Annotated in this window: 50 protein-coding genes and 2 tRNA genes (1 of these 52 running past the window's edge); 23 read left to right on the plus strand and 29 right to left on the minus strand. The window is 62.1% G+C overall.

The features are described 5' to 3' along the window. Window positions 1–41 precede the first annotated feature (41 nt). Window positions 42–608 (plus strand): recombinase family protein, encoded by a 567-nt coding sequence (locus JQ624_RS17765; RefSeq protein WP_212420207.1) that lies wholly within the window; start codon window positions 42–44, stop codon window positions 606–608. A 456-nt stretch (window positions 609–1,064) separates the two neighbouring features. Here the strand turns inward: JQ624_RS17765 and JQ624_RS17770 are convergent, their stop codons facing one another. The 3 genes from JQ624_RS17770 to JQ624_RS17780 form a co-directional block, all read right to left on the minus strand. Further along, window positions 1,065–1,571, minus strand: coding sequence for an SDR family NAD(P)-dependent oxidoreductase (locus JQ624_RS17770; protein ID WP_312014445.1), 507 nt, complete (start codon window positions 1,569–1,571; stop codon window positions 1,065–1,067). 455 nt (window positions 1,572–2,026) lie between these two features. Next, complete coding sequence (locus JQ624_RS17775) at window positions 2,027–5,251, minus strand: AAA family ATPase (protein ID WP_312014446.1); 3,225 nt, start codon at window positions 5,249–5,251, stop codon at window positions 2,027–2,029. A 173-nt stretch (window positions 5,252–5,424) separates the two neighbouring features. Then, window positions 5,425–5,907 (minus strand): hypothetical protein, encoded by a 483-nt coding sequence (locus tag JQ624_RS17780; RefSeq protein WP_212420210.1) that lies wholly within the window; start codon window positions 5,905–5,907, stop codon window positions 5,425–5,427. 2,028 nt (window positions 5,908–7,935) lie between these two features. Between JQ624_RS17780 and JQ624_RS17785 the strand changes: the two genes are divergently transcribed. Then, complete coding sequence (locus JQ624_RS17785; protein ID WP_212420211.1) at window positions 7,936–9,957, plus strand: hypothetical protein; 2,022 nt, start codon at window positions 7,936–7,938, stop codon at window positions 9,955–9,957. 183 nt (window positions 9,958–10,140) lie between these two features. On the opposite strand, the gene JQ624_RS17790 is transcribed toward JQ624_RS17785, so the two are convergent. From JQ624_RS17790 to JQ624_RS17800, 3 genes are all read right to left on the minus strand, one after another. Beyond that, complete coding sequence (locus JQ624_RS17790) at window positions 10,141–11,535, minus strand: hypothetical protein (protein WP_212420212.1); 1,395 nt, start codon at window positions 11,533–11,535, stop codon at window positions 10,141–10,143. A gap of 292 nt (window positions 11,536–11,827) precedes the next feature. Next, on the minus strand, window positions 11,828–13,660 hold the full coding sequence (locus JQ624_RS17795; RefSeq protein ID WP_212420213.1) for a site-specific integrase: 1,833 nt from the start codon (window positions 13,658–13,660) through the stop codon (window positions 11,828–11,830). 98 nt (window positions 13,661–13,758) lie between these two features. After that, window positions 13,759–13,893, minus strand: a tRNA-Glu gene (locus tag JQ624_RS17800). An 87-nt stretch (window positions 13,894–13,980) separates the two neighbouring features. On the opposite strand from JQ624_RS17800, the gene JQ624_RS17805 reads away from it, so the two are divergent. The 3 genes from JQ624_RS17805 to JQ624_RS17815 all read left to right on the plus strand — a co-directional run bounded on the left by JQ624_RS17805 (window position 13,981) and on the right by JQ624_RS17815 (window position 16,103). Further along, on the plus strand, window positions 13,981–14,196 hold the full coding sequence (locus JQ624_RS17805; protein WP_212420214.1) for a CopG family transcriptional regulator: 216 nt from the start codon (window positions 13,981–13,983) through the stop codon (window positions 14,194–14,196). Continuing rightward, entirely contained in the window at window positions 14,190–14,555 is a 366-nt protein-coding gene (locus tag JQ624_RS17810; RefSeq protein WP_212420215.1) for a type II toxin-antitoxin system VapC family toxin, read from the plus strand. Before JQ624_RS17805 ends, JQ624_RS17810 begins: the two co-directional genes overlap by 7 nt. A gap of 444 nt (window positions 14,556–14,999) precedes the next feature. After that, complete coding sequence (locus JQ624_RS17815; protein WP_312014447.1) at window positions 15,000–16,103, plus strand: site-specific integrase; 1,104 nt, start codon at window positions 15,000–15,002, stop codon at window positions 16,101–16,103. 147 nt (window positions 16,104–16,250) lie between these two features. On the opposite strand, the gene JQ624_RS17820 is transcribed toward JQ624_RS17815, so the two are convergent. Continuing rightward, window positions 16,251–16,327, minus strand: a tRNA-Pro gene (locus JQ624_RS17820). Between the two features lie 69 nt (window positions 16,328–16,396). On the opposite strand from JQ624_RS17820, the gene JQ624_RS17825 reads away from it, so the two are divergent. From JQ624_RS17825 to JQ624_RS17840, 4 genes are read left to right on the plus strand one after another with little or no spacing between them, the layout of a single operon-like run. Then, a complete protein-coding gene (locus JQ624_RS17825; RefSeq protein WP_212420216.1) occupies window positions 16,397–17,389 on the plus strand; it encodes an L-threonylcarbamoyladenylate synthase in 993 nt (330 codons plus the stop codon). A 34-nt stretch (window positions 17,390–17,423) separates the two neighbouring features. Further along, window positions 17,424–18,851 carry an FAD-binding oxidoreductase gene (locus tag JQ624_RS17830; RefSeq protein ID WP_212420217.1) on the plus strand — a complete coding sequence of 476 codons (1,428 nt, stop codon included), beginning with the start codon at window positions 17,424–17,426 and terminating at the stop codon, window positions 18,849–18,851. A 20-nt stretch (window positions 18,852–18,871) separates the two neighbouring features. Continuing rightward, entirely contained in the window at window positions 18,872–19,309 is a 438-nt protein-coding gene (locus JQ624_RS17835) for a GNAT family acetyltransferase (RefSeq protein WP_212420408.1), read from the plus strand. Between the two features lie 14 nt (window positions 19,310–19,323). Continuing rightward, on the plus strand, window positions 19,324–19,905 hold the full coding sequence (locus tag JQ624_RS17840) for an NUDIX domain-containing protein (RefSeq protein ID WP_212420218.1): 582 nt from the start codon (window positions 19,324–19,326) through the stop codon (window positions 19,903–19,905). 157 nt (window positions 19,906–20,062) lie between these two features. Here the strand turns inward: JQ624_RS17840 and JQ624_RS17845 are convergent, their stop codons facing one another. Then, window positions 20,063–20,827, minus strand: a complete 765-nt coding sequence (locus tag JQ624_RS17845; protein ID WP_212420219.1) for an SOS response-associated peptidase — start codon at window positions 20,825–20,827, stop codon at window positions 20,063–20,065. A 62-nt stretch (window positions 20,828–20,889) separates the two neighbouring features. Here JQ624_RS17845 and JQ624_RS17850 point away from each other — a divergent pair, with 62 nt between their 5' ends. From JQ624_RS17850 to JQ624_RS17870, 5 genes are all read left to right on the plus strand, one after another. Next, entirely contained in the window at window positions 20,890–21,402 is a 513-nt protein-coding gene (locus tag JQ624_RS17850) for a hypothetical protein (protein ID WP_409334345.1), read from the plus strand. 91 nt (window positions 21,403–21,493) lie between these two features. Further along, entirely contained in the window at window positions 21,494–21,955 is a 462-nt protein-coding gene (locus JQ624_RS17855; protein WP_212420221.1) for an NUDIX hydrolase, read from the plus strand. Window positions 21,956–21,975: 20 nt separating this feature from the next. Next, window positions 21,976–22,353, plus strand: a complete 378-nt coding sequence (locus JQ624_RS17860) for a TIGR02301 family protein (protein ID WP_108518562.1) — start codon at window positions 21,976–21,978, stop codon at window positions 22,351–22,353. 4 nt (window positions 22,354–22,357) lie between these two features. Then, complete coding sequence (locus tag JQ624_RS17865; RefSeq protein WP_212420222.1) at window positions 22,358–22,996, plus strand: HAD family hydrolase; 639 nt, start codon at window positions 22,358–22,360, stop codon at window positions 22,994–22,996. 152 nt (window positions 22,997–23,148) lie between these two features. Next, entirely contained in the window at window positions 23,149–23,415 is a 267-nt protein-coding gene (locus JQ624_RS17870; RefSeq protein ID WP_212420223.1) for a hypothetical protein, read from the plus strand. A 138-nt stretch (window positions 23,416–23,553) separates the two neighbouring features. On the opposite strand, the gene JQ624_RS17875 is transcribed toward JQ624_RS17870, so the two are convergent. Then, the gene (locus JQ624_RS17875; RefSeq protein WP_212420224.1) at window positions 23,554–24,888 is read right to left on the minus strand and encodes a dihydroorotase; all 1,335 of its coding nucleotides are present in this window, start codon (window positions 24,886–24,888) and stop codon (window positions 23,554–23,556) included. Window positions 24,889–25,038: 150 nt separating this feature from the next. Here JQ624_RS17875 and JQ624_RS17880 point away from each other — a divergent pair, with 150 nt between their 5' ends. The 5 genes from JQ624_RS17880 (at window position 25,039) to JQ624_RS17900 (ending at window position 30,573) form a co-directional block, all read left to right on the plus strand. After that, window positions 25,039–25,920, plus strand: coding sequence for a folate-binding protein YgfZ (locus tag JQ624_RS17880; RefSeq protein ID WP_212420225.1), 882 nt, complete (start codon window positions 25,039–25,041; stop codon window positions 25,918–25,920). A 10-nt stretch (window positions 25,921–25,930) separates the two neighbouring features. Further along, the gene (locus JQ624_RS17885) at window positions 25,931–26,557 is read left to right on the plus strand and encodes a DNA-3-methyladenine glycosylase I (protein ID WP_212420226.1); all 627 of its coding nucleotides are present in this window, start codon (window positions 25,931–25,933) and stop codon (window positions 26,555–26,557) included. Beyond that, window positions 26,554–27,165, plus strand: coding sequence for a YfbR-like 5'-deoxynucleotidase (locus JQ624_RS17890; protein WP_212420227.1), 612 nt, complete (start codon window positions 26,554–26,556; stop codon window positions 27,163–27,165). The genes JQ624_RS17885 and JQ624_RS17890 overlap by 4 nt, the downstream gene beginning before the upstream one ends. 88 nt (window positions 27,166–27,253) lie before the next feature. After that, window positions 27,254–27,760, plus strand: a complete 507-nt coding sequence (locus JQ624_RS17895) for a tyrosine phosphatase family protein (protein ID WP_212420228.1) — start codon at window positions 27,254–27,256, stop codon at window positions 27,758–27,760. A gap of 104 nt (window positions 27,761–27,864) precedes the next feature. Beyond that, a complete protein-coding gene (locus tag JQ624_RS17900; protein ID WP_212420229.1) occupies window positions 27,865–30,573 on the plus strand; it encodes a DUF2339 domain-containing protein in 2,709 nt (902 codons plus the stop codon). A gap of 4 nt (window positions 30,574–30,577) precedes the next feature. Here JQ624_RS17900 and JQ624_RS17905 read toward each other — a convergent pair whose 3' ends face one another. The 8 genes from JQ624_RS17905 to JQ624_RS17940 all read right to left on the minus strand — a co-directional run bounded on the left by JQ624_RS17905 (window position 30,578) and on the right by JQ624_RS17940 (window position 41,300). Then, a complete protein-coding gene (locus tag JQ624_RS17905; protein ID WP_212420230.1) occupies window positions 30,578–32,266 on the minus strand; it encodes a methyl-accepting chemotaxis protein in 1,689 nt (562 codons plus the stop codon). 169 nt (window positions 32,267–32,435) lie between these two features. After that, window positions 32,436–32,669 (minus strand): DUF6894 family protein, encoded by a 234-nt coding sequence (locus tag JQ624_RS17910; RefSeq protein WP_212420409.1) that lies wholly within the window; start codon window positions 32,667–32,669, stop codon window positions 32,436–32,438. Window positions 32,670–32,878: 209 nt separating this feature from the next. After that, window positions 32,879–33,493 carry a hypothetical protein gene (locus tag JQ624_RS17915; RefSeq protein WP_212420231.1) on the minus strand — a complete coding sequence of 205 codons (615 nt, stop codon included), beginning with the start codon at window positions 33,491–33,493 and terminating at the stop codon, window positions 32,879–32,881. 162 nt (window positions 33,494–33,655) lie between these two features. Further along, window positions 33,656–34,642 carry an MDR family oxidoreductase gene (locus tag JQ624_RS17920; protein ID WP_212420232.1) on the minus strand — a complete coding sequence of 329 codons (987 nt, stop codon included), beginning with the start codon at window positions 34,640–34,642 and terminating at the stop codon, window positions 33,656–33,658. Window positions 34,643–34,685: 43 nt separating this feature from the next. After that, window positions 34,686–35,936, minus strand: coding sequence for an MFS transporter (locus JQ624_RS17925; protein WP_212420233.1), 1,251 nt, complete (start codon window positions 35,934–35,936; stop codon window positions 34,686–34,688). A 291-nt stretch (window positions 35,937–36,227) separates the two neighbouring features. Further along, window positions 36,228–37,679, minus strand: a complete 1,452-nt coding sequence (locus JQ624_RS17930; RefSeq protein ID WP_212420234.1) for a cell wall hydrolase — start codon at window positions 37,677–37,679, stop codon at window positions 36,228–36,230. Between the two features lie 500 nt (window positions 37,680–38,179). Continuing rightward, on the minus strand, window positions 38,180–41,053 hold the full coding sequence (gene ppdK / locus JQ624_RS17935) for a pyruvate, phosphate dikinase (protein WP_212420235.1): 2,874 nt from the start codon (window positions 41,051–41,053) through the stop codon (window positions 38,180–38,182). 91 nt (window positions 41,054–41,144) lie between these two features. Next, a complete protein-coding gene (locus JQ624_RS17940) occupies window positions 41,145–41,300 on the minus strand; it encodes a DUF3096 domain-containing protein (protein WP_083519361.1) in 156 nt (51 codons plus the stop codon). Window positions 41,301–41,534: 234 nt separating this feature from the next. Here JQ624_RS17940 and JQ624_RS17945 point away from each other — a divergent pair, with 234 nt between their 5' ends. Then, complete coding sequence (locus tag JQ624_RS17945; protein WP_212420236.1) at window positions 41,535–41,897, plus strand: DUF1236 domain-containing protein; 363 nt, start codon at window positions 41,535–41,537, stop codon at window positions 41,895–41,897. 106 nt (window positions 41,898–42,003) lie between these two features. Here JQ624_RS17945 and JQ624_RS17950 read toward each other — a convergent pair whose 3' ends face one another. From JQ624_RS17950 to JQ624_RS17980, 7 genes are all read right to left on the minus strand, one after another. After that, window positions 42,004–42,606, minus strand: coding sequence for a bifunctional 2-polyprenyl-6-hydroxyphenol methylase/3-demethylubiquinol 3-O-methyltransferase UbiG (locus tag JQ624_RS17950; RefSeq protein ID WP_212420237.1), 603 nt, complete (start codon window positions 42,604–42,606; stop codon window positions 42,004–42,006). A gap of 3 nt (window positions 42,607–42,609) precedes the next feature. Beyond that, complete coding sequence (gene glyS, locus JQ624_RS17955; RefSeq protein WP_212420238.1) at window positions 42,610–44,727, minus strand: glycine--tRNA ligase subunit beta; 2,118 nt, start codon at window positions 44,725–44,727, stop codon at window positions 42,610–42,612. Further along, on the minus strand, window positions 44,727–45,674 hold the full coding sequence (locus tag JQ624_RS17960; RefSeq protein WP_212420239.1) for a glycine--tRNA ligase subunit alpha: 948 nt from the start codon (window positions 45,672–45,674) through the stop codon (window positions 44,727–44,729). Before JQ624_RS17960 ends, glyS begins: the two co-directional genes overlap by 1 nt. 119 nt (window positions 45,675–45,793) lie before the next feature. Then, entirely contained in the window at window positions 45,794–45,985 is a 192-nt protein-coding gene (locus JQ624_RS17965; RefSeq protein ID WP_212420240.1) for a hypothetical protein, read from the minus strand. A gap of 121 nt (window positions 45,986–46,106) precedes the next feature. After that, window positions 46,107–47,018: a S49 family peptidase gene (locus JQ624_RS17970; protein ID WP_212420241.1), complete on the minus strand. Its 912-nt coding sequence runs from the start codon at window positions 47,016–47,018 to the stop codon at window positions 46,107–46,109. Window positions 47,019–47,275: 257 nt separating this feature from the next. Further along, window positions 47,276–48,043 (minus strand): tRNA1(Val) (adenine(37)-N6)-methyltransferase, encoded by a 768-nt coding sequence (locus JQ624_RS17975; protein WP_212420242.1) that lies wholly within the window; start codon window positions 48,041–48,043, stop codon window positions 47,276–47,278. Continuing rightward, complete coding sequence (locus JQ624_RS17980) at window positions 48,036–48,263, minus strand: DUF2007 domain-containing protein (RefSeq protein WP_212420243.1); 228 nt, start codon at window positions 48,261–48,263, stop codon at window positions 48,036–48,038. Before JQ624_RS17980 ends, JQ624_RS17975 begins: the two co-directional genes overlap by 8 nt. A gap of 133 nt (window positions 48,264–48,396) precedes the next feature. On the opposite strand from JQ624_RS17980, the gene JQ624_RS17985 reads away from it, so the two are divergent. Further along, complete coding sequence (locus JQ624_RS17985) at window positions 48,397–49,407, plus strand: polyprenyl synthetase family protein (protein WP_212420244.1); 1,011 nt, start codon at window positions 48,397–48,399, stop codon at window positions 49,405–49,407. Then, window positions 49,404–50,033, plus strand: coding sequence for a LysE family translocator (locus JQ624_RS17990; RefSeq protein ID WP_212420245.1), 630 nt, complete (start codon window positions 49,404–49,406; stop codon window positions 50,031–50,033). The genes JQ624_RS17985 and JQ624_RS17990 overlap by 4 nt, the downstream gene beginning before the upstream one ends. A 92-nt stretch (window positions 50,034–50,125) precedes the next feature. Here JQ624_RS17990 and JQ624_RS17995 read toward each other — a convergent pair whose 3' ends face one another. The 3 genes from JQ624_RS17995 to JQ624_RS18005 all read right to left on the minus strand — a co-directional run bounded on the left by JQ624_RS17995 (window position 50,126) and on the right by JQ624_RS18005 (window position 54,742). Continuing rightward, on the minus strand, window positions 50,126–51,010 hold the full coding sequence (locus JQ624_RS17995) for a 4-(cytidine 5'-diphospho)-2-C-methyl-D-erythritol kinase (protein ID WP_212420246.1): 885 nt from the start codon (window positions 51,008–51,010) through the stop codon (window positions 50,126–50,128). Between the two features lie 27 nt (window positions 51,011–51,037). Next, window positions 51,038–52,819, minus strand: coding sequence for a tetratricopeptide repeat protein (locus tag JQ624_RS18000; RefSeq protein ID WP_212420247.1), 1,782 nt, complete (start codon window positions 52,817–52,819; stop codon window positions 51,038–51,040). A 264-nt stretch (window positions 52,820–53,083) separates the two neighbouring features. Then, window positions 53,084–54,742: an electron transfer flavoprotein-ubiquinone oxidoreductase gene (locus JQ624_RS18005; protein ID WP_212420248.1), complete on the minus strand. Its 1,659-nt coding sequence runs from the start codon at window positions 54,740–54,742 to the stop codon at window positions 53,084–53,086. Between the two features lie 133 nt (window positions 54,743–54,875). Between JQ624_RS18005 and JQ624_RS18010 the strand changes: the two genes are divergently transcribed. Then, window positions 54,876–55,709 (plus strand): uracil-DNA glycosylase family protein, encoded by an 834-nt coding sequence (locus tag JQ624_RS18010; protein ID WP_212420410.1) that lies wholly within the window; start codon window positions 54,876–54,878, stop codon window positions 55,707–55,709. An 89-nt stretch (window positions 55,710–55,798) separates the two neighbouring features. Here JQ624_RS18010 and JQ624_RS18015 read toward each other — a convergent pair whose 3' ends face one another. Beyond that, a complete protein-coding gene (locus JQ624_RS18015; RefSeq protein WP_212420249.1) occupies window positions 55,799–57,304 on the minus strand; it encodes a glycosyltransferase family 39 protein in 1,506 nt (501 codons plus the stop codon). Between the two features lie 81 nt (window positions 57,305–57,385). Next, window positions 57,386–57,671 carry the 3' end of a ribonuclease HII gene (locus JQ624_RS18020; protein ID WP_212420250.1) on the minus strand. Its footprint extends 494 nt past the window's final position, so the window shows 286 of its 780 coding nt (coding positions 495–780); the start codon falls outside the window, past its right edge; the stop codon is at window positions 57,386–57,388.

Consider the following 57,671-nt stretch of genomic DNA (forward strand, 5'->3'; position numbering starts at 1 on the left):
CAATCATCCTCTCGCCGCGACCGCCGAAATGGCCATCCTGATTGTCGCTGTGTTCCCATCCAGATTGTCGCGCTACAGACGAGGCCGTGAAAGGCTCTGATCCAATCGACACCCGACCGGGCTTTGCGGCGATGTTGGAGGCGCTGGAGGCCAACGGCACCAAGACCATCGTCGTGGAAACTGCCAATCGCTTCGCTCGGGACCTCATGGTGCAGGAGGTCGGCTACGCGATGCTTAGGTCTCGCGGTATTGATCTGATCGCAGCTGACAGCCCGACTTCGTTCCTGGACGACACACCCACGGCCCGTTTGATCAGGCAAGTGCTTGGCGCTGTCTCCGAATTTGAGAAGGCGATGCTGGTCGCCAAGCTGAGAGGCGCACGGGACCGCAAGAGGCGCATGGGCATGAAAGTTGAAGGGCGCAAGTCGATTGCCGAGCAACGTCCCGAGACTGTCGAGTTGGCGCGCGGATTAGCTCGGGCACGGCCCAAGGGCGGCAAGCGTTCTCTGCGGGAGATAGCTGCGGCGCTGGCGGAAGCCGGTCACACGACAAGAAGCGGCAAGCCGTATGCTGCGACTGCGGTCAAGCTCATGTTGAGCGCGAATTAGAAAATGTGGGTGGCGGCTTGTTTGACGGGAGGCGGCATCTTGATCATCAGCTATCGGGGCTGATGGGCACTTCCGATCCGCCCATAGCGAGGGCGCGGCCCGCGACGGTTTACGGGTGACCCGCGGGGCTCATGGGGCCCCCTTTGGCCGATGGTACCGTTTCCAGCGGAATCCCCGTCCCCCGCTTCAAAAATCTGGGCCTAAAGCGGCGGCGGCTGCTCGGGTTTGGCGGATCGCGTTCTGCTTTCCCCTTTGCACCGGCACCTAGGAACACGCGTGCTTCCAATCGTGCGGCATTCGCGCGTCCCTCCAGTCAACGGTTCGCAAACCATGCGTCCGTTCTGCTAGACACGCTAACAATTTCGAAAATCGCCGTGTGCACAGTCCACTCACAACGACCATGGCGGAAATCTATGAGTGGGATGGCTGTCTTAGAAAACGTGCGCCGTTATCGCACTATCGCTTCATTGTATCGTCAGACCGCGCCGCGACACTGCTAACGTGGGTGATGCTGCCAGACTTCTGAGACCGCATGATCGGCAACACATGCTTGCTGATCAGCATGGCTCCATCGAGATTGACATTGAAGACGTTGTCCCAAGTGCTCCGCTCTATTTTGGCCGTATCACCATCCAGGCTTCCTATACCGACATTGTTGTGAAGGATGTCGATACGGCCGAACTTAGAGTGAGCGGCACTAACGAGCGTCGCGCAGTCATTTTCGTTGCTGATGTCGGCGGTTATGCATTCAACGTCGAACCCTTCTTTGCGCAAAAGGTCACGCGTTCCCTCCAAAGAGGCCATACTCCGATTTGCCAACACCAGCTTTGCACCCTCGCGTGCAAAAAGCACTGCCGCCGCACGACCATTGCCGATACTCTCGCCCTGCGTCTGCCCGGCGCCTGTGATGACAGCGACCTTTCCTTCTAACCGCATAACTAAGCTCCCATCGACCGGCCCCATCGGCGGTCAAAGTAAACGTTAGTTGTCAAAGTAAACGTTAGTTAATGGCTGGCCATTTCGCTAGCGTGCTGACCAACAAAACAACGCTTACGTCCAACGGGGACACCGGTGCGCGGGTCTCCAGTCGTGTAGCGTCACCTGGCTACACCCCGAGGTTCGCAGTCGCTGGCTCACGCCCCTCGTCCACAGCAGCGCACATTAGCTTGTGCACGTCCGACGCCCTCGGACGCCATTCTCACGATCCGCTGGGCCATCTCAGCCTTGTGGCGGGCGTACGGTGTGACTGATCAATTCCTGGAGGCCATCGCCGCGTGGAGACCACTACGTGTTTGCGCCTCCTGCTCGAGGTCATGTGCTAATTCTCGTGGGGACCCTGATTGTGGAATAATTTGCCGTGCAGGCTATCAGCATCGTTTATGACGAAGCAGCCGCATTTTAGGCCAGAGTTGCAATTCCTACGCCACCCCAATGGAACGGCCGTCCGCGCGAGATGTATCAAGGAATGGTTCAAACAGGGCGGCTCCAGTTTCTTCCATCAGTGCCTTTGCTCGCCCAAGCTCATTCGCTCCCTCACCTTTGTTAATAGTGTCAGGTGATTGAAGCAAAAGATGTCCCCGAACGATCCGCGCAAGGCACTCAGGGATACGAGCGTGACGTTCCATAGCAATAGTAATTGCCTCATTCGCTGCTTCTACCGCTCTCGATTTATCACCAACTAAGCTGTAGGCATTCGCTAGGTCGGCCAAAATCCGAGGTTCGTTTTCCAGGCCAGCCTTTCGCGTCCGAGCAAGCCGTAGAGCTTCAGATAAATCCTCGACGGCCGCGATGGGCTTTCTAGCGACGATATTTGCCAAGCCGCGACATGCCTGAGCGTACACTCGAAGGTAGGGATTTCCTGTTCTCATCGCGATCGAAAAGGCGCGGTCGGCATGTTCTTGAGCGAGTGGTATGTTTCCTTGAGCCCAGGCAAAGTCCACGTATGCTAAACTTGGAATAACATGGTGAACTGCGTCCACTTGACTACTTTCCATACCAATAACGCCGTCGAGAAACTCGCGAGCCTCTTCTCCTCTACCAAGCACAACTAGCGTTTGGCCGCGCATTGCCCTTAGCCAAACATCAACATCGAAACCAAGGGTTTGACGATCGAATTTTCCGATTTCGTGTGCTCGATCCATCGCTTCGATGTTCATCTGAAGCGCCTCGGACATCCTGCCTGAAGTTCGCAGGGCGTGACAGAGAACCGCCTTCAGCGCAATTTGGACACTGATATCCGTGCCTTGATCTGCTATCGCCTTAGCTTCGAGCACTTTCTGGACGTACTCATCCGCAGAACCGCCATTCGCGAGAGCGCGGCCGTAGGCGGCGTGAATAAGAGCATTTGCTCTTAGGTCTCTCAAGGCCAAGGCAAACTGCTTCGCCTCTTCGAAATAGAGCAGTGTCTCCTGCGGCGGAACGCCCTCACGCCACCCATAGTTCACAATTTGGCCTGAGGCCATCATCTTCAGGTAATCGGTGGGTTGGGAGGGGGGCAAGCTCGATAGGAGCTCGCGGACCTTCTTCCAACTTCTCAGCGCCTGGCTTGGGTCGTTTGCTCCGAGCCAAACGGCCGAACGCATGTTCAGTTGCGCTGCTTTGAGGTTCTCTCCAGCCTGCTCAAAATGATACGCCAACAAGGATGCGCGCTCGTCCGCATTGTCCTTGAAGAGACGCTCGATTGCGTTTGCAACGTGCAAGTGAAGCTCGCGTCGTCGATCGGCCAAGAGAGATCGATAGGCGACCTCTTGCATAACAGGATGACGGAATGCGAGGAGGCGCTGCTCAAACGGCGGCACATCGTAAAGTAACTCGGCTCGCCTTAACTGATTGAGTGCTTCCGAGACCTCTAGGGGACTCAACCCGGCTACCGCTTCCAGAACTGCAATGAAGATCTCTCGGCCTCCTATTGCAGCAACTTCGAGAAGGCGTTTGGCGTTTTCTTCAACGCGGTCAATGCGTGCAGCAACCACAGCCTGAACGGTTGAAGGTAATGGGATTGCATCGATGCCTCCCTTCAATCTGTATGCGCCTCGTTCGCCCTCGAAGTCTCCTCTCTCGACGAGAGCATTGACCAGTTCCTCCAGAAAGAACGGATTGCCTTGTGCTCGCTCAACGATGTTCCTGCTTAGCAATGCCAGGGACGGGTCACTTCCGAAATGGTCTTGCAACAATGCCGCAGCTTGGGATGCCGGGAGCGGAGGAATGTTGATCTGCCGGTAGTGAGACCGCTGCATCAAGGGCGCGGCAAAGCCCGGCCTAAAATTGACAATTAGAAGTGTGCTTGTGTTAATAACTGCATCAGTCAATGCCTCAACAAACTCTTCGCTGGCGGCGTCGATCCAATGCAAGTCCTCAATAATGACGATGGTCGTTTCGCCTGTGCCAGACCTCGGCAATGTTCGGACAAAATCCAGTAAGAGGGCTTTCCGCGTTTTAGGATCGAGCTGGGTTTTCTCTCTCGAAGGGGCGGCGAGACCTAAGAACTCCAATAGCACAAGCGAGGTCTGCTCGGGAGTAGATAGAACAGACAAGCGGTCAAGCACCCTCTGTCGGCAAACATCAGCTGCTTCTTTTGTGCGGATGCCAAAATAGTCACGCAATAGCTCGAACACGGGCTGAAGAGGCGTAGCTTTTCCATGAGCCAGAACACGGGCTTCGAAGACGCGGATGCCCTTTGCGCGGCAGCTTTCGGCAAATTCAAAGCACAAACGGCTTTTACCTATACCAGCCTCACCCACTATCCCAACCACCCGACCGTCACCCTGATCGGCGTTGCGCAGTGCATCTGACAAAGCGGAATATTGATCTTCTCGCCCGGTGAGAGGGCTTAACCTCCTACCTGCTCTAAACACAGTGCTCGAGGGCGCGTGTTGGAGGCCTTTGACCTTGAACAGATCGATTGGCGTGGCGATCCCACGAATTGCGGTCGGGCCAAGGAGTTCTACTTCGATGAATTGTTTGGCAGCGCTGTAAGTTTCGTTTGAAATAAGGATGCCATCTTCGCCAGCCATTTGCTCCAGCCGGTTCGCCAAGTGCACATTCGCGCCAGCAGCATCATAGGTTTGATAAATGCCGTGCTCTACTGCCTGAACCACAACGTCGCCGGTATGAACGCCAACACGAATTTTTAGGTCCGGATCAGCAAAGCGCGCAATCGCGTCCTGCATTGCTAAAGCCGCCAGGCAGCCCCTAACCGCATGATCCTCGTGAGGCTGTGGGGCTCCAAAGAGCGCCATGACCCCATCTCCCTGTGACTTGTTAACGACGCCGTCGTATCGCGCAACGGCTTCATTCATGATGTCGAGGATCGGCCGTAGTTTCTTTAAGCCGAGCTCAGGGTCGCCAAGGCCGTCAATAAGGCTGGTTGAATTGCGGATGTCTGCAAACAAGATGGTAAGTCGTTTACGCTCACCACCTTTGGCATGAAGCGATTTCAGAACATGCTGCCAGGATTTATTTGAGCCCCGTACAGTCTCATGCGTTAGAGCGGCGCCGCATTGCCCGCAAAAGCGCCCGGTCGGCCCGTTGAGATGACCGCAAGATCTGCACTTTATGCCAAGGGACGCCCCACATCCCTCGCAATAATCGTTAGTCGCCTTATTCTCAAAACTGCAAGACTGGCACCGCATTGATGGCCCCATTAGCAGCGAAAGCGAAGCTGCACAAAGGCAATCATAACCTCGTGGCCAGGCCTACACCAGCGGAAGTGCGCTTCTTTGAGTTCTCTTGTGAAGCCACGCTTGAAGCAAGCTTCAAATGGCTGAGCCACCGTCAGTTCACAAACGCTCGGAAGCTTTGAATTATTGGCAACAATTCACTTCTTCTTTCGACGCTTCTGCGACTTCAAGAAAGTGACCATCTCGTCGATTGTATTCGTCTCCACTATAATTTCGATCGTGTATTTTGTTTGATCGTTCTGGTCGTGTACCTTAGGAGCCGGACTATGCACGTTAAAATCGGGCGCGGGCACCGCGAAGAACTCAATTCCGATGCAGTTCGCATCCTCTATAGCTTCGGCCATCATAGTTCTCACTAACGGTCCTCCGAACTGAAAGCCTTGTTGGTGCCCGTCCAAGAAATCAAGCCATTTCTTCCATCGGCCATTGATCCCAGTATCTGAGTCTTGAAGTCCCAGTTTTTTCGCGCAGCTGAAAGCGGTGCCAAAATTAGGGAAATCTCGCAGGAAAATATTCTCCTGGTCATTTCTAGCCTTGTTAAAGGCGTTGCCCGGCCCGTAGTGCTTATTGAGCATGTCCAAGAGTTTCAACGTAGCTTTGGTATTAAAAATCGCCCCCATGACTATCTCCTCTGCTGAAGGCCTTACTTAGCCACTATTCCAAGCAAACATCGAAAGGCTCGCGATTTACATCCGAGAGATGACGCGGCCACAATTCGGCGAGTTGTTTGATCCCGTGTTGGCCATACCTGCTTGCGACGGCGGCACCAAATACCCTTGGCAAACCTTCGATAAGCGCCCATTCACTAGCGCGTCGTTCGCTGCTCAGCGAAGCGTAGAACGGGTGTCGGGGCGGGCCTCCAAGATGGTGTCCGGTCTCGTGCGCCAACGCGAATGCCAAGCCTTCAATGCCGACCTCACGATGTCTGCCAAGGCCTCCATAGAGCCTCACACATCTGCCGCGACCAGAAATAAATGCTTGCGCATTCAGCAGCCTAGTTTCCCAATACACGTCATAATAAATTTCTGGAAATGCGAGCTGAAATTTGCCGATAAGCGCGTCGGCTCTTCGGCGCGGCCAGTACGCTAGGGACGGCCAAACATCCTGCTCAGGCACTACGTCGTCAAATATCACGCCGTACCTCACACTCGTCCATGACGGGATATAACGTTACTCAAGTAGAGGATAGCGTGGAGTCAACCTAGCCGCCAGTCCCCGGCTATGAGCCGAAAAAAACGCATCGCGTGCAGTGCGAAACCATCACGATTTGCCCCCTGGGCGACCGATTGCCGCGGCTCAGATTTTCCGAACTTCAAATTTTGCAAGAGCCTTCTCGAAGCTTCTTCGACCGTGGAGGGAGGCGCCTCCATCCCCTTCCATCTAATCGCTGGCCCCATTGCTGCACCCAACGCTGTGGGGTGTGGTACAGATTAGCTCACACCTATCTGCTCGCGAATAGTCTCCCGATCAAAATAAAGCTTTTCGCAAATCAAGTTCGCCGTCGAAGACAAAGGTCAAGACGCCCAAATGTGCACTCCACAATCACCGCGGAGGTCTGGATAGTCACGAAGTACCCCCTAAGGGGCCCTTTTACTGCTTCCGAGCCATCGGAATGCCTTCGCCCGCGAAAACCGAAAGTCCCTAGCCGAGGTGCACGGACCACAGGGAGCCTCCAGAGGCCCGCAGGAGACTCTACGGGAGTCACTGGTGCGATTTGCTCGGCCGTCGGGGGTTTCGGGTTCTGGCTGGCTAACGAGTCCTCGGGCTTCCTATGGGCCTTCACGGGGCCCGAGACTTCATGCGGCTGGGGCACTCGGACAAACCCCTAGGCGCTCGGACAAACCCCTAGCCCGGCCAGTGTGCACGGATATGAGCGCCTCACGCCAGCTGTGGCCCCAAGCTACCCTGTTATCGGTTGGCAATCCGTGGTCAGCCCGATGATATCAATGGGTTAGCAGTGGGCGCGGGGAGGTAAGCGGGGGCGCGAGAGCTTTTGGGGCCCCCCGAAGGGCATGGTACCGTTTTTCAACGCGACCCCCACCCCCGGCTTCAAAAATCGAGGACTAAAGCCAAAGCCTATGCCTGGCTTCACAGTGCGGAGTTGCTTTTGGAAACAGTACCGGGGGGCCCCAGGATGGCATCTAAAACCTCCCCTCTAAATAATCATCTTCTATTAGAGCTTTCGGGGGGTGTTTAACCCCTTGGGTCCCCGATGAACCAATGACTTAACGGACCAACCTCATGACCAACGAAGGGTAAGGACGACCACGATGTCCCCACACAGACCCACAGATGGTAGATAGCTGATAACAGTCAATTGCAAGCCACTTCTAGGCGCAGCTATGCGCCGCTCTACAATCTTCTGTCCCCTGAATCCTCTTCTTCTGTTTTCTTCCACTGTCAATTTCACTGTCCCTCGAAAGGTCCCCCTGAGCCCTCTAATGGTGATCTTCTATTAGAGCTTTCGGGGGGTGTTTAACAACACCACCACTTATCTCCCCTGCCCTTCCAACGCAGCCTTCAGGGGCTCCTTTCCGGTTGGTCGTGATCGACTAACCATCATTCTCCAATCCACTCACAAGCCCATCGCTGGTGTTCCTCAGGAATACCTATCGGCTTGTCGTGTCCTTCCAAGGAACACCACATCAATGAACGATACCATCTCTCTCCGGGAGCAACACGCTCTCGCCCTCGTGTGCCCGCATGCGTTCTCTCAACGTATGCTCAAGCACTGGACCACGCCCCGTCCTGAAGGGCTCGGTCAGCACGCATCGTCAGCCTTGGTTACCCTATGGCGCATCATGGGAGAGAACTTCCAGATTGCAACGGTTGAAGCCGCTACTGGTGTTCAATCGCCATGGCGCATTCTGCAGCCACCGACCGGCACAGGTAAGACCCAAGGGACCTGCGTGTATGCGGCGATGCAAGCGGAGTTCAATCGTGAAACCGATGGAACCTTGAGCCCCGTGGGAATGCTCATCGTTACTCGGTTGAAAGAAGACGCTGACACCATACAGAACACCATCAATGCTCTGGCTGGCCGCTCAGTTGCCGTCGTGCATCATTCGGGCAGCTATGCTTCCCCGGAGCAGCTCCACGAGAGCGACGTGGTCGTAATCACCCATCAAGCCTTCATCAACGCCAAGCGGGGCCTAAAGGGGCTGGACTGGAAATCTTGGGATCGCTTGGTGTCCTGGCGCGGCGGTCAACGCCTTCTCACAATCATTGACGAAGCTTTAGCCAACGTGGTCGATGAAAGCAGCGCCACAATGGAGAACCTCGCCTTCGTCATCAACCTCATCCCACCAGAGGTGCGATCAGCCTTGCCGCAGCAAGTAGTGCTTCTTGAGCAGGCGCATAAGGTCCTCCAATCCTACATCGACCCCGATGGCCTAAACTGCGCGATGTCGATGATCTGGGAAGACGGCTGTGCACCAGGTGCCCCAGACTTCACGCCGCTAATCTCGGCGATGAATGCTCTCCCTTATGATCGGATCGTATACAGCCGCAGTAGCACCAAGGATCGAACCCGGCTGGCTGAGCGTGTCGCGGAAACCATCACCGCAGTTCAGTCGTGCCTCGAACAATTCGCCTACTACGCCAAGTCCGGGGAATGGCACTCGATCAACTCGGCGGCCTTGGCGGTACCTTTGAACACACCCGGCCCCGTGGTGCTCGATGCGACCGCGCGGGCAAACTTTCTTTGGGACTTGTTCGAAGAGCGGCATGAGCGCCCTGTGGTTCCTGGTCATGCCCGTGACTACAGCAGCGTTAGGCTTCACGTCGCACGCGGCACCGGGCTTGGAAAGAACGCCATGATTGAACGGATCAGGGAGCGCCTGCCGCGTATTAAGAAGGCCGTTGAGGAGGCTGTCGGACCTGAGCGCTCGGTATTCGCTTGCGTCCACAAGGACGTTGAAGACCTCGTCAAGAAGAGATGGGCTGACAAGGCAAACCTAAAGCAGCTCTCTGTGGGTCATTGGGGTGCTGTAGATGGGCGCAACACGTGGCAAGACTTCGATACAGCGGTGATCATCGGGCTTCCCTATCGCCCCCAGACATGGGCCACCAACACGTTCTGTGCTCTGCAGGGTGCCCAGGATGACAAGTGGCTGCAGTCGCCAGAGTGGAAGCACTTCAAGAACGTGCGAAAGGAGATGGAACAACGGCAGATATCGGTGTCGGTGATCCAAGCTATCAACCGTATCTGTTGTCGGCGTGTCATCGATGCTGAGGGCCGCTGCCCGCCTGCGGACATCTTCATTGTGCTGCCACAGGATGCCATGGGGGACGCAGTGCTCGATGACATCAAAGCGGATATGCCGGGTATCCGCGTGGAGCCGTGGGATTTTGCTCTCGACCCCGCGAAGGAGAAGAAACCCCGTATCGGCAGCTCTCATGTGCGATTGATCGACTACGTAGCGAAGCTGTCGCCCGGAACGGTGTCCCTCTCAACGATCCAGCACGACCTGCAGCTTAGCAGCGTCAAGAAGCTGCGCGAGACCTTGAACGACGACGATCATCCAACGACACAAGCGCTAAGAAGCATGGGCGTGAGCTACATTCCGGGCGTCGGGCGCGGATCGAAAAGCTATCTCATGAAAGCCGCGCAACAAGACACAGGCCGCACACAGGTTTCCCTCGGGAGCCCGCGTGCGGCCTCTCTTTAGGCTATGGCATTCACAAATCGATCATGTCCGCTCAGCGCCCAAGAGCGGCGCAAAGGCAGACGTACCGATATCGACGTGATGGGCCACAAGCTGCCATTGGCGGGCTATTCGATCACCTCGTCGTGTCGATTGTTCTGGTCGCGGTCGCGGCGTGGCTTGGAACCGAAAGATTGTTCCCTAGGTTCAGATATCTTCGTCGTGCGGGAAGCGGTCTGACCATTCACGTAAAAAGTTCTTGAAAGTGTCATAAGAACCCAACGGCATGGTCGAATAGAACATGTCGACGTGAAGTGTGAGCGGGGTCCACTCTGCCGGGGGTAGGGGTCCTATCGGGTTCAAAGGGTCCGAGAGCGATTGGCAGCCGACAGACCGAAGCACGACGCTTGCAAATGGTTCAAATGTTATGGTCGGATCGTTCAACGCATCAAGATAACGGGTTCTGCTCTCTCTGGCCCTTCTCTCAAAGTCCACGCCTGTTGTGTCCTGCACTATTCCGAGGGCAAGCCGTCCTGCGGTGGCGGTCGTGACGTGACCGATCCGCTCAAACATTTCGGGGTCCCGTTTCGCGTCGGCCTTCCAAAGCTGTCCCATCAAGAACGCCATCCATACGATGGTCTCTGCCGTGATGACATCGAGGTTCGTGTTGCGAAGGAACCGACGCGAGCTCCTCCACATAGCACCCTCCTCCCATTGCAACGTCTCTGCGACGAAGTGCCCCGCTGCTGCCATGAGGATCAGAGATAGGACCGTGGCGCGATTGTCCGTTCCCGCTAAACGCTTCTTGGTCATCTTATCGGCAACCTGGAAGAGGTTCGCGGGGTCAGCCAACTTCACGCAACTCTCAGTTAGCGGCGGCAGGCTCGCACTCAGGTCGGACTGCGGACCGCCGGATCGACCTTCGGGTGCGCTTGGTCTCCTGTCATCGGTGGGCGCGGGTGTGTCACTGGTGAATTTCAGTTGCGATAGTGCTTCGAGGTGCTTGCGCGGTCGCACTAGATCATTTCGCGCATCAAACGCCTTGAGCCGGGAATCCCCGATAGGAATACCGACCATCCGCTTCGTGCACTCCAGCGATGCGGCGTAAGCCCCTTTTGGGAAACCATCAACGTATATGGTCGTACCTCGAATGAGGTCGCGCCGTGCCTTGTCGGTCATCATGCGATAGCCGGAAGGCACCCGTTTCGATTTGCGAGCGAAGTACAGAGACAAATACAGCACGTCCCAATGGCGACCGTTTTCCGACACGACTTCGAACACGTCCACTTTGTCGAACGCCCCCAACCTATGGAAGGCAATCGCACTGCCGTCTGCCATCTCCAGCCGGGACAGGTAGACAAGTTCACCTACTGGCCCATTCACGGGCACTGGGTTTGTCAGCGTCCGTCCAAAATCACCGAAGGCGTCAGGTGCGTAGTCGCATGAGGGACTGCCTGCGAGAACTTGTCGGAGGTCTTCGGGGAGTGCGCTGTTTTGGGCGGCCTCATCATCGAGAAACCGAGCAACCTTATCAAAAATGCGCTGGATCTCGGGTGGGAACGAGGCACCCGGGGCTTTTCGTCCGAACGGCCACAAGGCCATGTCTCTGTCCTTGGCAAGGCGGCATGTCGCTGTGTGACCTCCGCTACCCTACCAATATGGTACCACAGTTTGGAGGTCTGCGGCATTCGCGACCTAACTTTTCGCAGCCCCACTGCGCCACGAGTGAGCGATGGCTGTGCCGCGACAGGGCACCTGCCGCAGGCGCGCCGTACCGTGCTCGCCGATATCTACTAATGGACCAGACGCTGAACTACCTCGTTGAACGAACCGGTCTGCTTCTCGAGCATCAGCCGACAAACTCTAGTTTTCCTCGCAGACTGGCCCGCCCGGATCATCGGTTTGCCTTGGTCCCGCGTGTGCGCTTCGCAGGCCCCGATGTTCGGATACGCGACAGGTCCAGACCTGGATAGTTGATCTTGTCAATTGCAGACTTGAGGGCCTTCACGCCCCAGCGCTCCAGCATGGCCTTCGCCCCATACCTTCGGCTGACAGACTTGCCGCTGCTTCGTCCTGCCAAAGCATCCCGTAATTCTTCGTCGGGTGTCGCTTGGCGGAGAGCGTCCTGAAAGCCGTGCCGGAAGCTATGGAAGACCTTGTTGGTATCCTTGACGCCTACATGGTCGCGCAAGTGGCGCCCCCACCATTTTGCCCAAGCTCTCAGCGCTCCCTTCTGATCAGGCGCGACGGTGGGGAACAACCAAGCCTGCTCACCATCCTTACGGCGCTCTGCCACATAGTTGAGGAAGCCAATCTTGACGAGCTGGGGATGCACTGGCACCACGCGCTCAGACGACTTGGTCTTCAATCTGCGTCCCGCTTTGGTGTCGCGGGTGAACCACATAAGCGGAACGCGCGTCTCGCTATCCTCCCGAATGTCAGACACCCTGAGGCCCGCGTATTCCGCCTGACGCGCTCCAGCGAACAGGGCGAGCAACGGGAGCCATATCCCTGCATCCCCCTTGGCGCCCACCGGCAGCTTGTGTTCAGTGAACAACGGAGCGTTGAAGATGGTCTGCAGATCGCGAGCGTCGAATGGTTCGCGTTGGGACTGCTCCTCGTCGAGCCGCATTTCCTCGAAGGGGTCGCTCCAAAAAGCGTCCTCAGGTACAAGCCCGTTATGGCGTCCCCATCCGGCGACAGCCTGCGCCGCGCCCAACTGCTTGTTGACCGTGCCCGGTGAGACTTTCTGGACGGTCGGGTGCACGCGACCGTAGTCGCTCAGTTCCGGCAGGGATGCCTTCAAGAGGGTTCCCTTGCGAGACTTCGGCACCAGTTGCAGAGCTTCTCGAAACGTGCGCGCGTGCGAGCGCTTGATTTCCAAGATGGGAAGATTGCCGTGCAGTTGGATAAACATGTCGATTGCTCGGCCGTACTCATGCACAGTGCCCTCTGGCCTCTCACGTTCCTTCTTCCAACCCTCGAAGGCTTCCTTGAGTGTTCCTGAGGCGGCTGCGGTCGAAGGCGTTACGAGCTGCGGTGTCGGCACAGGCTCTCCCGCATTGCGCTGCTCGATTGCCTGCAGCGCACGCACATAGGCTCTCAGCACCTCAATACCCAACCTCGGATACGCGCCGCTCTGCCGATCAAGCCTGATGTCAAACGCGCTCAGTGCCTCTTCGATGTGATCCTCAACCGCTGAGATGTCGCCAAGCGCGAGGCACTCACGCATGTCGGTGAGTTCTTCACCGAGTTGCTGACGCTGATCAGCGAGTTGGGCAGGTGAAAGCCCGTGCTCTGGCAAGGTCTCATAGGGAAAAGCCCAAGGCCCGCTCAGTGGCCCTTCGAGGCGCTCGTGCTCAGCCTCAATCCGTCTGAGTTCATCGCGTCCGTAACGCGTGCGCTCGTCCCATGCGAGGGCCTTGGCGTAGACGTATTCCGCCATACGCTTGATCTCGGCATCGTTGAGAGAAGTCCGCAGAGGCTTTGGCTGCGTGGGGCGCTTCAGGAGCGCTTCAGCGGCGCTAAGCGTCCGGTCAAATTCCATCAGCACCGGCTTGGCGCGCGTGTTGGCGTCCTTGAGCACCTTGGTGCCCAGCGACCTTTTGAGAAAAACTTGGCGCGGCTTATCGGACTTCAGCACGCGCGCGACGGCCTCTTGAAGGCGGTCAGGCACCCTTCGCTGGGCGTAGTAGGTGCCGTGTCTGTCCTTGATCAAACCCATCATCGCACGCATCGAAAGCTATGACCTTCTGCTACCACCATACAGCAGACAAAGCCATGATTTGCGGGATGTTTTTGATCTATCAGCGCTTCTTGAGCCGCTGGCGCTCCCTAGGGGAATCGAACCCCTGTTTCAGCCTTGAGAGGGCTAAGGCCATTCAGTTCGATGAGCATCCAAGGATTAGGTTGTTGCTTCGAAATGAGATGCGCTGACTTAGAGCCGTCGCCCAAGTGAGCCATCGCCCTTAGCAGACAGCGCGATTGGGTTTGCGTTTTCGGCGAATTGATATATGATATTGATATCATATATCAGGAGTCCTAACCATGCGAACGCTGGTTGATCTCGGCGATGGCCAAATCCAAGCGCTGGACGAACTGTCGAAGAAGGACAAGCGGTCGCGCGCGGCTCTCATTCGTCAGGCGATCGACGACTATCTCGCGAAGCGGCACAGCAAGCAAGAAGATGATGCCTTTGGCCTCTGGGGCAAGCGCAAGGTGGACGGCTTGGCCTATCAGGAGAAAGTGCGTCGCGAATGGTGAAGGCACTGTTCGACACCAATATTCTGGTCGACTACCTCAATGCTGTTCCCGAAGCCCGCACAGAACTTCAGCGCTATACGAAAAAAGCAATCAGTATCATTACATGGATGGAGGTCATGGTTGGCGCCGATCATGATCTTGAAGGCGCGACGCGCAGCTTCCTTAGCGGCTTCGATGTCGTCGCAGTCGATGAGCTGGTCGCGGAACGCGCCGTTCGTCTTCGTCGAAGCCATCGGATCAAGTTACCAGATGCGGTGATCTGGGCGACAGCACAGGTGCATGCCATGTTGCTCGTCACGCGCAACATCAAGGATTTCCCGGCTGGCGATCCCGGTGTCCGCGCACCATACAAGCTATGAAGATAGCGATCGAGATATCCAATGTTGAGAGTGTCTGCGAAACACGCAAGTAATTCTACTTCGCCACGCTTTGCTGACTCAGGTTTCTCTGCGCGCGGGTTCGCAAGAATACGCTGGCGTGCGACGCGGGTTACTCAATCTGGACCGAGAGCGTCGTTTTCTTTGGTCGCGAGGACGGGCAACATCGCTGGGATGCGCAACTGGCTGCGCAACGTCGACGAAATCCAGCGAGTCTGCGACCATGGACGCACCAACAAACCGTCGAAGCGAAATTGCTCCCAACGACCCAATTCGACTGTCCACCGCAGCTTCGCTGGCATTTCCCGATGGATCGATGACGAGTTCTGGGCTTCGCAAGGAAGCTTTGCGCGGTCGCCTCATCATCGAGCGCATCGCCGGTAAGGATTTTACGACGCTGGCACATATCGAGCGCATGAGGGAGCTATGCCGCGTATCAGCAAAGGCCCGAGACTCTACAAACGCAAGGCCAAGAGAAGAAACGGGCGTCTCATCGCCAACGCCGTCTGGACCATCCGCGATGGAGACCGCGAGGTTGCCACAGGAGTCTTTGCGAGCGAGGCTGAGCGAAAGCCGCCGAAGGCCGCCGAAGACGCCCTCGTAAGGTATATCACTTCGAAGTACCGTCCCCCGCGTCGCGTTCGCGACATTGAAGACATCGATGTCGCCGATGTGCTTGCGATCTATCACGCCCATCGCGAGGCGATTTACATAGAACGAGGCTCCCCGCAGTCTGAAGTAACCGAGTTCGCCGACCGGATCGGTCGTCTGAACGATTTCTTCGGCGGCAAGATGCTGGCTGAGGTGAATGCGCAGACTTGCGGGCAGTATGTGAAAGCCCGCGGGCGGCCCGGAGGGGCCCGTCGCGATCTGGAAGATCTGCGTGCAGCAATCAATCACCATGCGCGTGAAGGTCTGCACCGCGGGTTGGTTCGCGTCGCGCTTCCTGCAAAAGGACCAGGTCGTGATCGATGGCTGAGTCGCAGCGAAGCGGCAGCATTGTTATGGGCGTGCTGGCGGTACCGCGAAGTCCAGACACGGCATCGCGGACCTCTCAAGAATCAAAAGATTGAAACCGGCAAGCGCCCGCTTCGCCATATCGCGCGCTTTATTCTGATCGGCCTCTATACCGGCACCCGGGCCGGCGCTATCGCGTCAGCGTCGCCCTACCGTGAAACGGGCCGATCGTATGTCGATCTTGAAAACGGCATCTTTTATCGACTCGCCCAGGGACGGCGTCCGACCAAAAAGCGGCAACCGCCAGCGCCAATTGCTGACCGATTGCTCGCCCATATGCGCCGCTGGGTCAGGACGGGCGCCATCGACTCGCACTTTGTCGAGTTCAACGGCGCGGCGGTCAAATCCGTCAAGTCGGGGTTCCGAAGCGCCGTTGGACTCGCCAAGCTATCCACGGAAGCTGGCAAGGTAACTCCGCTTGAGGCACACGGCCGCGACCTGGCTGATGCAGCGTGGCGCGGATCCGTGGAAAGCGGCGGGTTTTCTCGGGATGTCGGTCGAGGTGTTGCTTGATACCTATGGCCACCATCACCCGGAGTTCTTGCGCGAGGCGGCCGCCGCCATCACGACGAAACCAAGCAAGAACATCGTATCTGGGGTTGATCGCGGGGTTGACTTGGCCGCCCATCGTGAAAGAAGACGAAAAGCGTAAGAAAATCATGGTCGGAGTGGCAGGATTCGAACCTGCGACCCCTGCGTCCCGAACGCAGTGCTCTACCGGGCTGAGCCACACTCCGACTTGGAACGCGGCTTATAGCCTTGGGTCTCGGCGACCGCAAGCAGCCGATTTAAGGAAATTAATCACAGTGGATGTTCGCCTGAAAACCCAGATTTTGTCCGCCGGCGAGGCCGCCGTGGCGGCGGCGGCGCGTGTCCTGGCCGAAGGCGGGCTGGTCGCGTTCCCGACCGAAACCGTCTACGGCCTCGGCGCCGATGCCACCAATTCAGCGGCGATCGCCCACCTCTACCAGGCCAAGGGCCGGCCGGCCTTCAATCCCTTGATCGCCCATGTCGGCGATATCGCCGCTGCCCGCAAAATCGCGCGCTTTGATGCGGCGGCGATGGCGCTTGCCGAGGCGTTCTGGCCCGGACCGCTGACGCTGGTGCTGCCGAAAATGCCGGATTGCGCGGTGGCCGACCTCGCCACCGCCGGCCTCGACACGGTGGCGATCCGGATCCCGGCCCACCCCGTGGCGCGCGACATCCTGCGAACCTTCGGCGGTCCCGTGGTGGCGCCGTCAGCCAATCTCTCGGGTCACGTCTCCCCGACCACGGCCGCGCATGTACAAAGCGACCTCGCGGGGCGGATCGACCTGATCGTCGATGGCGGGCCGGTCGCCGTCGGCGTCGAATCCACGATCGTCGGCTGCTTCGATGAACCGATGCTGTTGCGTCCCGGCGGCCTGCCGCGCGCAGAGATCGAGCGCGTGCTGGGCCGCGCGCTGAGGCAAGCGTCCGCTGATGCCGAAAGCGACAGCGGACAACCGCTGGCGCCCGGCATGCTGGCATCCCATTACGCGCCGCGTGCGAAAGTGCGGCTCAATGCCGTCAAGCTCGAAGCCGGCGAAGCATTGCTCGCGTTTGGCCTCGGAGCAATTTCGGGAATTGACGCCGCCTCCGCGGTGATGAATCTGTCGGAGCGTGGCGATCTTGCGGAGGCCGCCGCCAACCTGTTCGGCCATCTGCGCGCGCTCGACGGCAAAGGCGTGGGCACCATCGCGGTGATGTCCATCCCGAAAGAGGGATTGGGCGAAGCCATCAACGACCGGCTGCGCCGCGCAGCGGTCGGACGAGATTGATCGGGCGGGAATGAAAGAAAAAGAGAAGACGACAATGAATATCGTTCAAGGCACCGTGCCCCCGCTTCCGCCCGAGTTGATCGCAAAGTTTCGTGCTGTTGTCGGCGACAAATATGCGGTGACCGATGCCGCCGATATCGCGCCCTACGTCACCGAGGAACGCGACCTGTTTCACGGCCGCTCGCCATTGGTGTTGCGGCCCGGCTCGACGGCGGAAGTGTCCGCGATCTGCAAGCTCGCCAGCGAGCACAGGATCGCGCTGGTGCCGCAGGGCGGCAATACCGGTCTCGTCGGCGGCCAGACCCCGCATCACGGCGAAGTGGTCGTCTCGATGCGACGGCTGGACAAGATCCGCGAGATCGATCCCGCCTCCAACACCATGACCTGCGAAGCCGGCGTGGTGTTGCAGATTGCGCAGCAGCGCGCGGCCGAGGTCGACCGGCTATTTCCGCTGTCGCTCGGCGCGGAAGGAAGCTGCACCATCGGCGGCAATCTCTCCACCAATGCCGGCGGCACCGCTGCCTTGGCGTATGGCGTGGCGCGCGAGATGGCGCTCGGGCTGGAAGTGGTGCTGGCCGATGGCCGGATCCTGAACGGGCTCTCGAAGCTGAAGAAGGACAATACCGGCTACGATTTGCGCAATCTCTTCATCGGCGCCGAGGGCACGCTCGGCATCATCACGGCTGCAACGCTAAAACTGTTTCCGAAGCCGCACGCGGTGGCGACCGCCTATGTCGGCCTCAAATCGCCGGCGCAGGCGCTGAAGCTGCTGTCGATCTCGCAGAACGAGGCGGCCGGCAGCCTCACCAGTTTCGAATTGCTGGCCGACATCGCGGTCGATTTCAGCCTTCGTCACGGCATCGACATCCGCGATCCCCTGGAGACCAAGCATCCCTGGTACGTGCTGATGGAGTTATCCTCCTCGCGTGACGACGCCAGTGCCGCGCTGGAATCGATTCTCGCCAAGGGCATGGAAGAAGGCATCGTCGACGACGCCGTGATCGCGGCGAATCTCTCCCAGCGTGCCGGCTTCTGGAAGCTGCGCGACGAGATGTCGGCGGCGCAGAAGCCGGAAGGCGGTTCGATCAAGCACGATATCTCGGTGCCGGTCGCGGCCGTGCCTGATTTCATCGAAGAAGCCAACGCGGCCGTCGTGAAGCTGATCCCGGGCTCGCGGCCGGTACCGTTCGGCCACCTCGGCGACGGCAATATCCATTACAATGTCAGCCAGCCGATCGGCGGCAACACGGCCGACTTCATGTCGCGCTGGCACGAGGTCAACGAGGTGGTATTCGCGATCGTGCTGCGGATGGGCGGATCGATTTCGGCGGAGCACGGCATCGGCGTGCTCAAGCGCGACGAATTGCCCGATGTCAAGGACAAGGTCGCGATCGAACTGATGCGCGGCATCAAGGTGATGCTCGACCCGCTCGGCATCATGAATCCGGGGAAGGTGCTGTGACCGCGCCCGCTGCGAAGACAATTTCGACACTCGCCATCGCCGACATCAGGGATGCCGACGTCGCCACCGTGATCGCGCTGTGGCAGGCCTGCGGCCTGACGCGGCCGTGGAACGATCCGGCCGCCGACATCGCGCTCGCCCGGCGCGGGCCGCATTCAACCGTCCTGATCGGCCGCGACGATAACGCGATCGTGGCGACCGCCATGGTCGGCCATGATGGCCATCGCGGCTGGGTCTATTACGTCGCCACCGATCCGAATCTCCGCGCCAAAGGTTATGGCCGCGCCATCATGAACGCGGCCGAGGACTGGCTGCGCGCGGCCCGCGTTCCCAAGTTGCAATTGCTGGTCCGCCCCGAAAACTCGGGCGTCGCCGCGTTCTACCAGTCGATCGGATTCGGCGAGCAGCAGGTCCTGTTCTTCACCAAATGGCTCGACGGCCGCGAGCCGCCGCGGTGAGCTGAAGGAGTCCCATGACCGTCTCCGATCGCGTCCGCGTCAAGAACGTCGAGGTGCTCTCCGACGACTACTACCTGCTGAAGAAGACCACATTCGAATATCGCCGCGCCAATGGCGAGTGGCAGACGCAATCCCGCGAGACCTATGACCGCGGCAACTGCGCAACGGTGCTGCCCTATAATCTTGCGCAGCGCACGGTCGTGCTGGTCCGCCAGTTTCGCTATCCGGTCTATGTCAACGGCCACGACGATCTCCTGATCGAGGCCGCCGCCGGCGTATTGGACGGCGAAGCGCCCGAGGTGCGGATCCGCGCCGAGGCGGAAGAGGAAACCGGCTACCGGCTCGGCGAGATCAGGAAAATCTTCGAGGCCTTCTCGAGTCCGGGCTCGGTGACCGAGAAACTGCACTTCTTCGTCGCCGAGTACGATCCCTCGATGCGGGTCGGCAGCGGCGGCGGCCTCGCCGATGAAGGCGAGGACATCGAGGTGCTGGAGCTGCCGATCGATTCTGCGCTCGCGATGATATCAGACGGCCGCATCGTGGATGCGAAGACCATCATGCTGCTGCAATATGCGGCGCTGCATATTTTCCGGTGAGGACCGTGGCAACCATCAAACCCTCATGGTGAGGAGGCGCGTAGCGCCGTCTCGAACCATGTGGCCCGGCTGGTGCCATTCATCCTTCGAGACACGCACCTCAGGATGAGGTCTGGCAGGAGATTGCGACGAGGGAACGAACAGATTTGAATCCGCTTCAAAACAACGAGCCCTGTCCGTCATCCTCCGGCGCCGCCGTCGCCCTGCGCGGCGCAGCTCGCTTCGCAGGCTTCGGCTCCTCTGCCGCCCGCTCCTCGTCGGTGATCGGCAGCAGCAGCTGCGCGTCGTCATTGACGACGCGGTTGACGCGCGTGGAAATCTCATGCCAGGCGAACTCGCCCTCAGTCGGCCCGCGCAGCAGCGGCAGTACATCCTCGGCGTCGTACGCGCGGCCGTCGAGCCAGCGCTCGAATTGTTCCGGCGCGATCGTCACGGGCACGCGGTGATGCAGAGCTGCGAGGTCGCGGCTGGCCGGCGCAGTGACGATGGCGACACCGTCGGTCTCCTCGCCGTTCGGCCCCATCCAGGTTTCCGCGAGCGCGGCAAAGCCGACGGGACGGCCGTCGCGCCGGTGGATGAAAAAAGGCCGCTTGCGGCCGCTCGCCTCCTGCCATTCGTAGTAGCCGTCGGCCGGAATCAGGCAGCGCCGCCGCTTGATGGCGTTCTTGAACGCCGGCTTCTCCACAACCGTCTCGGAACGCGCGTTGATCAGCAGCGTAAATTTACGGGGATCTTTCACCCACGATGGAATCAGTCCCCAGCGCATCAGCCGAAAATGGCGGCCGCCATTTTCCAGGATAACAACCGGAACGGGCTGCGTAGGCGCGATATTATACCGCGGCGGGAAATTGGGCTGCTCAAGATAGCCGAAGATCTGCCGAAGTGCCTCGGGCGGTGAGGTAATGACAAAACGTCCGCACATTATCTGACCAGGATAAGCCTCCGTTTAACGAGTGTTAACCCCAGATGTTAACAGTGGGATGGATGACCTCCATGGCCGCCACAGAAGTGCGATCCGATCCCCCAATACCGCCACCGACGGGCCGCTTTGACGAGGCCCGCGCGGAGCAATTGCGCGCCGCCAACATCAATCCCCGCACTGGGCTGGCCACCGACTACCTGAATCATTTCAACGAAGCCGTCATGCTGCTCGAAATGGTTCCGGACATGCCGGAATGCGCGGAGGATTTTCTGACCTGGACCCCGTTGTCCTACGCCGAGCATTTCTGGGCCTCCAATTTCAAGGCCCGCGACCTCGCGATCGAGGCCTATGAATGCGCCGACCCCAAGGTCCGTGCCAATTTCGACAATCTCACGGCGACCATGACCTCGATCCTGACCGCGGTGGGCAACGCGATGCGCGAGGCCCAGCAGGACAAGACCCGCGCCACGCTGGCCGAGCAGGCCACCGCCTGGGTCAAGCCGCTGGTGGCGCTGGCCGGTGGCGTCATCAACGGCAACGCCGAGAGCGACGTCGAAGCGGCCATGTCGAACTAGCCGCCCCACGCTTCGCTGCTATCAGCTGCATTAGACCTGCGCGAACCGATCGGGCATGATCACGGCGAGTTCCCTGCTACCGGATTCACCCTTGGCTTCCCCTGTCCAGCCGACCCGCCCCCAGCTCGCCGTCAGCGGCGCGATTTTCCGTGACGGCAAGGTCCTGCTGGTCCGCCGCGCGCGCTCGCCGGGCAAGGGTTTCTACTCGTTCCCCGGCGGCCGGGTCGAATTCGGCGAGTCCCTGCACACCGCGCTCCACCGCGAGGTGGACGAGGAAACGGGCTTAAGAATCGAGATTCTGGGCCTGGCCGGCTGGCGCGAAGTGCTGCCCGGGGCCGGCGGCGGCGGGCATTATCTGATCATGTCGTTCGCGGCGCGCTGGACGGCCCGGGAGCCGGTCCTGAACGACGAGCACGACGACTTCAAATGGCTGGCCCCGGACGCGCTCGGCGACCTCAAGGTCACCGGCGGCCTCCTGGAGGTCATCGAGGCCGCCCGGAAGCTGGTCCAGGCGCCCATTCCCGGGCCTCACACCTTGCCTCGGGCGTATTGAGGGGGCATATCGGCCCTCAAATGCTCAAGCACGCCCTCGCCGCCCTCATCCTCATCTCGGCATGCCATCTGGCCCCCGTGCGGGCCCAGGATGCCGCCGCGCCGTTTGACGGCGACCTGCAGCGGCTGGCCGAGATTCTCGGCACCCTGCACTATCTCCGGGGCATTTGCGGCTCCAATGAAGGGGCGAAATGGCGCAACGAAATGCAGGCGCTGATCGACGCCGAAACCCCGTCCGGCGACCGCCGCGCCCGCATGATCGCGGGCTTCAACCGCGGCTATAATGGCTTTCAGCAGACCTACCGGACCTGCACGCCCGCAGCCTCGGTCGCGATCCGCAGATATATCGAGGAAGGCTCGAAGATTTCGCGCGACCTCACCGCGCGCTACGCGAACTAGGCCCATGGACGCGATCTATTTCGATCTCGATGGAACGCTGACGGACCCCAAGCCGGGCATCACCCGTTCGATCCAATATGCGCTGCAAAGGCTTGATCATCCCACGATCCCGACCGAGGACGAACTGACCTGGTGCATCGGTCCGCCGCTGCGCACGAGCTTTGTGAGATTGCTCGGCGGCGATCACACCGCCGATCGCGCGGTGGCGCTCTACCGCGAGCGGTTTTCCGACATCGGCCTCTATGAGAACCGCGTCTACGACGGCATCGGCGACGTGCTGACGACGCTTTGCGCCTCCGGCCACCGGCTGTTCGTCGCCACCAGCAAGGCGCACGTTTTCGCCGACCGCATCATCGACCATTTCGGCCTGCGCAGCCATTTCGAGCGCGTGTTCGGTGCCGAGCTCGACGGCACGCGCGCGGACAAGTCGCACCTGCTGGAACACGCGCTGAAAGAGGCGTCGGTCGATCCGGCCAAAACCCTGATGATCGGCGACCGCAGCCACGACATGGTCGGTGCGAAAAACAACGGCATGAAGGGCATCGGCGTGTTGTACGGCTACGGCAGCCGGGACGAGTTGCTGGAAGCCGGCGCGCACCATGTTTGCGCAACTCCGGGAGCGATTTTGGGTTGCATTACGTGAAACGCGCGGGAACTTTTGTCGCCGCCTGAAATTCGAGCAACCCCGTTAACCCTTCCTAAAGATGTGGCCTAGCCGCGCCCGCGGCGCATGCTACAGCTTGCCGCGTTAGGATGCGTTCCGCCCTGGTTCGCGCGCAGATTTCGTTGAGCTTCATGAGCCGCCCAGCCTCCTTCCCGATCGCCCGCGACCCGCTTCCCGACCTCGAGCAGAAGCAGACCGCCCTGAGCTACCTGAACGAGGCCTGGGCGGAAGCGCGGCACGAGGGCGTCGACGGCGACTGCCTCGCGCAGGCGAGCCTGTTCACGGCGCTGGCCGAACTGGTCTCGACCTACGGCGAGGACGCGGTGGCGAAATTCGTGGAGGGCCTTTCGGGCCGGGTGAAGAACGGCGAGTTTTCGTTGAAGTTGGCGAAGCAGTGAGCTTGCACTGCCGTCATCGCCCGGCTTGACCGGGCGACCCAGTACGCCGCGGCTCCTCAATTCAATGCTATTGTCTCCGGAATACTGGGTCACCCGCCTTCGCGGGTGACGACAGTGTTACCGGGGCGATACTTCGCCCTACGCCTTCAACGTCTCCAGAAACCGCACCGGCTCGCCGGTTGAAGGCGTCGTCACCTCACCCTGCCACATCACGCGCTTGCCGCGCACGAACGTGCCGACCGGCCAACCTGTGACGCGCACGCCGTGATACGGCGTCCAGCCCGCGCGCGAAGCCACCCAATCGTCGGTAATGGTCTCGCTGCGCTTGAGATCGACGATGGTGAGGTCCGCGTCATAGCCGGCGGCGATGCGACCCTTGCAGGCGATGTTGTAGAGCCGCGCGGGGCCGGCGCTGGTGAGATCGACAAAACGGGCCAGCGACAGCCGCCCGGCATTGACGTGATCGAGCATCAAGGGCACCAGCGTCTGCACCCCCGTCATCCCCGAGGGCGAAGCCGGATAGGTCTTGGCCTTTTCCTCCAGCGTATGCGGCGCGTGATCGGAGCCAATCACGTCGATGATGCCCTGCTCGATGCCGTACCAGATGGCTTCGCGGTGATCGGCCGAGCGCACCGGCGGGTTCATCTGCGCGCGGGTGCCGAGCCGCTCGTAACATTCCGGCGCGGCCATGGTGAGGTGATGCGGCGTCGCCTCGCAGGACGCGACATCCTTGTGGTCCCGCAGATACTCGATCTCCTGCTTGGTCGAGATATGCAGCACGTGGATGCGTTTTCCCGTCTCGCGCGCGAGATTGACCAGCCGCTGCGTCGCCATCAGCGCTGCAGTCTCATCGCGCCATACCGGATGCGAGCGCGGGTCGCCCTCAATGCGGAGCGGCTTGCGCTCGTTGAGGCGATATTCGTCCTCGGCATGAAAGGCGGCGCGGCGGCGGATCACCTGGAAGATGCGCCGCAGGCTCTCGTCGTCCTCGACCAGCAGCGCACCGGTGGAGGAGCCGATGAACACTTTCACACCGGCGCACCCCGGCGCGCGCTCCAGCTCGGGGAGATCAGCAACGTTCTCGCGGGTGCCGCCGATGAAAAAGGCAAAATCGCAATGCATGCGGTGACGGCCGCGCTTCACCTTGTCGGTGAAGTTGGCTTCCGTGACGGTCAAGGGATCGGTGTTCGGCATTTCGAACACGGCGGTGACGCCACCCATTACGGCGCTGCGCGATCCGGTTTCAAGATCTTCCTTATGCGTCTGGCCCGGCTCGCGGAAATGCACCTGCGTATCCATCACACCGGGCAGGATGTGCAGGCCCTTGCAGTCGATCGTCTCGCCGGCGGAGGCCTGTCCGAGCCCGCCGATCGCGGCGATCCGACCATTGGTAATGCCGACGTCGCGGATGCCCTCGCCGTCCTGATTGACCACGGTGCCGGATTTTAGAATGGTGTCAAATCGCTGATTCATCGGTGATTCATGGTCCTCGGGCGCTCGCTTTAAGGCCTTGTTGACAGCACCTTAGCGCCTTACGTTCGCATGTGATATCCGGCTCCTGCGTTTCCCCAGGAACTTGAAAGCCAACTTCAAAAAGCACGTCAAAAGAGGCCGATTTAGCTTATGAAAGCAGCGTTTCTTCCGGACCGGGGCGTGGTCAAGGTCAGCGGCGAGGATGCCCGCAACTTCCTCAATGGCCTCGTCACCACAGACGTCACGCTGCTGCAACCCGGCCTTGGCCGGTTCGGCGCGCTACTGACGCCGCAGGGCAAGATCACGGCCGACTTCCTGATCACCGAAGCCCCGGCCGGCCATGGCGGCGGCTTCCTGATCGACGCGCCCCGCGCGCTGGCGCAGAACCTCGCCGACAAGCTCGGCTTCTATAAGCTGCGCGCCAAGGTCGCGGTGGAGAATATCTCCGACAGCATGGGCGTGCTGGCGGTATGGGACGGCGAGCCGGCCGTGAAACCCGATCTGGCTTTTGCCGATCCGCGGCATGAGGCGCTGGGCTGGCGCATTCTCGTGCCCGAAGATCTCAAGCAGAAGGTGGCCGACCTGATCGGCGCCGATCTCAGAGACAGTGACGCCTATGAGGCCCATCGCATCGCCTCGGGCGTGCCGCGCGGCGGGCTCGATTTCATGTACAGCGACGCGTTTCCGCACGAGACCAATATGGATCGCCTGCACGGCGTCGATTTCGACAAGGGCTGCTATGTCGGCCAGGAGGTGGTGTCGCGGATGCAGCATCGCGGCACCGCACGGACGCGGATCGTGCGGGTCACGCTCGAGGACTTTTCGCCGGAGACCGGCGTTGCCGTTCTCGGCGGCGACAAGCAGGTCGGCACCATGGGATCGACCGCCGGCGGCCACGGTCTCGCGCTGGTCCGGATCGACCGCGTTGCGGATGCGCTCGACGCGGGACTGCCGTTGACGGCCGGCGGCCTTGCGATCCGGCTGACCGACCCGAACGACGTTCGCACCCCACCGAAGCAGACCGTCGCATGAGCAAATTCCTATGAGCCGCTCCGCGCGCCTGCACCCCGACGGCAAGATGCGCTGCCCGTGGCCCGGCGAAGACCCGTTCTACATGGCCTATCACGACACCGAGTGGGGCGTGCCGGAGTATGATGACCGCGCGCTCTATGAAAAGCTGATCCTCGACGGCTTTCAGGCCGGGCTGTCGTGGATCACGATTCTGCGCAAGCGCGAGAACTTCCGCAAAGCGTTCGACGATTTTCAGCCGGAAAAGATCGCGCGCTACAGCGACAAGAAGATCCATGCGCTGATGAACGATACCGGCATCGTGCGCAACCGGGCCAAGATCGAAGGCGCCGTCAACAGCGCAAAGTCCTATTTGAAGATCATGGAAGAAGGCCCGGGCTTCTCCAAATTTCTGTGGGACTTCGTCGACGGCAAGCCCGTCGTCAACCAGTTCAAGACCACCGCCAGCGTGCCAGCCTCGACGCCGCTCTCGGTCAAGATTTCAAAGGAGCTCGGCGCGCGCGGCTTCAAATTCGTCGGTCCGACCATCGTCTATGCCTTCATGCAGGCCACCGGCATGGTCAACGATCATCTGGTCACCTGCTTCTGCCACGAGAACTGCAGCGGCAAACTTCGCAAGCCCCGCCTCAAGGCCAAATGACGACGCGAAAATCGTCCAGCATCGCCAACCGCGCCTGGCAGCGGATGCTGTCGGGGCGGCGGCTCGACCTGCTCGACCCCTCCCCGCTCGATATCGAGATCGCCGACATCGCCCATGGCCTGGCGCGCGTTGCGCGCTGGAACGGCCAGACCAGCGGCGCACATATTTTCTCGGTGGCGCAGCACACGCTGCTGGTGGAAACCGTCATGCGCGAGCAGATGCCGCGCGTCGACGTCCGCTTCCGGATTGCAGCGCTGCTGCACGACGCTCCGGAATATGTCATCGGCGACATGATCTCGCCGTTCAAGGCGGTGCTCGGCGGCGACTACAAGGTGGTGGAGAAGCGCCTGCTCGCGGCGATCCATATCCGCTTCGGCCTGCCGCCAACTCTCGCCGATGAAATCACCAAAGCCATCAAGGCGGCCGATCGCGGCGCGGCCTATCTCGAAGCCACCCACCTGGCGGGATTTTCGCAAGCCGAGGCGAAGCGCCTGTTCGGCAGGGATCCTGGCCTGCCCGAAGCCACGGTGCGCGACTATCTGACCCCGTGGACCGCGGCCCGGGCCGAGAAGCAGTTTTTGGCGCGATTCAAGCTGCTGCTTGGTTGATTGCCCCGTGCAAACCTGCTTTCACCGCCCCACCCGCGGGCCTATAATTGCGATAAATTAGGACTAGGGAACGCTTCGAAGGATCGCCATGCTTCACGTCTGTTCGCTTGCCGCACTTCCCGAGACCGTAAGAGCCACCGGCGCCAGCCACATCCTCACCGTGATGGCCAATGTCGATCAGGTGCAACGGCCGGCTTCGATTCTCGAGGTCAACCACCTGAAAGTGTCGATGGACGACATCACCGAGCAAATGGACGGCTTCGTCGCGCCATCCGACCAGCATATCGAGAGGGTGCTGAACTTCGTCCGCAATTGGGACCGCAGCGCGCCGATGGTGGTGCATTGCTATGCCGGCATCAGCCGCTCGACCGCGAGCGCCTTTGCCGCCGCCTGCATGCTCAATCCGCATCGCGACGAGATCGAGATCGCCCGGCAAATTCGCGCCCGCTCCCCGATCGCTTCTCCCAACCGGCTGATCGTCAGCCTCGCCGACAAGGCGCTGGGGCGTGAGGGCCGGATGCTGCGCGCCCTCGACGAAATGGGCCCCGGCAGCATGACCGTCGAGGGCCGGCCGTTCCAGCTCGATCTGGAATAGGGCGGCAGATTTGAACTTTTAGCGGGTAAAGCTGCACTCACTGGATTGCAACCGGGCTGCCGACGTGGCCGGTTAACTCTTTGACGCGCCCGCCTGGAGGCCAGATGTTCGACGACCCCTTCGTTTTCTTCGCGCTCGTGATCGCAATCGTCGCCCTGATCTTCGCGCGGAAGGCCATGAATCAGGTTGCAGAGCTGCGAGCGCGGCTGGAAGCGATCGGGGCGACAGCCGCCACCGCGACGCCCATGCCGCCGCCCCTGACGCCGCTGGAGGCGTTCGAGCAGACATTGCCGCCGGCCTCGCCCGGGGTCACGCCGGAGCCACCGCCCATCATCCCTGACGTTGAGTCGATCGCTCCCGCTGCGTCCGCTGACGCGACAGAGCAGACCGCCAGCGGAACGGCACCACCACCACCGTTGCCGCAGCCCGACCGCGGCTTCGAGGAGACGATCGGCACCCGCTGGGTAGTGTGGGTCGGTGGGCTGACGCTGGCGCTCGGCGGGTTCTTCATGGTGCGCTATTCGATCGAGGCCGGCCTGCTCGGTCCTGGCGTCCGTACGATGCTGGGCGGCCTGTTCGCGCTGGCCCTGCTGCTGGCCGGCGAATGGACCCGCCGCAAGGAGAGCGTGTCTTCCATCGCAGCGCTGCCGATCGCCAATATCCCGGCCATCCTGACGGCCGCCGGCACGGCAGTCGCGTTTGCCACGGTGTATGCGGCCTATGCGCTGTACGGCTTCCTGGTGCCGGCCACCGCTTTCATCCTGCTGGGACTGGTGGCGCTGGGCACGCTGGCCGCAGCGCTGTTGCACGGCCCGGCGCTCGCCGGTCTCGGCGTCGTCGGCGCCTTCGTAACGCCGGTCCTGGTCTCGTCCGGCAAGCCGGACTTCTGGGCGCTCTACATCTATCTCGCGATCGTCACCGCCGCGGCGTTCGGCCTGGCGCGTGTCAGGCTGTGGCGCTGGCTTGCGGTCACCACGATCGCGTTCGCGCTGTTGTGGACATTCCCCTGCCTGCAATGCGGTCCGTCGATGGTCGGCCCGCATGCGTTCCACGTGCTCGCCGGTTTCATTCTCGCCGCCTTGCTGGTGGTGTGCGGCTTCATGTTCGGTCCGCCCGCCGACGAGGGCCAGGTCGAGCCGATCTCATCCGGCTCGCTCGCGGCCTATCTGCTCGGCGCAACCTTGATCGTGCTGAACAGCTTTCATGCCGACACGGCGATGATCGTGTTCGGCCTGCTGGTGGCCGGCAGTCTCCTGGTCGCCTGGCGCAGCGATGCCGCCGCCGGCGCGGTCGGGGCCGCGGCTGCGTTGGTGTTTGTCGTATTCGCCGAATGGGTCATTCGCGCCAATCCGGACATGCTGGTGCTGCCCGGCGGCCCGCTGCAAGGCATCGGGCCGAGCGCAACGGACGGATCGGTGTCGCTGCACCTGATATCGGCCGCGATCTTCGCCGCAGGTTTTGGCGTCGCAGGATTTCTGGCGCAGGGCCGCTTCGCGGGGCCGGTCATACCGGTGATCTGGTCGGCTGCGGCGGTGTTCACGCCGCTGGCGCTGCTGGTCGCGCTCTACGCCCGCATCGCGCATCTCGACCGCTCGATCCCGTTTGCAATTCTCGCGGTGATGCTGGCTGCGGCCTATGCCGCCGCGACCGAGATCCTCTCAAAGCGCGAGGACCGGCCGGGGCTGCAGGCCTCGATCGCGCTGTTTGCGACCGGCACGCTCGCAGCGCTGGCGCTGGCGCTGACCTTTGCGCTGGAAAAGGGCTGGCTTACGATCGCGCTGGCGCTGATGTCGGCAGGCACCGCCTGGATTTCGACGCAGCGGCCGATCGCGTTCCTGCGCACGCTCGCGGCCATCCTCGCCGGCATTGTGGTGCTGCGGATCGGCTACGAGCCGCGCATCGTGGGCCAGGCCGTCGGCACCACGCCGATCTTCAACTGGCTGCTGTGGGGCTATGGCATTCCGGCGCTCTCGTTCTGGGCCGGCAGCATCTTCCTGCGCCGCGGCGGTGATGACGCGCCGCTGCGGACGGTGGAGGCGGCGGCGATCCTGTTCACGGTGCTGCTGGCGTTCATGGAAATCCGCCATGCCGTCAACAATGGCGATGTGTATCGGCAGAGCGCCGGCCTTACCGAGGTTGCGTTGCAGGTCGGCGTGGCGCTGGCGATGGCGATCGGGCTGGAGCGCCTGCGCGTGCGCACCGGCAGCGTCATTCACAATGCCGGCGCGGTTCTGCTCACCGCGTTTGCGGGCCTGGCGGCGCTGTTCGGGCTGATGGTGCTGGAAAATCCGATTCTCTGGTACATCGACGTCGGCGGCGCTGTCATCAACCTGCTGCTGCTCGGCTATGCCCTGCCCGCCGTGCTTGCGCTGCTGTTATCCTATGCGGTGGCGGGCCGGCGTCCGGTCAGCTACGCCAACACGATCGCGGCGGGAGCGCTCATTCTCGCGCTCGCTTACGTGACGTTTGAAATCCGGAGAATCTATCACGGCCCGGTCTTGTCCGTCGGCCCGACCACCGGCGCCGAGCAATACACCTATTCGATCGCCTGGCTGGCGTTCGGCGTGACCCTGCTCGGTATCGGCATTCTCTTCAACTCGCAACGCGCGCGGCTGGCGTCAGCGGTCGTCATCGGACTGACGATCCTGAAAGCCTTCCTGATCGACATGTCGACGCTCACGGGCGTCTACCGTGCGCTGTCCTTCATGTGCCTCGGCCTGGTGCTGGTGGCGATCGGCTGGCTGTACCAGCGGATCCTGTTCCGCAGGCAGGCGGCAGCGCCGGTCGCACCAGCCGCCCCGACCGGGAGTTGATCAGCTACGCGGCGCGCACCGACTCGAGGAATTTGGCAACCTCGACCTTAAGACGGTTGCTGTCGCTCGACAGCAACTGCGCCGCGGAGAGAACGTGTGACGAGGCCGTCTCCGTCTCGGTCGCGCCGCGCTGCACATCGGTGATGTTGGCGGAGACCATCTGCGTCCCCTGCGCGGCCTGCTGCACGTTGCGGGAGATTTCCTGCGTCGCCGCGCCCTGCTCTTCCACGGCGGCTGCGATCGCGGAGGAAATTTCGGACAGCTTTCCGATGGTGCCCGAGATTTCCTGGATGGCGCCGACCGAATCCTGGGTCGCAGCCTGGATACCGGTGATTTGCTGACCGATCTCGCCGGTAGCCTTGGCGGTCTGTTCGGCCAGCGCCTTCACCTCGGACGCAACGACCGCGAAGCCACGGCCGGCTTCACCGGCACGTGCCGCCTCGATGGTGGCGTTGAGCGCAAGCAGGTTGGTCTGGCCCGCGATGTTGTTGATCAGCTCGATCACGTCGCCGATGCGGGCGGCGGCCTTCGACAGTTCGCCGACCCGATCGTTGGTCCTTGACGCCTGATCCACGGCTTCGCTGGCCATCCGCGCGGATTCCTGCACCTGCCGGCTGATCTCGTTGACCGAGGACGCCATTTCCTCGGTGGCAGATGCGACCGACTGCACATTGGTGGAGGCTTCCTCCGAGGCTGCCGAGACGGTGGTGGCGAGCTCCTGCGCACGCTCCGCGGTCGAGGTCAGCGTGCCTGCGGAAGCCTCGAGCTCGGTCGAGGCCGAAGAAACGGTTTCGACGATCTCGCCGATCATGGCTTCGAAGTCCCGCGTGATGCCGTCGACACGACGGCCGCGCTCGATCTTGGCTTCGGCATCGCGGGCAGCGGCTTCATCGGCAGCCTTCTTGGCAATCAGCGCATCCTTGAATACCTGCAACGCGTCCGCCATGGCGCCGATTTCGGTCTTCTCACCGCGGCGCGTCACTGCGGCGCTCAGGTCGCCGTTTCCCAGCGCCTGCATCGGCTTCACGATGGAGACAATCCCGCTCGATAGGTCGCGAACCAGATAGATCCCCACGCCGACACCGCAGATGATGACGGCAGCGACAATGCCCAAGACGGTCCAGAACGCGAGATTATAACCTTCCGCGGCTTGCCGGGTCGCGGTGTCTGCGCCCGCATTGTTGAGATTGATGGATTTTTCCAGGAACGCATCGGATTCGGCGGCGATCACCGCAACCCTCTTGGAGATGGCCTCGCTCGCCTCATGGGGAATCCGGCCGATGCTCTGACGCGACAACTCGATGACGTCCTGAACGCCGGTCATGTATTTGTCCCAGGCGCGCGCCCAGTTCTCGAAGATCGAGCGCTCTTCAGGAGTGGAAATCAAAGGCTCGTAAGCCTTGCGATCCTTCGCGATCCTTTCGAGGATGCTGGCCAGTCTCTTGTCGTTGGCGGCCTTCGCTTCCAGCGTTTCCGCCATGACGTGGGCCCGCAGCGCAATACGGAACAGATTGATATCCGCGCGCAGTTCACCGAGCACCCGGACGCTCGGAAGCCAGCTCGAGGCGATTTCCACCGTATGGGCGTTGATCACCTGCATGCTGCGGATCGCCAGCAGGCCCATGCAGGACATCGCGATCAGCATGAATGCAATCACGGCGATGACCTTGGCGCGGATGGAAAGTGCGGACATGGCTGGCTCTCTCAAGCGTTGGAGACGGGCGCCGCGGAATTATGAAGGATTGCCGTCAATGTTCGATGCGCCGGGAATATTCGGCAACGGTACGCATCAGGTTCCAAGCGATGGTTAATTCGGCGCTCCGTAGAATTACCGGTTGCAGCGACGCACGCCGGCTGGAGCATCAGCCAATGGATTCGGCGACAAGACGAATCCTGAACACCGGCTTCTTGGCTTCGTCCAGAAGCTCCATCTGCCATTCGGCATTCTGTTTCAGGCTGCGCGAAAGACTGCCGAGGAGGTTGCCGCAGACCTTGGTCATCTCGGTCCAGGCGGCCTCGCGGCTTTCAAATTCGGACCCCTGATCGGACGCGCCTGCATAGCGGCCGTGGCTGATCCGAAAAAAATACAGCGGCATGATTGATCTCATGTGTTGGGCCGCCTCCCGGCCTTCTTTGCCGGTCACCAGTTGGAATGAGATTCGCTACCAGGACATGAATGCGCCAGCCCGTATGACTACGGGTTCGCGGGCGCCGGATAAGGCGGGATGCCGTGCGACGACTCTCGGACCGGCAGCATGCCCCCGATTCCGAGGCCGCTCATTGCCGTCTTGCGATGTTTTGGCGATCAATCGGTCGAGCGGCGCAGCTCCGGCGCACTCTCGGCCTTGGCCGGTTCAGACTTCGCCTGCTCCGCCTTCGGCTCGGATTTCACCGGCTCGAGTTTGGCGCTCTCGACCGGTGGCGTCTCGACCCGCGCCGTCACTTCGGCACGTGCGTCAACCGCGCGCGACGGCTCCTCCCGACGATGCAGCGAGCGCGGCCGCGCCACGGAGCGCGCCATCAGCATTTGCGAGGCGCCCTGATGGCGGAAATCGCAATAGGCGAAGCCCATGCCCGAGACGGAGCCGCGGAACGAGCGATCGTCGCGCTTGTCGATATTGAAGCACGGCTCGAACGGAAGTCCCTTGATCGAAGCACAAACGGCCTGGCCGCGAATCTGCAGCGTGTTGCCGGGCAGGCGCACATGGCGGATCGGGCCCGAGCCGCTGAATTGGATAGAACCGGCGGCGCCGAGATCGTCGAGCACGCGGCCAGCGCCGCGAGTGCCGTCAAAGCAGGTGAAGGCGAAGATCTTGCCAGCCACAAACCTGCGCGCCTCATCGGCATTCATCGCCCCGGCCAGCGCAGGAACGATCATCGCACTGGCCGTGACGGCCCCCAGAACCAAACGCGCAAGCATGCAGCTACTCCAACTTTACAAGAGCGCGGGCGCCCGCTTTGGCTTGAGCATGAAAACCGGGACCCCAGTTTGCCGGACCATGCTGCAGACCTCTTTACCCCGTGCTTACCATATCAACCGTGGCAACATTGGAGCAGGTTGGTTGGTAAAGTCTGAACGCCGTTAGAGAATTTTTACCACGATTCGTCCGCGGACCTGGCCAGCGAGAATTTGCGCGCCGGTTCCGATGACTTGGTCGAGGGTGATTTCCTGAGTAATTTCAGCGAGTTTCCCCTTGTCCAAATCGCTGGCAAGACGGTTCCAGGCAAGCTTGCGCTGGGGCAACGGGCACATCACGGAATCGATGCCCAGAAGGCACACCCCGCGCAAAATAAACGGCGCGACCGAGGACGGCAGGTCCATGCCGGCGGCGAGGCCACAGGCGGCAATGGCGCCGCCATATTTGGTCATCGAGAGCAGGTTGGCGAGCGTGGTCGAGCCGACGCTGTCGACGCCGCCCGCCCAGCGCTCCTTCGCCAGCGGCTTGGCGGGCCCGGCGAGTTCGGCACGGTCGATCACCTCGGCGGCGCCGAGACCCTTGAGATAGTCAGCCTCCGACAGCCGCCCGGTGGAAGCGATGACGTGGTAGCCGAGCTTCGAAAGCACGGCGGTGGCGACCGAGCCGACGCCGCCGGCGGCGCCGGTCACCACGACAGGGCCGCGCGCAGGCGTCAGGCCATGCTTCTCCAGCGCCAGCACCGACAGCATCGCGGTATAGCCGGCGGTGCCGATCGCCATCGCATCACGCGTCGACATGCGATCGGGCAGCCGCACCAGCCAGTCGCCCTTGACGCGTGCCTTCTCGGCATAGGCGCCGAGATGGGTCTCGCCCATGCCCCAGCCATTGCAGACGACCTTGTCGCCGGCCTTCCACGCCGGATGCGAGGATTGTTCGACGGTGCCGGCGAAATCGATGCCGGCGATCATGGGGAAGCGCCGCACCACGGGGGCCTTGCCGGTGACGGCCAGGCCATCCTTGTAGTTCAGCGTCGACCACTCGACCGCAACCGTGACGTCGCCTTCCATCAGCTCGGCTTCGTCGAACTGCGTCAGTGCGGCGGTGGTGCCCTTCTCCGCCTTGTCGATCCTGATGGCCTTGAACGTTCCCACGGCAAACTCCCCGAACTTTTCTCTGACGGGAGTGTTTACCGCATCAGGCGGGTTGTGCAACCGGGCGCGCGACCGGCTGCTCGACGATCGGCAGGTTGATCAGCGCCGACAGCACGCCGAACATGATCGAGAGCCACCAGATCGGCGTGTAGGAGCCGAACTGCTCGAACACCACGCCGCCGAGCCAGACACCGAGGAAGCCGCCGACCTGATGGCTGACGAAGGCAAAGCCGTACAGTGTGGCGAACCAGCGGGTGCCGAACATCAGCGCCACCAGCGCCGAGGTCGGCGGCACCGTCGAGAGCCAGGTCAGGCCGGTGGCGGCGCCGAACACGATCGCCGAGAAGGTGGTGATCGGGAACGAGATGAACGCCATGATCGACAGCGCGCGGGCAAAGTAGATGATCGAGAGGATATAGCGCTTGGGATATTTGGTCTGCAGCCAGCCGACGCTGAGCGAACCGATGATGTTGAAGAGACCGATGGCCGCGACCACCCAGCCGCCGGTCTGCGCCGCGACGCCGCGGTCGGCGAGATAGGCCGGAAGATGCACCGTGATGAAGGCGAGCTGGAAGCCGCAGGTGAAGAAGCCGAGCACCAATAGAACATAGGAGCGATGGCCGAACGCCTCCGCCAGCGCGGTCTTGAACGATTGCTGGTCCCCGACAGGCTCGTTCGACGACGTCGAAGGCGGTGTCGCGATCGCGAGCGAGAGCGGCACGATCAAGAGCATCAGGAGAGCGAACACCGTCAGCGCCGCCTGCCAGCCGAAATTGTCGATCATCGCGACGCCGAACGGCGCGAACAGGAATTGCCCGAACGAGCCGGCCGCGGTGCCGGCGCCGAGCGCAAAGCCGCGCTTCTCGGGCGGCAGCAGCTTGCTGAACGCCGACAATACCAGGTTGAACGAACAGCCGGATAGACCGAAGCCGATCAGAACACCGGCACCGAGGTCGAGCGAAAGCGGCGCCGTCGAATAACGCATCAGCAGCAGACCGCCGGCATAAAGCAGCGCCCCGACGATCATCACACGCAGAATACCGAAGCGATCGGCGATGGCGCCCGCTATCGGCTGGCCCAGGCCCCACAACAGGTTCTGCAGCGCCAGCGCGAGGCCGAAGACGTCGCGTCCCCAGGTGAACTCGCGGCTCATCGGCTGGACGAAAAAGCCGAGGCTCGAGCGCGGCCCGAAGCTCAGCAGCGCGATCAGGCATCCGCAGATGATGATCACCAGCGGCGTCCGCCAGGTGCCAAGGCCGGTAGATGGACGAAGGTCGTCGCTGGTTACGGCCATTTTATTTCCCCTGGGCAATCGCCGCCCGGAACCGCCAGGCGAAACGTCACGGTGAATTAATGCAGATGCATGAAAAGCCCAAGGGGCGCCGTAGAAAAATTTTCCGCTGCAGGGCAGCCCTGCAAAATTGGCGAGGACAATGAGTGCAATTGTTGGGCTGACGCACGCGCCCGGATGTCGTCCCCGCGAACGCGGGGACCCATACGCCGCGGCCGCGCAAATTTGAGGAAGTCGTCGTTCAGCTTCGTTGGTTATGGGTCCCTGCCTTCGCAGGAACGACGAGCGCGGAGTTTACCGTTTCGCGCTGACCTGCTCGGCCGAGCTTTGCGCGGCTTCGGCGAGTCTGGCGGAGATCGCCGCGGTCTCGGCGGCCGTACCCCAGCTCGGCGCGTCGCTGCCGTTGCCCCAGGCGCGCGGCCGGTAGAAGGTGTGCACGCCAGTCTTGTACATCTTCTTCATTTCATTGACCCAGGACGGCCGCACCCAATAGGCGTGGTAGTGCGTCGACTTGTCGACTTCCGGCAACCAGAGCTGGCCGTCGAGCATCGCTTTTGCGATTTTCCGCGCGCGATCCCACATGTCGGGTTCGCGAATGACATCCTTGTTGTTGTCGCAGGCGAAGGTGAACTGGCAGGCCAAATGACGGTGCTTGTTCTGGTAGACCACGCCGCACACGGTTTCGGGATATTTGCCGGAGAAGGCGCGGTTCAGCACCACCTGCGCCACCGCGATCTGGCCCCTCACCGCTTCGCCGCGGGCTTCGAAATAGACCGCTTCAGCCAGGCATTTCTCCGACTTGGCGCGCGATTTTTCGTCGAACAGGCCGAGACGCTCGGCGGGCGTCTTGGCGCGCTGGTTGTCGGAATTGACCTCGCCCTTCGGCGCAACGCTCTCGCCCATCTCACCGGCCCGCACCGGACCGTCGGCATCGACCGGCAGCGAGGCCATCACCTTCATGTCGGGATCGGGGATCGCGCCCGGCATCACGATGACAGGCTCTTCGCCGGGCCGCCAGCGCTCGATGCTCTCGGGCGAGCCCAGCGACGAACCAAAGAACAGGCTCGAGGTCTTGAAGGAGAAACCATCGCGCGGCGGCGCAGGCGTGCGCGCGGCCTCGCGCGTTACCGGAACAGTCTTGAGATCGTCCTGAGGTCTGGTTTCGAGCGACAGCGACATGTCGAATTGCCCCAGCGGTGGCGCGCTCAGTGCGGCCTGCAGCTCCGGATCGAGCGGCGTGCGCTCGACGGACGGCGCCGTCTCGGCGGTCTTGGCGCCCTTGACCGATGCATTCGATGTCGCGGGGTCCTCGGTCACCGGCGCGCGCTCGGCGGGGGCAGCCGTTTCCGCAGGCGGCGGCGTCACGATGAGGCGATCGCCTTTCAGGGTGCGATCGACCTTGGGAAAATCGGCGGCGTGATAACGCGGCGGCGGAGCGACGAGCGGGTTGCGCGTCACTGATCCCGTGATGTCGATGCCTTGGTTGTCGAGACTGGCGAGGCGGTAAGTCGCGGTTTGCGGCGAGGAGGTTCCGATCGGACGGCCGAAGGAGAACGTTGCGACCTGGATGGTGCCGGCGGAGGAGAACACCCGCTTCTGCCAGCGTTCGGCGACGCCGGGCTGGCGCGCCAGCAGCGAAGCGATATCCTGATATCCGATCTCGGTCGGCATCAATGCGAAGACGCAGAGACCGAGGCCGAAGGACGCGAACCGCGCGCCCTTCGGCTGGCTACGCAACACAAACATTGTACGCTCACGCAACGCTTACACGATCGAACGTCAGTACATCCGTGCAATTCGACCTTTTTTGTTGGTATCGAATTTAGGTTGCCGGGGAGTTAATCGGCGTGGCCTGCGTGTTACACGCAAGACATTGCAGGATTTTAGCGGAGCGCATCAAAAACGTTGGTAAACGGCCACTCGATGAAAGTGGTAAATATCCCGTCAACGAAATTGATGAAGAAATTGGTACGCCGTGTGAAGACGGGAACCCGTCATGCGCTCGCATAGACGCTATTGGATCCAAGACCAGGCCTCTCCGCGTCATTGCGAGCGCAAGCGAAGCAATCCATCGCACGGCATAACGGATGGATGGATTGCTTCGTCGCCTGCGCTCCTCGCAATGACGGCTTCATCCGTCATCGCCTAAATCGACCCGGTCATCCGCGTCCTTCCACGCATGCAAGAATGAAAATGCCCGGGACAAGCCCGGGCATAACGTCGTGTTCGTTAATGGTCAGTGCGACTTACGCCTGGCTCGCAACCGTCTTGCCGAGCGCGGCCTGCGCGGCGGCGAGGCGGGCGATCGGAACGCGGTAGGGCGAGCACGACACGTAGTCGAGCCCGATCTCGTGGCAGAACGCCACCGAAGCAGGATCGCCGCCATGCTCGCCGCAAATGCCGACCTTGAGATTGGGCCGGACCTTGCGGCCGCGGGCGACGCCGATCTTCACCAGTTCACCGACGCCATCGCGATCGACCGAGATGAACGGGTCGATTTCCAGGATCCCCTTGCTGACATAGGTGCCGAGGAAGCTTGCGGCGTCGTCGCGGCTGATGCCGTAGGTGGTCTGGGTCAGGTCGTTGGTGCCGAACGAGAAGAACTCCGCGGTCTGCGCGATGTCGCCGGCCATCAGGCACGCGCGCGGAAGCTCGATCATCGTACCAACCTGGTACGCGAGCTTCTTGCCGGTCTCCTTCATCACCGACTGCGCGGTGGCGTCGATCCGCGCCTTGACCAGGTCGAACTCGGCCTTGGTCGCGATCAGCGGCACCATCACTTCGAGGCCAACAGCCTTGCTGGTGCGCTTTTCGGCTTCAACCGCCGCTTCGAAGATCGCGCGCGCCTGCATCTCGGCGATTTCCGGATAGGCAATCGCGAGGCGGCAGCCGCGGAAGCCGAGCATCGGGTTGAACTCGGCGAGATCACGGGCACGATCGGCGAGCTTGCGCGGATCGGTATTCATCGCGCGCGCGACTTCCTCGATTTCGGCCTGGGTGTGCGGCAGGAACTCGTGCAGCGGCGGATCGAGCAGACGGATCGTGACCGGCAGACCCTTCATGATCTCGAACAGCTCGACGAAATCAGCGCGCTGCATCGGCAGCAGCTTCGACAATGCCGCGCGGCGCGACTGTTCGTCCTCGGAAAGGATCATCTCGCGCACGGTGCGGATGCGGGTTTCCTCGAAGAACATGTGCTCGGTACGGCACAGCCCGATGCCCTCGCCGCCGAACTTGATGGCGGTGCGCGCATCTTCCGGCGTGTCGGCGTTGACGCGAACGCCGAGCTTGCGAACCTGATCGGCCCAGCCCATCAGGGTGCCGAATTCACCCGACAGTTTCGGTTCGATCATCGGCATCCGGCCGGCCAGCACCTGGCCGAGCGAACCGTCGATGGTGATGACGTCGCCGGTCTTGAAGGTGCGCGAGCCGATGCTCATGGTGCCCCGGCCGTAATCGACGCGAATGGCGCCGCAGCCGGAGACGCAGGGCTTGCCCATGCCGCGCGCGACCACGGCGGCATGCGAGGTCATGCCGCCGCGGGTGGTGAGAATGCCTTCGGCGGCGTGCATGCCGTGAATGTCTTCCGGGCTGGTCTCGATCCGCACCAGAATGACGTTGCGGCCGTCGGCCTGCAGCTTGGCGGCTTCGTCGGACGAGAACACGATCTCGCCGGATGCGGCGCCGGGCGAGGCCGGCAGGCCGGTCGCGATCACGTCGCGCTTGGCTGCGGGATCGATGGTCGGATGCAGCAATTGATCCAGCGAAGCCGGATCGATCCGCGTCACCGCGTCCTTTTTCGAGATCAGGCCTTCATTGGCGAGTTCGACGGCGATGCGCAGCGCGGCTTTCGCCGTGCGCTTGCCGCCGCGGGTCTGCAGCATCCACAACTTGCCCTGCTCGACCGTGAACTCCATGTCCTGCATGTCGCGGTAGTGCTTTTCGAGCAGCGTGTAGAACCGCGTCAGTTCCTTGAACGCCTCCGGCATCGCGCTTTCCATCGATGCCTTGTCGGAGCCGGATTCCTTGCGCGCCTCCTCGGTGATGTCCTGTGGCGTGCGGATGCCCGCCACCACGTCCTCACCCTGCGCATTGATCAGGAATTCGCCGTAGAGCTTGCTCTCGCCGGTGGAGGGATTGCGCGTGAACGCGACACCGGTCGCGGACGTCTCACCCATATTGCCGAACACCATGGCCTGCACGTTGACGGCCGTGCCCCAGGATTCCGGGATATCATGCAGGCGGCGATAGGTCACCGCGCGCGCATTCATCCAGGATGAGAACACCGCGCCGATCGCGCCCCACAATTGCTCGTGCGGATCCTGCGGGAAATCCCTGCCGGTCTCGCGCGCCACCGCTTCCTTGTACTTGCCGACCAGTTCGACCCAGTCGTCGCCGGAAAGATCGGTATCGAGCGTATAGCCCTGGCCGTCCTTGAAGGTGTCGAGGATGTCCTCGAAGTGATGATGCTCGAAGCCGAGCACCACGTCCGAATACATCGTGATGAAGCGGCGATAGCTGTCATAGGCGAAGCGGCGATCGCCGGAGAGCTCGGCGAGCGCTTCGACCGTCTTGTCGTTGAGGCCGAGATTGAGCACGGTGTCCATCATGCCCGGCATCGAGGCGCGGCCGCCGGAGCGGACCGACACCAGAAGCGGATTCTTCGAATCGCCGAACGCCTTGCCGGTCAGCTTGCCGACGTGGTCGAGCGCCTTCTCGACCTGCGCCTTCAGCGCGGGCGGATAGGATTTGTCGTGCGCATAGAAATAGGTGCAGACCGAGGTCGGAATGGTGAAGCCCGGAGGCACCGGCAGGCCGAGATTGGCCATTTCGGCGAGGTTGGCGCCCTTGCCGCCCAGCAGGTCGCGCAGGCCCGCTTTGCCCTCCGCCTTGCCGTCCCCGAAAGTATAGACCCACTTGCCGGATTTTACCGCCTCAGCGGCCGGCTTGCGGACCGCGGCCTTCTTGGCCGCGGTCTTGGCGACCGGCTTGGCCGGGGCCTTGTTCAGCGCCTTGCGGGCGGAGGGGGCAGCGACAACGGCCTTGGGCCGGGCCGATGGCTTTGATTTCGCTACAGATTTCGCTGCAGCCTTCTTGGACTTCGCGACGGCTTTGGCCATGGATTCCAACTATCTAAAAAGGTGAGAAGATTGCGCGCCTTACACCATTTTGAGGGGTTCCGCGCAAGCCGCGAAAGCCTGCTTTCCAGCGCTAGAACCGAAACATCTTGAGAACGCCGAGACCGACCAGGCCTACGAAGATCAAATAGATGGCTACAATGTAATTGAGGAGCCGCGGCATGATCAGGATAAAAATCCCCGCGAGAAGGGCAACGATCGCGGGAACGTGCGCAGCGGTGATGGTCATTGAAATCTCCGGCTGATGGGGGGAATCGAATCGAGGGTGGCAACTTAACCGCTGGCGCGGTTTCGGAATAGCAAGACGCTCACGACTTCAACGGGTTCCAGGCTCCGCAACAATTCCCCAGAAATGCCGCGTATGAGGCCGCGCTTTTGCCGGAACAATGCGGCGCGCGATGAATTGGCCCCGCATTGTGTGTGCTGGCGCAAGCCGGCGCCTCTTCTCGCGAAGGAGTTGACCATGCGGAACAGAACACTTGCCATTGCGGCGATCGCCGCCGCGATAGCTGCCCCGATCGCGGCACAGGCGCAGACCACGATCACCACCGGCGTGGTCGGCGGCAGCACGGTCGTCATCGGGGAACACGAAGGCATCGTTGCCGACCAGCGGCCGGCCTTCCGCGAATATATCGTGCGTGAACGCGTGCCGAACTACACGATTTCCGAGCGCGTGATCGTCGGCGGGGTGCTGCCGGAAACCGGCGTCACCTATTACGACGTGCCGCAATCGTTCGGGGTGACGCCCTATCGCTACACCGTGGTGAACGGCCAGACGGTGCTGGTCGAACCGCGTTCGCGTCGCATCGTTCAGGTGGTCGATTGACCTCAGTAGCCTGAACGATTTGGTCCGGGCGCCGCGCAAGCGGATGTGCGCGAGATACGACCGGACAAGAAGCCCCGCCCGGCGTCCCCTCCGGGCGGGGTTTTCTTTAGTCTCTGATCTCCAGTCCCGGCTTCTTCACCACGAGGCGGTGAATCTTCTTTCCCGATGAGGCGCTGACCGTCTCTTCATCGAGCAACACCGTCGTCGTCTTCAGTTCCGCCAGCACCACCGCCGGATCGAACGCCGCGTAAAGCCGTCCCTGTGCATCGCGCTGATCGGCACCCTCGGTGACGCGCCAGCTCAGATAGAGAATGCCGCTGGGCTTGACGATATCGAGCAGACGGCGAACCGATGCCGCAATCTGCTTGCGGTCGAGATGCATGATCACGGTTTCGCACAGGACGTTATCGAACGTCCCGACGCCGCGCAGCTCGGGCAATTCGGCATGCGCGAACTTGAAGGAGGGATATCGCCGGCGCGCTTCGTTGAGCAGGCCCTCCGAGGCATCGAAGCCCACGGCCGAAAAACCGTTCGCGTGAAGCCAGGCGACCTCGCGGCCGCAGCCGCAGCCGATATCGGCCGAAGTGCCGCCGCGCACGAAAAACCGCTCGACGACTTCCTGCAGGTCGACGGGCGCCGGCTGACCGAGCCAGTCCTTCGCGAACGCCGCCGCATCCAGGTCGTAAGCGGCGAGCGTCTGACGATCCATGATCTAGCCTTCGATCTTCGAAAAATCCGCAACCGCGCGGGTCGCCGCGCGGATCTCATTCAGGAGTTTTAGTCGGTTCTCGCGCACCTTGGGTTCATCGTCATTGACCTTGACCTTGTCGAAGAACGCATCGACTGCCGGCCGGAGCTTTGCCATCGCCCCCATCGCAGTAGCGAAATCTTCCTTGGCGACGGCGCTTCCGGCTTCGCTCTTGACCTGATCGATCGCCTTCGCGAGCGCTTTTTCCTCAGGCAACTCATACAGCCCGGCATCCGGCGCGCCGTCGAACGTGCGCTTGTCCTTCTTCTCCTCGATCGAGAGGATGTTACTCGCCCGCTTGGTCCCCGCAAGCAGGTTCTTGCCGTCGTCGGTGTCGAGGAACTTGCCGAGCGCCTCGACGCGGCGGACCACCAATAGCAGATCGTCCTGGCCGCCGAGCGAGAACACGGCATCGACGAGATCGTGCCGCGCGCCCTGGTCGCGGAGTTGGACCTTCAGGCGGTCGGCGAAGAAGGCGAGGAGATCCGACGGAAGCTCTTGGCTGTCGACGATCGCTTCCCTCGGGCGCTTGTCCAGCAAGCCACCCAGTGCTGAGGTAGCCACATTTAGGATCGGCAACCGAAGCGTATTCTCGACGATCAGCCTGATGACACCCAGCGCCGCCCGCCGCAACGCATATGGATCCTTGCTGCCCGTCGGCTTTTCATCGATCGCCCAGAAGCCAACCAGCGTGTCGATCTTGTCGGCCAGCGCGACCACGACACTCACCGGATCAGTCGGCACGCGATCGGCGGGACCTTGCGGCTTGTAATGCTCCTCGCTCGCCGCAGCGACGGAGGCGTCTTCGCCTTGCGCCAGCGCGTAGTATTTTCCCATCAAACCCTGCAATTCAGGGAATTCGCCGACGACTTCGGCGAGCAAATCAGCTTTCGCCAGATGTGCGGCGCGCTTGGCCTTTTCGACCTCAGCGCCGACCAGCGGCGCGATCTCGGCGGCCAGCCGCTCGATCCGCTTGATCCGCTCCGCCTGCGTGCCGAGCTTCTCGTGAAACACGATCTGCTCGAATTTCGGCAGGCGCGCTTCCAGTTTCGTCTTCAGGTCGGTCTCATAGAAGAATTTTGCGTCGCTCAACCGCGCACGGATCACGCGCTCGTTGCCGCCGATGATGGTCTTGCCATCGTCGGTGGCCTCGATGTTGGCGGTAAGGATGAACTTGTTGGTCAGTTTGCCCGTCTTGGGATCCTTGACCACAAAGCATTTCTGGTTGTTGCGGATGGTGGCGCGGATCACCTCGTCCGGGATCGTGAGATACTCCTCGTCGAACGATCCCATCAGCGCGACCGGCCACTCCACGAGGCCGGCGACCTCGTCCAGCAACACCTGGTCCTCGACCAGTTCGAATCCCTGCGCAAACGCCAGTTGCTTGGCGTCGGTAACAATGGTGTCCTTGCGTCGCTCCGGATCGAGCACGACCTTCGCATCCAGAAGCTTGGCCTCATAGTCCTCAAAACGGCGCACGGCGATGGCTGATGGCGCCATGAAACGATGGCCGAACGTGGTCTGCCCGGCCTCGATGCCATCGACCGCGAACTTCACGACGTCGGGCTCTTCGGTTTCGAGCCCAAAAGTCGCGATGATCGAATGCAGCGGCCGCACCCAGGAGAGCGAACCCGATTTGGCCGAACGTTCGCCCCAGCGCATCGATTTCGGCCACGGGAAGGTCCTGATGATGACAGGCAGAATCTCGGCGAGCACGTCGATCGTGGCGCGTCCCGGCTTTTCGATCAGCGCGATGTAGAAATCGCCCTTCTTCGGGTCGGTTTGAATCTTGGCGTCTTCGATCCGGGCAAGGCCCGTAGCCTTCAAAAATCCCTGGATCGCGGCGTCAGGCCCGCCGACGCGCGGGCCGCGGCGTTCTTCCTTCAGGTCGGATTGCCGCGCCGGGATGCCGTGCACAGTGAGCGCCAGCCGCCGCGGCGTCGCGAATGCTTTTGCGCCCTCATAGACGAGGCCCTCGGCAACGAGCTTGTCGGTGACCATGCGGCGCAGATCGTCCGCCGCCTTGGCCTGCATGCGCGCGGGGATTTCCTCGGAAAACAGCTCCAGCAGAAGATCAGGCATCAGACCGCCCTGCCCGCTTCGGTGTGAACCCAGGCCTCGCCGCAGGCTTTTGCCAGTTCGCGCACGCGCATGATGTAGCTCTGCCGCTCGGTCACCGAGATCACGCCGCGCGCATCGAGCAGGTTGAAGACGTGGCTCGCCTTGATGCACTGGTCATAGGCCGGCAGCGCCATCAGATGTTCCTTCTGATTGCCGCCCGACTTCAAGTTTTCTTGCCACCCGGCAGCGAGATATTTCCGGCAGGCGTCTTCCGCCATTTTGAACTGCTCGAACAGCATCGCCGTGTCCGCGTGCTCGAAATTGTGCCGGGAGTATTCCTGCTCGGCCTGCAGGAAGACGTCGCCATAGGTGACCTTGTCGGCGCCGTCACGGCCATTAAAATTGAGATCGTAGACGCGGTCGACGCCCTGCACATACATCGCGAGACGCTCGAGCCCATAGGTGAGTTCGCCGGCAACGGGCGCGCATTCGACGCCCGCGACCTGCTGGAAGTAAGTGAACTGGCTGACTTCCATGCCGTCGCACCAGCACTCCCAGCCCAGCCCCCACGCGCCGAGCGTCGGGCTTTCCCAATCGTCCTCGACAAAGCGGATGTCGTGCAGGCTCGAATCGATGCCGATCGCGGCCAGCGACTTCAGATACAGGTCCTGAAGGTTCGGCGGCGACGGCTTCATGATCACCTGAAACTGATAATAGTGCTGCAGCCGGTTGGGATTTTCGCCGTAGCGGCCGTCCTTGGGCCGCCGCGAGGGCTGCACATAGGCCGCGTTCCAGCGCTTGGGCCCGAGCGCCCGCAGCGTCGTCGCGGGATGGAACGTGCCGGCGCCCATTTCCATGTCGTAGGGCTGCAGGATCACGCAGCCCTGCTCCGCCCAAAACCGTTGCAGCGCGAGGATGAAGCCCTGGAACGAACGTTCCGGGCGCATATGGGCAGGAAGTGCATCCATCGGCAGAATCGGTCTCGCGAAGGGGGTTTAAGAGCGCGGGACCGTATCGACGCGGCGGCAGGGAATCAAGGCGGTGCCGGTGGTACGGCACCGCCCAATTGGTTGTTAAGCGGCTTGTCCTAACCCGGCCGATAAGCGCCGGTGACGGGGTCGCGGCGCAGCGTCGGAATATCAGCCGTCTGGGCGGCCTCGGCGACGCGTGCCAGGCGCGCCTCTTCCAGCTCCCTGTTGATGCGGACGGCGGTCTTGTAGGCCCATCGGACCACGGCGAGCCCACCCAGGGCACCCGCGAATGCGACTAGCGGCGGCATCGGTCGATCCTTGTCGTTCACGTGTCAGCCCCCAATAGCTCGCATTGTCGCCCAAGCCGGCTTGCGCCGCAATTCCGCTTTTGGGTCTAAATGGCGCGGCCCGCTGACCTTGAGTTGACTGCTAGAACCCGAATTTGGCCCAAATCGCCCTTGTCTCCAGCGCCGAAATCAGGTCGTCCGGCAGTCCTCCGATACCGTCGAATGCGGCCAGCGAACCCGCCCCCGGCGACCTCCGGCCCAACAGCCCCGCCAGCATCCCGCTTGCGGGCGCGATAACGGGCGTCAGCACCTTCTCGCCAAAGCGCTCGCGCAGCGTCGACCTGATATCGCCGATCTTGTCCGCAAGGCCCAACGACACCGACTTCTCGCCCGCCCAGTACTCGCCGGTGAACAGGACGTCCTCGGTTCCCTTGAGCCGCGCACCGCGGCTGCCTTTGACCAGCGCAATGAAGATGGCGTGGATCTCGCGCTGAAGCGCCTTCAGGCGCGCCACGTCATCGGGATCTTCGGGCAGGAACGGATCGAGCATCGCCTTGTGCTCGCCTGCCGTGTAAAGCCGCCGCTCGACGCCAATTCGCTTGATCAAGTCCTGAAAACCGAAACTGCCGCCGACCACGCCGATCGAGCCGAGGATCGAGGACGGATCGCAAAAAATCTCGTCGCCCGCGCAGGCGATCATGTAGCCGCCGGATGCCGCGACATCCTCGACGAACACCAGCACCGGCAGTTTCTTTTCCGCGGCAAGCTGCCTGATCCGCAGATAGATCTGACGCGATTGCACCGGCGAGCCGCCGGGCGAATTGATCACCAGCGCCACCGCCTTGGCGTGTCTGGTGGCGAACGCGCGTTCGAGCGTCTTGGCGATGCCCGCCAGCGTCAGGCCCGGCCGCAACGGCGTCACCGCACCGATGACACCCGACAGGCGCACCACCGGAACGACAGCGGCGTCGCGCCGGAATTTTGCCGGAATGAGTTGCTTCACCCTGTCAACGAGGTTCGGCAATTTCGCGCGATCACTTATTTGTTCACTCATGCCGTTACCTCGAATTAACCATTTTTTATCGCACCACTGTCATTGCAAAGGCCGAAACGCGTTTTGGCTGGAAGCCTTTTGCATTGCAGATGCCAAAGCTGCAATGGCGCAGCGGAGACTGACATGAAAATCTACCTGCTGATCCTGCTCATCGGCAGCCTTCTGGCCGCGATCCACTTTACATCGGCGCCAAAACAGCAGTCAGAGACGCTTCCGCAATAGCGTCCTGTTCGAGGAATTGGGCGTGCGAGCCACTCTTAAGGGTTCGCGAGCGGCAAGTTCCCATTCCCGGCAAGAACCTCCTGCACCCTTTTGTTTGGCACGCCCTGCTCGTCATTGAGCAGCAGGGCGGGATGGATTTGCGTCGGCGCCCGCCCACCCTTGGTGGCGCGAACCAGGATGCGATTGGCAGGCCCCCGCGCGTCGCCGTGAACCGGCAGGACCTGCAAGCTCCCGAAACCGTGATCGAGCGCCGAGAGCACCTCGGCAATTCCATCGGCGCGCCAGATCAGCGTCAGCGCGCCCCTCGATTTGAGAATGCGCCGCGCCGCGTGAACCCATTTCGAGAGCGTCGTTGCGGTCGCCATGTGCGCGATCCCGCGCGCCGTGTCCGGCGAGACGCGATGCCGCGCGGGATCGTTGAAGGGCGGGTTCATCAGCACCGCATCGACGCTATCAGGAGCCAATCCGGCAGCGGCAAAGGCTGCGGCATCGGCTTCCACATCGAGCACGATCACGTCAGCTTGAATCGCATTGGCATCCGCATTGGCGCGCGCAAGCCCCGCCAGCGCGGCATCGATCTCGACCAGGACCAGATCGATGCCGGTCACGCGCCTGGCAACCGCCAGGCCCGCGACCCCGACGCCGGCGCCGAGATCGGCGACACGATCGCCCGGACGGGCCGCGGTTGCCGCCGCCAGCAGCACCGCATCGTGACCGGCGCGATGTCCCGATTTCAGTTGCTTCAGACGCAATTGCCCGCCGAGAAACGTATCCTCGGTGAGTTCGAGGACGGGATCAATCATCGGGGCGCAATTCGTGAGCCAGGCCCGCCTCCGCCAGCAACTGGCGGGCCGCGCGATTGTCGTCCTCATGAACCAAGATACGGCGCGGCAGGATGCCGAGCGATCCCTCGATGACGCTCATGTTCTGGTCCAGCACGAGATGATGGATATTGGCGCCGTCGAGCAGCGCGCCGACCGCGGAAACCAGCACAATATCATTGGTCCTGACCAATTCCCGCACGTGACGCTCTCCTTTTCGCCCGGGTGCGGCGATGGCATCGGGCCTGTCAACCGCTTCGTGCCCTTGCCGCCTTAGCCGGCACTTTCTATTGTAGAATAAGGATAGTGCGAATTGGCCAAAATTGGAGACCCGTGTGGCGGTTATTGTACCCTTCGAGAGCCCGTCGAACGCTTCGATAGATGCGCTGGTCGGGCTCGTTGCCGCCGACATGGAGCGGGTCAACGCCACGATCCTGTCGCGGACGGGGTCGGAAGTCACCATGATTCCCGAGGTCGCCAACCACCTGATCTCGTCCGGTGGCAAGCGTCTCCGCCCGATGCTGACGCTGGCGATGGCAAGCCTCACCGGCTATTCCGGCGACGGCCATATCAAGCTCGCCGCCTCCGTTGAGTTCATGCACACCGCGACCCTGCTGCATGACGACGTGGTCGACGAGAGCGAACTGCGCCGCGGCAAACTGTCGGCGCGGATGCTGTGGGGCAATGAAGCGAGCGTGCTGGTAGGCGACTTCCTGCTCGGCCAGGCTTTTCGCATGATGGTCGAGGTCGGCTCGCTGCGGGCGCTGGACATTCTCTCGTCCGCCGCGGCCACCATCGCCGAAGGCGAAGTGATGCAGCTTGCGGCGGCCAAAAACACCGCGACCACCGAGGACGAATACCTCGCCGTGATCCGTGGCAAGACCGCCGAACTGTTCGCCGCCGCCTGCGAGGTTGGACCGGTGATCGCCAACCGGCCGAAGGCCGAGCAGACCGCGTGCCGCTCGGTCGGCATGAATCTCGGCATCGCATTCCAGCTCGTCGACGACGTGCTGGACTATGGCGGCAAGGCCGCGAAACTCGGCAAGAACATCGGCGACGATTTCCGCGAGGGGAAGATCACGCTGCCGGTGGTGCTGGCATTCCGCCGCGGCAATGACACCGAGCGCAAGTTCTGGATCAAGGCGCTGGAACGCGGCGAGATCGGCGACAGCGATCTCGATCATGCCATCGGCCTGATGACCAAGCACCGCGCGCTGGAAGACACGATCAGCCGTGCCCAGCATTACGGCGCGATGGCGGTCGACGCGCTGGCGCTGTTCCCGGCCTCGCCCATGAAGACCGCGCTCGAGCAGGTCGTGGCGTTCTGCCTGGCGCGGTCGCATTGAGCGGCACCAATTTCACATTGTTTCTCCTGGCCGCGCTTGTCATCGCCGCCGTCCCCGGCCCCGGAATCCTTTACGTCGCCGCGAGGACGCTGTCGGGCGGCAAGCGAGCTGGCATCGCGTCGACGTTCGGAACGGCGCTCGGCGGGCTGGTGCATGTGATTGCGGGCGGGCTTGGCGTCTCGGCGATCATCCTTGCCAGTGCCGAACTCTTCGCCGCGCTCAAATTCGCCGGCGCGATCTATTTGATCTGGCTTGGCATCAGAACGTTTCGCGAGGCCCGTCATTTGCTGCCGGAACAGATCGCTCCGGTCGATTCGAAGCGGGCTTTTCGGGATGGCGTGCTCGTCGAAGCGCTCAATCCCAAGACGGCGGCCTTCTTTCTGGCCTTCATTCCGCAGTTCCTTGATCCCGCGGGCAGTTACCCTGCCCTCCAGTTCATGACACTGGGACTGGTCTCGGTCGCGCTCAACACGTTGGTCGATTTCATTGTGGTGCTGATGGCATCGACAGCGCACTCGAGCCTCGTGCGCCGGCCGCACCTGCTGCAACGCCTCAGGCAGGGCTCGGGGCTGTTCATCGCCGGCCTCGGTATTTCGCTGGCGCTGGCGCGGCGGCCGGCGAGTTAGGCCGTGGGCAAAGGCGCTCTTGCGCCGTGCACACCATCAACACTCCGCCAGGAATGGTGGCCACACTGTCGCTTTGCCCTACAAAGAGATTCTCAGCTCAGCGTTCCCGCATGCACCCACCATCCGGGGTGATCGCGCCGGAGCTTTTCCGCCGCGCGCCCGGCTTCGGCGGTGTTCTCGTAGATAGCAAAGCAGGTGGCGCCGGATCCGGACATCCGCGCCAGCCAGGCGCCGTTGGTCGCATTGAGCGCCGAGATGACTTCACCGATCACGGGCTGGACGCGCATGGCGGGCGCCTCCAGATCGTTGGAACTCGCGGCGAGCGCTTCGACCCAATCTTCGAGCGACGCCTTCTCGTCGGGCCAGCGGTCCTGCAGCAGCACGTCGGTTGCGCCGACCAGCAATTCGCCATTGCGCAGGCCGAGTGCGTTGAAAACGTCGCGGGTGGCGACGGGAACGCCGGGATTGACCATCACGCAGGGCATTTTCGGCAGACTGAGCGGCTGCAGCGTTTCGCCGACGCCGGTCATGACGCAGCCGCGCGACTTGACGCAGACCGGCACATCGGCGCCGGTCAGTTGCGCGACCTCGATGATGCGGGGATCGTCGAACGCGAGCCCGTTCAACTGCGAAAGCAGCCGCAGCGCGGCTGCGGCATCGGCCGAACCTCCGCCAATTCCGGCCGCCACCGGCAAGACCTTGTCGAGCGAGAAACTGCCGGCCTTCATGCCCGGCACACGCTCGGCCAACAGACGCGCAGCCTTCAGCACCAGATTGTCTGACGTCTCGCCGCAGGCCTGCGCCAGCGGTCCCGCCATCTTCAAATCCAGATCCGAACCCGGCGACAGCGTCAGCCGGTCGGCGCAATCGGCGAACGCCACCACGCTTTCGAGATCGTGATAGCCATCCGCACGGCGGCCATTCACCCGCAAGGTCAGGTTGACCTTGGCGCGCCCCTCATCACTCAATACCGGCATTGCCGAACAGCCCCCAAAGTCCTCGCCTCAACCGCCCTTGCCGTCTTCCTTCTTCTTGTCGGCGGAAGCCGCAGAAGAGGTGTCTTCGGGCAGACCATTGGCAATCTTGGCTTCGATCTTCGGCAATTCCTCCGCCTCGGGCTTGAGGTCGCGGGCATGGGCCCACTGGAATTTGGCTTCCAGCGTCCGCCCGACGCGCCAATAGGCATCGCCGAGATGGTCGTTGATGGTCGGATCCTCGGGCTTGAGATCGATCGCGCGCTCGAGGTGCTTCACGGCATCCTCGAAATTGCCGATGCGGTAGTAGGCCCAGCCGAGCGAATCCACGATGTAGCCGTCGTCGGGCCGCTGATCGACGGCACGCTTGATCATCTTCATGCCTTCGTCGAGATTGATGCCCTGGTCGATCCAGGAATAGCCGAGATAGTTCAGCACATGCGGCTGCTCGGGTTGCAGTTCGAGCGCCTTACGCATGTCGACCTCGGCCTTGTTCCACTGCTTGGAACGTTCCTCGCAAATGCCGCGATAATAGTAGGTGACCCAGGTGTTCTTGTCCGTCGCCCCGGGCATTGCGTCGATCGCCTGCGTATAGGTGGCGGCGCAATCGTTGAACTTCTTTCGGCCACGCTCGATGTTGCCGAGCGCCATGATGGCTTCGATATCTTTCGGCGCTTCGGCGGTGACACCTTTAAGGATCTTGATCGCCTCTTCGCTGCGGTCGGCGGCGTCGAGATTGGTGGCAAGCTGGATCTGGGCGTTGCGCTTGAGCGGCGAACTCGCCGGCATGCGCTCGTAGACCTTGATCGCCATCTGAGGCTTCTTCACGGACTCGTAGAGATCGGCGAGCGACAACAGCGCCAGCGGATGGTTGGGCTGCAGGTAGAGCGCGAGCTGCAAATAGACCAGCGCCAGATCCTCGCCGCCACGGCGGGTCAGCGTGGCGCCGATGCCGTACAGCGCCTCGGCCGCACCGGCCTGCGCCGAATCGACCAGCGGCGGCAGCTTCTTGCCGGCCCTGGTGTCGCGCAGCCCTTCCTGCACCAGCGGATGCCGCGGCAGCTTCTTGTCGAACGCTTCGTAAATGCCGGCCGCCGCCGCGCCATCCTTGTTGCGCGACAACCAGCGCGCATAGGCGTCGGATACGCGCAGCATCGAATCGTCGAGCTTGTAGGCCCGCTCGAACCGCGCGCCCGCATCCTTGTCCTTGCCCGAGATCTCGAGGATCATGCCGGTGTGGAGATCCTTGAAGATCGGATACCATTCAGGGCCGGTCAGCTTGTCGATACCGGCAACCGCCGCCTTGGCATCGCCCGCGCCGTAGCTCGCCCATCCCGACAGCAGCGTCGCCACCAGGTCGGTAATCGGTCCGCGGATCGACTGGTTGATGTTGAGCTGCGCGGCGGCATATTTCTTCTGCTTGAGGTCACGCACGCCGACCACCAGCCGCGCGACGCGGTTCGACTTGTCCATCGTCAGGATGCGGTCGGCGAGCTTGACCGCTTCATCGATGTCGCCATCGGCCAACGATGAGATGAAGGCGCGGTCCAAGAGCTCGTTGTTCTTGGGATCGGTGCGCAGCGCGGAGCGATAGAATGCCGCGGCGGAAGCGGCGTCGCGCTCGACGCTGGCGTGGCGCGCGGCCAGATAGCTGCCGGACGTCGTCAGCGATTTCAGGTCGGCCTTGCTCGGGAATTGCGCGGCGTTATCGCCCGTGTGTTCGGGCGTCTGGGCCAAAACCGCAGCCGGTGTGGCCAGTGCGGCGAGAGTAATTGCGGCGAAGGTCCAACGATTCATACGAGTGGAAAGCATCACGTTCGCCTAGCTCCAGGATGTATGGCGGGATCGTTACGATCGGTCTCGAATGCAAACCCAAGCGGCGGCATCTCGGGCAGCGACAATGCCGCTTTTGGCCCTCAACCGCAAGGATACGGGTTGGCGAATCGATTGGCAGATTAGGCCCTTAGGGCTCCGATTTAGCCAGCCCAACCCGGAAACGCTTTTACTATGGCGGTATCGTGGCCGGAGGCGGTATCACCCTCCTCCTGCTCACGCAATCGTGGTCTATAGGCCTCGCTACATACCCTGATAGTTGGGCCCACCGCCGCCCTCGGGCGGAACCCAGGTGATATTACCGTTCGGGTCCTTCACGTCGCAGGTTTTGCAGTGGACGCAGTTCTGGGCGTTGATCTGGAAGCGCGGGCCTGCGGCCTCCTCGACCCATTCATACACCCCGGCCGGGCAATAGCGGTTCGACGGACCGGCATAGACATCGTGCTCGGACGTCTTCTGCAGGTTCATGTCGGCGACCTTGAGATGAACCGGCTGGTCCTCTTCATGGTTGGTATTGGAGAGGAACACCGACGACAGCTTGTCGAAACTCAGCTTGCCGTCCGGCTTGGGATAGGCGATCGGGGTATGCGCCTTCGCCGCATCCAGCGTCTTGCGGTCGGGCTTGGCATGCGAGAGCGTTCCGAACAGCGAGAAGCCCAGCGTGTTGCACCACATGTCGAAGCCGGAGAGCGCCATGCCGAGCAGGGTACCGAATTTCGACAACATGGGTTTGGCATTGCGAACCCGGTACAAATCCTTGCCTACCGCGGAATCGCGCCAGGCGTTCTCGTACTCAACTAGTTCATCATTGGCGCGACCGGCGCCGAGCGCTGTGGCTATATGTTCGGCGGCGAGCATGCCGCTGCCCATTGCGTTGTGCACGCCCTTGATGCGCGGCACGTTGACGAAGCCGGCCGCGCAGCCGATCAGTGCGCCGCCCGGGAAACTTAGACGCGGCACCGATTGATAACCTCCCTCGGTGATCGCGCGCGCGCCATAGGAAAGCCGCTTGCCGCCTTCAAAGACGGTGCGAATCGAGGGATGGGTCTTGAAGCGCTGGAATTCGTCGAACGGCGACAGATAGGGATCTTCGTAGTTCAGATGGACGACGAAGCCGACCGCCACCTTGTTGTCGTCGTAGTGATAGAGGAAGGAACCGCCGCCGGTCGTATTGTTCAGCGGCCAGCCTAGCGTATGCTGGACCAGGCCCTTCTGGTGTTTTGCGGGGTCGATCTCCCAGACTTCCTTCAACCCGATGCCGAATTTCGGCGGCTCGCTCTTGGCGTCAAGCGAGAATTTTGCAATCAGCTGCTTGCTCAGGCTGCCACGCGCGCCTTCGGCGAACAGCGTGTACTTGCCCAGCAGTTCCATGCCGCGCGTGAAGGAATCCTTGAGGCTGCCGTCCCTGGCGATGCCCATGTCGCCGGTCGCGATACCCCGCACCGCGCCGTTCTCGTCGTACAGCACTTCGGCCGCGGCGAAGCCCGGATAGATTTCGACGCCGAGCGCCTCCGCCTTCGGGCCCAGCCAGCGACAGACATCGCCGAGCGAGCCGATATAGCAGTGATGGTTGTTCATCAGCGGCGGCATGGCGAAGTTCGGCAGCCGGATCGCGCTTGATGCCGTGGTCCAGTAGAAACGGTCGTCCTTGACTTGGGTCTTCAGCGGGCAGTCCGCGTCTTCACGCCAGTCCGGGATCAACTTGTCGAGGGAAACCGGATCGATCACGGCGCCTGACAGGATATGCGCGCCGACCTCGGAACCCTTCTCCACCACGACGATGCTGAGATCGGCATTGAGCTGCTTCAGCCGGATCGCCGCGGCGAGGCCTGACGGCCCGGCGCCGACGATCACGACGTCGAATTCCATGGATTCGCGGGGAGGAAGTTCTTCTGCACTCATGATCTGATCTCAGCCCGATTGAGAACGGCTCTAAAGGCTCGTTGTTTCCGATTTTTGCGGGGAGGACAACCATGGAAATGCAATGCGAGGCGTTTCACGCCGGCTCGATCCATATTAGATTGGCATAATGGATTTGATCCCCGAACCCGCACCTAATATTCGGCAATTGCTGGCCTTTTATCTGGAGGCCGGGGTCGATTGCGCGTTGGCGGAGGAGCCGGTCGATCGGCTGAGCGAGCCCGACGCCCCTGTAGCCCCCGTCCCGGTCCGCGAGGCGGCGCCACCCCGCCCGTTGCGGGAAATGCCCGCTGCGACGCCGGCAGTTCCGCGCAGCGAAATAGCGCCCTCGCCGGAAGCGGCCATCGCCATCGCGCGCGAAGCGGCGCGAACGGCGCCGACGCTGGAAGCGCTGCGGGCGCTGCTGGAAAATTTCGAGGGCTGCGCGCTCCGAAACACCGCAACGCGGCTGGTGTTTGCCGACGGCAATCCGCAAGCCCGCATCATGTTCGTCGGCGAGGCGCCCGGGCGCGACGAGGACATCGAGGGCCTGCCCTTCGTCGGGCGCTCCGGCAAATTGCTCGACCGGATGATCGCGGCGATCGGGCTCGACCGCAGCAAGGCCTACATCGCCAACGTGATCCCCTGGCGGCCGCCCGGCAACCGGACGCCGACGCCGCAGGAGACGCAAATCTGTCTGCCGTTCATCCAGCGGCAGATCGAGCTTGTGAACCCGGACGTGCTGGTGACGCTCGGCAATCCCTCGACGCAAACCCTGCTGTCGACCCGCGAGGGCATCATGAGAACGCGCGGAAAGTGGTTCGACTACGACACCGGCACCCGCAGCATCCGCGCCATGGCGACATTCCATCCGGCGTATCTGTTGCGATCGCCATCCTACAAGCGGATGTCATGGCAGGATCTGCGCGCCATTGCGAAGGCGCTGGAGCAGACACAGTCCTCATCCTGAGGAGCCCGCGAAGCGGGCGTCTCGAAGGATGGGCCGCGGGCCTAATGGTTCGAGACGGCGCTCCGCGCCTCCTCACCATGAGGAATTGCTTACGGCGCCTTGGGCCGCACGATGGCCCAGCCGACGCGCAACAGCGGCTGGCGGCCGTTCACCATCCATTCGAAGGCGCGCGGCACCTCCGGCACGAGGCCCGGAAACCGCTGCGCGATCTCAGGCGGTGGCGTGCCTGAGGTGTCGGAGGCGCGCCAGACCACGACGCCGCCGGTCTCGTTGAATTTCGCGACCGACAGCCACGGCGTTCGTTCCGGCGTGGCGTCGAGCAGCAGATGCGGGCGCCCGGTGTTCATCGCGATGAAACTCGCCAGTTGCGGATCGCCGGCCACGGCGCGCAGCCGCTGATTGGTTCGCCGTTCGAAATTGTCGCCGAAGAAATGCGCAATCGCTTTCGCCGGCAGCGAGGTCGGCACTTCGGCCCCGGTCCACGGCAGAAGAATCGCGGTCGCGATCGCGACGAGGGCGGGAGCGGCGAGCGCCGCGGCCCAAACCGTGCGCAGCACGCGCTGACGCCGCAGATGGATCAGATCGCCGCTCGCCACGATCACGGCAAGCCCGGACATCAGCAAGGCAACGCCTGCGCCGCCCACGACGCGGTCGAAATTGAACAACCCGGCCAGGAAACTTCCGAGCAGCGCCGGGGCGATGGCGGAAAAATAGACGAAGTCGCGCGCCAGCGGATCGACCGGCGGCCGGTAGATGATCGGCGCTTCCTCGGCGTGGCGGGCGAACCAGCCGGAGTTGAGGGTTGCCAGCAGCACGATGGCGGCCATCGCGAGCACCAGGCCTGTGAGCAGCCCGCCCCATTGCAGGGCGCGCGTGCCGAGATCGGAGATCGCGGGCCATGGCGGCATGGCGAGTGCATCGGCGCGGAGCAGCCAGATCAGATAGGGCAAGACCAGGACGACGATCACGAGCAGCGCATAGAGCGGATCGAGCGACATCAGCACGCGCCGGCCCCGCGCGGTGGCAACTGCAAATCCGGCGAGCAGCAGCAACAACCCGGGCGCGGCCGACGTTGTCAGCAGCAACAGCCCGGCCTCGATCGACCATGCGAACCACGCGTTGCGCCGGTTCTGGCCGATCAATTGCCAGGAATGCAGTAACAGCAACGCCCACAGCGGGCGCGCCAGCACCAGCGGGCCGAACTCGACGCCGGGCGAGCTGAACGCCACCACCGTCATCGAGAGCAGCACCGCGAGCACCGCCTGCTGTCCGCCGATGATTGCGCGGGCCAGTTGATAATAGATCCAGAAGGTGACGACGGCGCAGGCTTGCGCCAGCAGATAGACGCCGAACATGTGGTTGCCGATAGCGCGGAAGGCGATGTCGGCGAGCCAGAACGCCAGCGGCGGACCGAGCCAGGTTCCGACCTGGTATTCCCGGCCGAAGGCCAGCACGGTCGCAAGGTCGCCGGGGGGACTCGGATAGAGCAGCACCGGCAGGATCAGCCAAAGTCCGGCCTGGGCCAGCACCACGAGCCAGACCACCAGCCGCGGCCGCGCGCGGATCAGTTCGACAACGAGCGAGGTGAAGCGCATGAAAGGTCCGAATTCCCGGGCCGGGCAGCCCTCTCCCCAGGGACGTTTGATAGAGCGCACCAGCCGCCGAGGCAACCGTGCTCAGATCGTGGCCGAAATCTCGGGAGCAATCTCCCCATCCACGGTAAAGAGATCGGGCTCGACCGCTTCTTCGACCGTCTCGGGATAATGTTTCTGCCGCGCCGCAATGACCGGCGCAAAAAATCGGCGGTGGTGGATGCTCGGCCCTAACCGGTCGAGCGCCTCGCGATGTTCCGGCACGGCGTAGCCCTTGTGGTTTTCGAAGCCGTAGCCCGGGCAATCCAGCGCCAATGCGCTCATCAGGCGGTCGCGCGTCACCTTGGCGATGATCGAGGCGGCTGCGATC

Origin of the sequence: Bradyrhizobium sp. AUGA SZCCT0283 (genome assembly GCF_018130385.1) — a bacterium.
GTDB lineage: Bacteria > Pseudomonadota > Alphaproteobacteria > Rhizobiales > Xanthobacteraceae > Bradyrhizobium.

Coding starts and splice junctions, on each gene's coding strand:
- JQ624_RS17770 (WP_312014445.1), bottom strand. CDS start 1,571: ATGGGGCCGGTCGATGGGAGCTTAGTTATGCGGTTAGAAGGAAAGGTC.
- JQ624_RS17775 (WP_312014446.1), bottom strand. CDS start 5,251: ATGGGGCCATCAATGCGGTGCCAGTCTTGCAGTTTTGAGAATAAGGCG.
- JQ624_RS17780 (WP_212420210.1), bottom strand. CDS start 5,907: ATGGGGGCGATTTTTAATACCAAAGCTACGTTGAAACTCTTGGACATG.
- JQ624_RS17785 (WP_212420211.1), top strand. CDS start 7,936: ATGAACGATACCATCTCTCTCCGGGAGCAACACGCTCTCGCCCTCGTG.
- JQ624_RS17790 (WP_212420212.1), bottom strand. CDS start 11,535: ATGGCCTTGTGGCCGTTCGGACGAAAAGCCCCGGGTGCCTCGTTCCCA.
- JQ624_RS17795 (WP_212420213.1), bottom strand. CDS start 13,660: ATGATGGGTTTGATCAAGGACAGACACGGCACCTACTACGCCCAGCGA.
- JQ624_RS17805 (WP_212420214.1), top strand. CDS start 13,981: ATGCGAACGCTGGTTGATCTCGGCGATGGCCAAATCCAAGCGCTGGAC.
- JQ624_RS17810 (WP_212420215.1), top strand. CDS start 14,190: ATGGTGAAGGCACTGTTCGACACCAATATTCTGGTCGACTACCTCAAT.
- JQ624_RS17815 (WP_312014447.1), top strand. CDS start 15,000: ATGCCGCGTATCAGCAAAGGCCCGAGACTCTACAAACGCAAGGCCAAG.
- JQ624_RS17830 (WP_212420217.1), top strand. CDS start 17,424: ATGAATATCGTTCAAGGCACCGTGCCCCCGCTTCCGCCCGAGTTGATC.
- JQ624_RS17840 (WP_212420218.1), top strand. CDS start 19,324: ATGACCGTCTCCGATCGCGTCCGCGTCAAGAACGTCGAGGTGCTCTCC.
- JQ624_RS17845 (WP_212420219.1), bottom strand. CDS start 20,827: ATGTGCGGACGTTTTGTCATTACCTCACCGCCCGAGGCACTTCGGCAG.
- JQ624_RS17850 (WP_409334345.1), top strand. CDS start 20,890: ATGACCTCCATGGCCGCCACAGAAGTGCGATCCGATCCCCCAATACCG.
- JQ624_RS17860 (WP_108518562.1), top strand. CDS start 21,976: ATGCTCAAGCACGCCCTCGCCGCCCTCATCCTCATCTCGGCATGCCAT.
- JQ624_RS17865 (WP_212420222.1), top strand. CDS start 22,358: ATGGACGCGATCTATTTCGATCTCGATGGAACGCTGACGGACCCCAAG.
- JQ624_RS17870 (WP_212420223.1), top strand. CDS start 23,149: ATGAGCCGCCCAGCCTCCTTCCCGATCGCCCGCGACCCGCTTCCCGAC.
- JQ624_RS17875 (WP_212420224.1), bottom strand. CDS start 24,888: ATGAATCAGCGATTTGACACCATTCTAAAATCCGGCACCGTGGTCAAT.
- JQ624_RS17880 (WP_212420225.1), top strand. CDS start 25,039: ATGAAAGCAGCGTTTCTTCCGGACCGGGGCGTGGTCAAGGTCAGCGGC.
- JQ624_RS17885 (WP_212420226.1), top strand. CDS start 25,931: ATGAGCCGCTCCGCGCGCCTGCACCCCGACGGCAAGATGCGCTGCCCG.
- JQ624_RS17890 (WP_212420227.1), top strand. CDS start 26,554: ATGACGACGCGAAAATCGTCCAGCATCGCCAACCGCGCCTGGCAGCGG.
- JQ624_RS17895 (WP_212420228.1), top strand. CDS start 27,254: ATGCTTCACGTCTGTTCGCTTGCCGCACTTCCCGAGACCGTAAGAGCC.
- JQ624_RS17900 (WP_212420229.1), top strand. CDS start 27,865: ATGTTCGACGACCCCTTCGTTTTCTTCGCGCTCGTGATCGCAATCGTC.
- JQ624_RS17905 (WP_212420230.1), bottom strand. CDS start 32,266: ATGTCCGCACTTTCCATCCGCGCCAAGGTCATCGCCGTGATTGCATTC.
- JQ624_RS17910 (WP_212420409.1), bottom strand. CDS start 32,669: ATGCCGCTGTATTTTTTTCGGATCAGCCACGGCCGCTATGCAGGCGCG.
- JQ624_RS17915 (WP_212420231.1), bottom strand. CDS start 33,493: ATGCTTGCGCGTTTGGTTCTGGGGGCCGTCACGGCCAGTGCGATGATC.
- JQ624_RS17925 (WP_212420233.1), bottom strand. CDS start 35,936: ATGGCCGTAACCAGCGACGACCTTCGTCCATCTACCGGCCTTGGCACC.
- JQ624_RS17930 (WP_212420234.1), bottom strand. CDS start 37,679: ATGTTTGTGTTGCGTAGCCAGCCGAAGGGCGCGCGGTTCGCGTCCTTC.
- ppdK (WP_212420235.1), bottom strand. CDS start 41,053: ATGGCCAAAGCCGTCGCGAAGTCCAAGAAGGCTGCAGCGAAATCTGTA.
- JQ624_RS17940 (WP_083519361.1), bottom strand. CDS start 41,300: ATGACCATCACCGCTGCGCACGTTCCCGCGATCGTTGCCCTTCTCGCG.
- JQ624_RS17945 (WP_212420236.1), top strand. CDS start 41,535: ATGCGGAACAGAACACTTGCCATTGCGGCGATCGCCGCCGCGATAGCT.
- JQ624_RS17950 (WP_212420237.1), bottom strand. CDS start 42,606: ATGGATCGTCAGACGCTCGCCGCTTACGACCTGGATGCGGCGGCGTTC.
- glyS (WP_212420238.1), bottom strand. CDS start 44,727: ATGCCTGATCTTCTGCTGGAGCTGTTTTCCGAGGAAATCCCCGCGCGC.
- JQ624_RS17960 (WP_212420239.1), bottom strand. CDS start 45,674: ATGGATGCACTTCCTGCCCATATGCGCCCGGAACGTTCGTTCCAGGGC.
- JQ624_RS17965 (WP_212420240.1), bottom strand. CDS start 45,985: ATGCCGCCGCTAGTCGCATTCGCGGGTGCCCTGGGTGGGCTCGCCGTG.
- JQ624_RS17970 (WP_212420241.1), bottom strand. CDS start 47,018: ATGAGTGAACAAATAAGTGATCGCGCGAAATTGCCGAACCTCGTTGAC.
- JQ624_RS17975 (WP_212420242.1), bottom strand. CDS start 48,043: ATGATTGATCCCGTCCTCGAACTCACCGAGGATACGTTTCTCGGCGGG.
- JQ624_RS17995 (WP_212420246.1), bottom strand. CDS start 51,010: ATGCCGGTATTGAGTGATGAGGGGCGCGCCAAGGTCAACCTGACCTTG.
- JQ624_RS18000 (WP_212420247.1), bottom strand. CDS start 52,819: ATGCTTTCCACTCGTATGAATCGTTGGACCTTCGCCGCAATTACTCTC.
- JQ624_RS18005 (WP_212420248.1), bottom strand. CDS start 54,742: ATGAGTGCAGAAGAACTTCCTCCCCGCGAATCCATGGAATTCGACGTC.
- JQ624_RS18015 (WP_212420249.1), bottom strand. CDS start 57,304: ATGCGCTTCACCTCGCTCGTTGTCGAACTGATCCGCGCGCGGCCGCGG.